The organism is Aminobacter ciceronei, assembly GCF_014138625.1.
Classification (GTDB): domain Bacteria; phylum Pseudomonadota; class Alphaproteobacteria; order Rhizobiales; family Rhizobiaceae; genus Aminobacter; species Aminobacter ciceronei.
This window is the reverse complement of record NZ_JACJHY010000004.1, coordinates 1-57,671: the sequence shown is the minus strand read 5'-3', so window position 1 is coordinate 57,671 and position 57,671 is coordinate 1. Positions and strand designations below refer to the sequence as shown.

The following is a 57,671-nucleotide window of genomic DNA, read 5'->3' as shown; positions in this document are numbered from 1 at the left end:
CACACGTTGTCTTCCGGCAACGTCACGACCGGCAACATCATTCGTGGCCTGCGCCTGATCAATGACCAGGACTGGACGGTCTGGTTCGAGGATGTCAGCCGCGTCGACACGCTGCTGCGCGAGCGCACCAATTTTGCCGAACTCGACTTCGCCTCGCGCGACCAGTATCGCACCGCGATCGAGGAACTGGCGCGTCACTCCAAGCTGTCGGAATTCCAGGTCGCCGAACAGGCGACCGCCTTTGCAAGCAAGGAAGTCGCCGAACAGGCGACCGATTTTGCGCTCAAGGAAGCGCCTGCTTCATCAGAGGATCCTTCGGGTCTGCAGAAGGAACGCTCCGACGTCGGTTTCTTCCTCGTCGGTCCGCGCCGGCAGGAGCTGGAACAGTCGATCGGTTACCGCCCGACCATCGGACGCATCGTCAACCGCGCCTTCCGCAAGACCAACTGGCTCGGCATTGCCCTCCCGGTCTTTGCCCTGACCGTTCTACTGCTTCTGCTGGCTGGTAACGCGCTGGCTGCGCTGGGCCTGCCGACGGCGGCGGTGGTGGTGATGCTGGTGCTGTTTTCGGTTCCGGCCAGCGAGGGTGCGCTCGCCTTCTTCAACACCATCGTGCTGAAGTTTCTCGAGCCGACCCGCCTGATCGGCTACGAGTTCAAGGACGGGGTGCCGGCGGAAGCCCGGACATTGGTGGTGGTGCCGTCGCTGATCGGCTCGCGCGACGATGTCGAGGAGAACATCCGCAACATAGAGATCCATCACCTCGCCAACATGACGGGCGAGATCCATTTCGCCGTGCTCTCCGATTGGCCCGACAGCCAGGCCGAAATCTCCGTCGGCGACCGCGAGATCTATGACTATGCCCGTCGCGAGATCGCCAGGCTCAACCAGCGTTATCCCAGCGAGGGTGCTGCGCGTTTCTACCTGCTGCACCGCCGCCGGCTGTTCAACCCGTCGCAGGGCTGCTGGATGGGCTGGGAGCGCAAGCGTGGCAAGCTGCACGAGCTGAACCTTTTGCTGCGCGGCGACGCCGACACCACCTTCCTGCCGACCGATACGCCGCTGCCTGACAATGTCGTTCACGTCGTCACCCTCGACGCCGACACGCGCATGACGCGCGGCGTCGTTACCAAGCTGGTCGGCAAGATGTGCCACCCGCTCAACCGGCCGGAGTTCGACGCAGAGAAGCGCCTGGTGACCTCAGGCTACGCCATCCTGCAGCCGCGCGTGACGCCGTCGCTGACGACGGGCGACGAAGCCTCGTTCTTCCAGCGCGTGTTTTCAGCCCATCGCGGCCTCGACCCTTACGTCTTTGCCGTGTCCGATCTCTACCAGGACGTCTTCGGCGAAGGCACCTTCACCGGCAAGGGCCTCTACCATGTCGACGCGATGGAAGCCGCGCTCAAGGGGCGCATCGCCGAAAACACCATCCTGTCCCACGATTTGCTCGAAGGCGCGCTCGCCCGCTCGGCACTGGTCACCGACGTCGAGGTGGTCGAGGACTATCCGACCCGCTACTCGGTCGACGCTTCGCGCCAGCATCGCTGGGCGCGTGGCGACTGGCAGCTGCTCGGCTACATCTTCGACCCGAAGTCGGGCGTGCCGGCGCTGTCGCGCTGGAAGATGGTCGACAATCTCAGGCGCTCGCTGACGCCGATCTTCTGGGTTATGGCGGCGATTGCCGGCTGGACGCTGCTGCCCTTCACCCAGGCCGCGCAATGGCAGGCGCTGCTGATCCTCAGCCTGTTCATGGCGCCGACCTTCGACATCATCGACGCAATCCTGCCCAAGAACCGCGAAGCGACCCCGCGCGGCCATTTCAGCGCGCTCGGCCGCGACCTTGCCTTCGGCACCGCGATGGTGGCGCTCAAGGTCGTGTTGATGGCGCATCTGGCCTGGATGATGGGCGATGCGATCATCCGCACGCTCTATCGCCTGTTCGTCAGCCGCGAGAACCTTCTGGAATGGCGCACCGCCTCGCAGGCGCACAAGTCGGGCGGCAACGACCTCGCTGCCTATTACCGCATGATGTATGGCGCGGTGATCATCGCCGCCGTCGGCCTGGTCCTGCCTGTGATGACGGATTCGACCGGCGCCTTCGTTGCCTTCGCCTTCGCCATCTTCTGGGCCGGTTCGCCGGCTTTTGCCTGGCTGATCAGCCGCTCGGCCGAAACCGAAGACCGGCTGCATGTCGCGCCCTGGGACGTCCACACCCTGCGCACCGTGGCACGCCGCACCTGGCACTATTTCGAGACCTTCGTCACGGCGGAGCAGAACTTCCTGCCGCCTGACAATTTCCAGGAAAACCCGACCGGCGTGATTGCCACGCGCACCTCGCCGACCAATATCGGCGTGTATTTGCTGTCGGTCGTCTCGGCCCGCGACTTCGGCTGGATCAGCCTGGCGGACGCGGTGTCGCGCATCGACGCCACCGTCTCGACCATCGAAAAGATGGAGCGCTACCGGGGCCATCTCTACAACTGGTACGACACGACAAACCTCAGGCCGCTCTATCCGCTCTATGTCTCGAGTGTCGACAGCGGCAATCTCGCCGGCCATCTCGTGGCGGTTGCCGCCGCCTGTTCGGAATGGGCGGAGGCGCCCTCGGTCCATCTCCAGGGCGATTTCGAGGGCATTCTCGACATCGTTTCGATCATCGAGGAGAGCGTCGCCGACCTGCCTGACGACCGCCGCCAGCTGAGGCCGCTGCGCCAGCGCCTGATCGACCGCATCGACGGCATGCGCCGGGCCGTGGAAACCATCAAGTCGCAGCCGGAAATGGCCTCGATCCGCACCATCAACCTGGCCGTCTTGTCAGGCGAAATCCGCAAGCTGGCGGGCGCGATCCACACCGAAGCGGCCTCGACCAAGAGCGAAGTGCTTGCCGACTGGGCGAGGACGCTGGAAGTCACCTGCGAGGCGCATGTGCATGACGCGCACAGCGATGACCAGGCGGTCGCGGCCCTGCGCAGCAAGCTGATGGAACTGCGCGAACGCACCCGCAAATTCGCCTTCGAGATGAATTTCTCGTTCCTGATGCGCAACGAGCGCAAGCTTCTGTCCATCGGCTACCGCGTCGAGGAGCACCAGCTCGACGAAAGCTGCTACGACCTGCTTGCCTCCGAAGCACGGCTGACCAGCCTGTTCGGCATCGCCAAGGGCGACATCTCGACCGAGCATTGGTTCCGCCTCGGCCGTCCGATCGTCGAGATCGGCTTCCAGGGCGCGCTGATGTCGTGGTCGGGCTCGATGTTCGAGTATCTGATGCCGCCGCTGGTGATGAAGGAGCCGCAGGGCGGCATCCTCAACCAGACCAACAAGCTGATCGTCCACCGGCAGATCCAGTATGGCCGCTCGAAAGGCATTCCGTGGGGCATCTCGGAGGCTGCCTATAACGGCCGCGACCGCGAACTGACCTACCAGTACACCAATTTCGGCGTGCCGGGGCTTGGCCTCAAGCGCGGCCTTGGCCAGAACACCGTCATCGCGCCTTATGCGACCGTGCTGGCGGCACAGTTTCTGCCAAGCGAGGCGACGGCCAATCTCAGGCGCCTGCGCAAGCTCGGCGCGCTTGGCCGCTACGGCTATTACGACGCCGTCGACTACACGCCGCAGCGTGTGCCCGAAGGCACCGACCACGCCGTCGTCTACAACTACATGGCCCATCACCAGGGCATGTCGATCGTGGCGATTGCCAATGCGATTTTCGAAGGCCGCATGCGCGACCGCTTCCACAGCGATCCGGTGATCGAGGCGGCCGAACTGCTGCTGCAGGAAAAGGCGCCGCGCGACATTCCCGTCGCCACCGTCCGCACCGAGGTGGCCGAACACACCAAGGACGAGACCGCCGATCACAGCGCCGATACGCGCCTGGTGCTCAATCCGATGCGCGCCCTGCGGTCGACTAACCTGATGTCAAATGGCCGCTACTCGGTCATGGTCACGGCGACAGGCTCGGGCTACAGCCGCTGGAACGACATGGCGATCACGCGCTGGCAGCCGGATCCGACCGAGGATCGGCTTGGCACCTATCTGTTCCTGCGCGACACCGAAACCGGCGACTGGTGGTCGGCGACATCGGAGCCGAAGCGCGCCACCGGTGAGCAGACCCAGACCCTGTTCTGCGACGACAAGGCGAGCTTCATCAAGACGGTCGGCACGCTGCGCAGCGAGGTCGAATGCATCGTCGTCTCCGAAGGCAATGGCGAGGCCCGCAAGGTCACCATCTGGAACGACGCTGCCGTCGACCGCCACATCGAGGTGACGTCGTTTGCCGAGCTGGTGCTGGCGCCCGAGGCCAATGACAACGCCCATCCGGCGTTCTCCAAGATGTTCGTCGAGACCGAGATCACCCACAATGGCAGCGCCATCCTGGCGACGCGGCGCACCCGCGCCGCCAACGAGCCTTCGGTCGTCGCGGCGCATTTCGTCACCGACCAGTCGGGCTTCGTGCGCGACACCGAGGCCGAGACCGACCGCCGCGCCTTCATCGGCCGTGGCCGCACCATATCAGATCCGGCGGCGTTCGATCCGGGCGCCAAGCTTTCGGGCAGCGCCGGCTTCACGCTCGATCCGGTGGCGGCCCTGCGCCGCCGCGTCCGCGTGCCGGCCAACAAGAAGGTGACGCTGACCTATTGGACCATCGTCGGCTCGACCCGCGAAGAGGTCGAAGAGACTGTCGCCAAGCTCGACCACCCCGAAGGCTTCCAGCGCCAGGCCATGCTGTCCTGGACCCGCTCGCAGGTGCAGACGCGCCATCTCGGCCTCAACCTGGCTGACGCCGCAAACGTCCAGAAGCTGGCCCGCTTCCTGATCTATCCCGATCCGTTCCTGCGCCTGTCGGCGGATGCCATCGCCTCCGGCCTCGGCCGACAGTCGGCGCTGTGGCCGATGGCGATCTCGGGCGACTTCCCGATCCTGGCGATCCGGATCGGCGACGTCGCCGATATCGAGATCGTCGCCCAGGCGCTGCGCTTCCAGGAATATATGCGCGCCCGCGGCCTCGTCGCCGATCTCGTCATCGTCAACGAGCAGGCCTCGTCCTATGTCCAGGACCTGCAGCAGGCGATCGAGCATCTGTGCGAGAACAGCCGCCTGCGCGGCAAGGAACTCGGACCACGCCAGCATATCTTCGCGGTTCGCCGCGACCTGATGGACGAGGCATCCTACCGCACGCTGCTGGCCGTCGCGCGTGTCTGCCTGCACACCCGCAACGGCACGATCTTTGACCAGATCGAGCGCGCCGAGGCGGCAGCGCTTGCCGCCCGCGACGCATTGACCGCCGCCCAGGCGACCGACCGGCCGGAAACCTCGGCACTGCAGACCTCGCCGTCGCGCAGCGCCCGCAAGAGCGGCGGCGACGGCCTGTCCTACTGGAACGGTTTCGGCGGCTTCGACGCCAATGGCCGGGACTATGTCGTGCGCCTCAATGGCGCCCGGTCGACGCCGCAGCCCTGGATCAACGTCATCGCCAATGGCGGTTTCGGCTTCCACGCTTCGGCGGAAGGCGCTGCCTTCACCTGGAGCCGCAACAGCCGCGACTACCAGCTGACGCCATGGTCGAACGATCCGGTCACCAACCGGCCGGGCGAGGCGATCTATGTCTTCGATCGCGCCAGCGGCAGGACCTGTTCGCCGATTGCAGCGGTGGCGCGTGACGCGGGCGCAAGCTACGAAGCCCGTCACGGCCAGGGCTTCTCGACCTTCCGCTCCAAGCGCGGCACTTTGGCCACCGAACTGACGCATCTCGTCGATCCGAACGATCCGGTGCGCATTTCCAGGCTGAAGATCGAGAACTCCGGCGCGGTGCCGGCCAAGCTCAAGGTCTACGCCTACGCCGAGTGGGTGCTGGGCAACAGTCGGGCCAGGACTGCGCCCAACATCGTGCCGTCGCTCGACGAGGCGACGGGCGCGCTGTTCGCCCGCAACAGCTACGGCCTCGATTTCGGCGAGCGTGTCGCCTTCATGGCGATGGACGGCAAGACCAACTCGGTCACCTCGGATCGCCACGAGTTCATCGGCTTGGGCGGCACCGTCGAGGCGCCGCGCGCCGTGACCCTCGGCGCCGATCTGACCGGACGCGTCGAGGCGGGTGTCGATCCCTGTGCTGCGATCTCGAGGGATGTCGAGGTGCCTGCCGGTGGCTCGATCTCCCTGCTCTGGCTGCTCGGCGATGCCGGTTCGGACGAGGAGGCGAGCGCGCTGGTCGCCCGCCATCTCAAGGTCGATTTCGAACAGAGGCTGGCCGACAACGAGCGCAACTGGCGTTCGTTCCTCGGCACCATCGAGGTCGAGACGCCCGACAAGGCGCTCGACGCCATGGTCAACAACTGGCTGCCTTACCAGAGCCTGGCCTGCCGCATCCGTGCACGCTCGGCCTTCTACCAGGCCAGCGGCGCCTTCGGCTTCCGCGACCAGCTGCAGGACACGCTGGCGCTCCTGATGCACGACGCAAGCCTTGCCCGTGCGCAGATCCTGAACGCCGCCGGCCGGCAGTTTGCCGAAGGCGACGTGCAGCATTGGTGGCTGCCGCGCACCGGCGCCGGCGTGCGCACCATGATCTCCGACGACGTCGTCTGGCTGGCGAGTGCCACCGCGCGCTATGTCACGGTGACCGGCGATGCGGCGATCCTCAACGAGCAACTGCCCTTCATCGAAGGTCAGCAGCTCAACCCGGGCGAGCACGATGCGTTCTTCACGCCGGAGCAGTCCAAGAAGAAGGCCTCGCTCTACGAGCACTGTGCCCGCGCGCTCGACCTCGCCATCAAGCGGACGGCCAAGAACGGCCTGCCGCTGATCCTCGGCGGCGACTGGAACGACGGCATGAACCGCGTCGGCGAGGAGGGCAAGGGCGACAGCGTCTGGCTCGGCTGGTTCCTGCTGCGGACGCTGGGAGAGTTCGCCCCGCTGGCCAAGGCCGAGGGCGATTCAAAACGCGCCAACGCCTGGGACAAGCATGCCACGGCATTGAAGCGCGCGCTGGAGAATGCGGCCTGGGATGGTGAGTGGTATCGCCGCGGCAGCTTCGACGACGGCACGCCGCTCGGCTCGCGCAACTCCGATGAATGCAAGATCGACTCGATCGCACAGTCGTGGAGCGTCATTTCGGGCGAGGGCGATCCGGCACGTTCGCGCACGGCGATGGCACAGGCGACCAAAATGCTGGTCGATGACGAGCTGAAGCTGATCAAGCTGTTCACCCCGCCATTTTCCGAAACCGACAAGGAGCCGGGCTACATCAAGTCCTATCCGCCTGGCGTGCGGGAAAATGGCGGTCAGTACACCCATGCCGCGACCTGGTTTGTCATTGCCTTGGCGGAAATGGGGCAGGTCGACGAGGCCTATCGCTGCTTCTCGATGCTCAACCCGGTCAACCATGCGCTCGACGAGGCGGCGGCCGAGACCTACAGGGTCGAACCCTATGTGGTGGCAGCCGACGTCTATGCCGACGCCTCCAAGGCGGGCCGCGGCGGCTGGACCTGGTACACAGGTTCGGCAGGCTGGCTCTATCGCGCGGCGGTCGAAAGCATCCTCGGCATCAGCCAGCGTGGCAACAGGCTCGTCGTGGCACCAGCCATTCCCAGGCATTGGGAAGGTTATTCGGCGACGCTCCGTTTGGGTGGTGCCGTCTACAGGTTGCGTGTGGTGAGGGACAAAGCCGCTAAAGCTGCGAAAGCAGAAGTCGATGGCGTGAAGGGCAAGGACGCGTCCTTTGCCATGCGCGACAGCGGCGAAGTCGACGTTGTGATCCGCATCCCGGCCTAGCCGGGATGCCCCTGCGTCAACTTGGTTGCCGGCTTTGTCATCATTTTGCCGCAACGATGCCTTTTTTCGTTAAATCTCAATTCCTTATCGGATCACAGCAGATTACCGGCCGTAGCCATGTGTTGTTCGATTTTTTTGAACGGAGCGGCTATCTGCGCATTGTCTTGCGGACCCATGACCGCTATTTGTCGGCTATGGTGCAGTGCACAATAAAGGGACGAACGGGACTCAAGGGGTACCAAAGTGTCGTTGCTTGAAGTTTATTGGAGAGCCCTCCGCTATCTTGCCGCCGACGGCAAGAAGGTCGGGCTGATTTGCGCAGCCAACGTCGTGTTGGCAATCGTGACCATTGCTGAACCGATCCTGTTCGGGCGTATCATCGATGCCATCGCTGGAAAGACGGAAGTCGTTCCGACAATGGCGCTGTGGGCGAGCTTCGGCGCGTTCAACATCGTCGCCTTCGTTCTGGTCGCACGCGGCGCCGACCGCCTGGCGCATGCGCGCCGCGGCGAGGTGCTGTGCCAGTCGTTCGAACGCGTCATCACCATGCCACTGGCCTGGCACCAGCAGCGCGGCACGTCGCATTCGCTGCACACCTTGCTGCGCGCGGTCGAAGCGCTGTTCAGCCTGTGGCTCGAATTCATGCGCACCCATCTGTCGACGGCGGTGGCGCTGGCGCTGCTGATCCCGACTGCCTTTTCGCTCGACGTCCGCATGTCGCTGGTGCTGATCGTGCTTGGCGCGCTGTATCTCGCCATCGGCCGGCTCGTCATGCGCAAGACCAAGGAGGGCCAGGCCTCCGTCGAGCGCCACTATCACAAGGTTTTCTCCCACGTCTCGGACTCGGTCAGCAACGTCGCCGTGCTGCAGAGCTACAACCGCGTCGGCCAGGAAACGGAATCGCTGCGTGCCTATGTGAAGGCATTGATCACCACGCAGAACCCGGTGCTCGACTGGTGGGCGCTGGCATCCGCCATGCACCGCCTGGCCTCGACGATCTCGATGATGGTGGTGCTTCTGATCGGCGCCTATCTGGTCAGCAAGGGCCAGCTGCGCATCGGCGACATCGTTGCCTTCACCGGCTTCGCCGCCCTGCTGATCAGCCGCCTCGACCAGGTTTCGAACTTCGCCAACCAGATCTTCGACGCCCGTTCGAAGCTGGAGGAGTTCTATCGCCTCGAGGACGCCGCCGGCGAGAACCGCGAGCCGGAAGGCCTGCGTGAGCTCGACAACGTCACCGGCCACGTCCGTTTCGAAAACGTCAGCTTCGAGTTCCCCAATTCGGGGCAGGGCGTCACCGACGTCTCCTTCGAAGTGCGCGCCGGCCAGACCATCGCCATCGTCGGCCCGACCGGTGCCGGCAAGACGACGCTGATCAACCTGCTGCAGCGCGTGCACACGCCCCAGCATGGCCGCATCCTGATCGACGGCATCGACACCCGCACCGTGACCAAGAAGTCGCTGCGCCACTCGATCGCCACCGTCTTCCAGGACGCCGGCCTGCTAAACCGCTCGATCGAGGACAACATCCGCGTCGGCCGCGCTGGTGCGAGCTACGAGGAAGTGCATGCTGCAGCGACCGCGGCTGCGGCGCAGGACTTCATCCTGTCCAAGAGCGAAGGCTACGACACCAATGTCGGCGAGCGTGGCGGCCAGCTGTCCGGCGGCGAGCGCCAGCGCATCGCAATTGCCCGCGCCATCCTCAAAAGCGCGCCGATCCTGGTGCTCGACGAGGCGACGAGCGCCCTCGACGTCGAGACCGAGAACCGGGTCAAGGACGCCATCGACATGCTGCGCGACGGCCGCACCACCTTCATCATCGCGCATCGCCTCAGCACTGTCCGCGACGCCGACCTTGTGGTGTTCATGGATCGCGGCCATGTCGTCGAGATGGGCGGCTTCAACGAGCTGTCGACCCGCAATGGCCGCTTCGCCGCCCTGCTGCGCGCCGGCGGCCTGCTCAATGATGAGGAAGTCCGCCGCGTCACCCATGTCGAGGCCGCGGCCTAGTCCATCATCGTCATACGGATCCGGACGGGGCGCCTTGGCGCCCCGTTTGCGTTTGCCCGCGACGCCGGAACAGATTGCGAAGACGCACGCCCAAGGCTATTTAGCGTCCATGACACAGACGACCTCGCAGGCCTGGCGTTTCAGCGACCTCGCCAATCCGACCCGCTTCATCTCGCTGGTCGACAAGATCGTGCCCTGGCTCGGCGGCGCCTCAGTATTGGTGCTGGCGACCGGGCTTTATCTCGGCTTTGCCGCGCCGGCCGATTTCCAGCAGGGCATCACCGTTCGCATCATGTATATCCACGTGCCTTTCGCCTGGCTCGCCATGATGTGTTATTCGGTCATGGCCATCGCGGCGCTCGGCACGCTGGTCTGGCGTCATCCGCTCGCCGATGTCGCGCTCAAGTCGGCCGCACCGGTCGGCGCCGTGTTCACCGCGCTCGCATTGCTCACCGGCTCGATCTGGGGCAAGCCGATGTGGGGCACCTGGTGGGTGTGGGACGCCCGGCTGACCTCGGTCTTCGTGCTGTTTTTGATGTATCTCGGCATCATCGCGCTGACCCGCGCGCTCGACGACCCCGCGCGTTCGGCGCGTGCTGCCGCCGTCATCACGCTTGTCGGCTTCATCAACATTCCGATCATCAAGTTTTCGGTCGAATGGTGGAACACGTTGCACCAGCCGGCCTCGGTGTTCCGCATGGACGGCCCGACCATCGATCCGAGCATGCTCTGGCCCCTCATGACCATGGCGCTTGGCTTTACCCTTCTGTTCTTCACTCTGCATCTAATGGCGATGCGCACCGAGATCTGGCGCCGTCGTGTCACAGCCATGCGCCAGATTGCCGCTCGGAGGGCCGAGCGCCAGCAGGCCTGACGGCCCGAACACGAGGAAGACATCATGTGGCCCGATCGTCGAATTCTTGATCTCCTGGGCCTCGAGCTTCCGATCTTCCAGGCGCCGATGGCCGGGCCCGTCGATTCCGAAATGGTGATCGCGGTCTCGGAGGCCGGCGGCCTCGGCGGGCTGCCTTGCGCGCTGATGACGCCCGAAAAGGCGCGGACCGAACTCGGCATCATCCGGCAGCGCACCTCGAAGCCGATCAACGTCAATTTCTTCTGCCACAAGCAGCCCGAAGACGATCTTGCCCGCGAGGCGGCGTGGAAACAGCGGCTCGCGCCCTATTATCTCGAACTCGGCCTCGACCCCACGGCGCCTGCGCCGCGTTCGGCGCGTGCGCCTTTCGACGAGACCTTCTGCGACATCGTCGAAGAGTTCCGGCCGGAGGTGGCGAGTTTCCATTTCGGCCTGCCTGATGCCGCCTTGCTCGATCGCGTCAAGGCGACGGGCGCCAAGGTGCTTTCGTCGGCGACGACGGCCGACGAGGCGGTGTGGCTCGAGGCGAGGGGCTGCGATGCGATCATTGCGCAAGGTGCCGAGGCCGGCGGTCATCGCGGCATCTTCCTGACCGACGACGTCGCCAACCAGCCCGGCACCTTCGCTCTGGTGCCGCAGGTGGTCGATGCGGTCAAGCTGCCCGTCATCGCCACCGGCGGCATATCAGACGCACGCGGCATCGTTGCCGCCTTTGCCCTTGGCGCGTCGGCGGTGCAGGTCGGCACCGCCTATCTGTTCTGCCCCGAGGCCAAGGTGGCAGCACCGCACAAGGCCGCACTCAAAGCGGCCAAGGACGACCATACCGCGCTGACCAATCTGTTCACCGGCCGGCCGGCGCGCGGCATCGTCAACCGGATCATGCGCGAGGTCGGTCCACTGTCTGAAGACGCGCCGGCATTCCCGCTGGCAGGCGGGGCACTGGCACCGCTGCGAGCGGCGTCGGAACCCAAGGGCTCGGGCGATTTCATGTCCTTGTGGTCGGGGCAGGCGGCGCGGCTTGGCCGCGACATGCCGGCGGCGGACCTGACGCGCGCCCTTGCCGCGGAAACACAGGCCCTGCTGTCGCGCTTCGGCCGTCAGGCTACGGCATGATTCCGAAAAACGGCCACTGATTTTCGCAAAAGATCATGCGAGAACAAGAAGATAGAGCCCCATTCCGAATCATCTGATGAGAATGGGCTCTGGTCGATAAGCCGCCTATTTCGGCGTCAGCGTCCGCCGCACGGCGTCGTGCCAGCCTTTCAGCTTGGCCTTGCGCAGCGAAGGCTCCATGACCGGCTTGAACTGCCGGTCAAGCGCCCAGGCCTTGGAAAACTGTTTGGCCTTCGGCCAGACGCCGGCGCGCGAGCCGGCGAGCCAGGCAGCACCGAGTGCCGTGGTCTCGAGCACCGTCGGCCGGTCGACCGGCGCGTCCAGGATGTCGGCCAGGCGCTGCATCGTCCAGTCGGAGGCGACCATGCCGCCGTCGACGCGCAGCACGGTCTTGCCGTTGCCGCCCTTCCAGTCCTTCTTCATCGCGTCGAGCAGGTCGCGGGTCTGATAGGCGACGGATTCCAGCGCTGCGCGGGCAAATTCCGCCGGCCCGGTGTTGCGGGTCAGGCCAAAGATCGCGCCGCGCGCCTCGGCATCCCAATGCGGCGCGCCGAGTCCGACAAAGGCCGGCACGAGATAGACGTCCTGGCTGTCGTCGGCGTCGGCCGCCAGCTTGCCGCTTTGCTCGGCCTTGCCGATCACCTTGATGCCGTCGCGCAGCCACTGCACGGCGGCACCGGCGACGAAGATCGAGCCTTCCAGCGCATAGGTCGTCTTGCCCTCGAGGCGATAGGCGATCGTCGTCAATAGCCGGTTCTTCGAGCGCACAATGTCGCTGCCGGTGTTGAGGATGGCAAAGCAGCCGGTGCCATAGGTCGATTTCATCATGCCGGGCTCGAAGCAGGCCTGGCCGATGGTCGCCGCCTGCTGGTCGCCGGCAACGCCGAGGATCGGGATTTCGGCGCCGAACAGCGCCTTCTCGGTCACGCCGAAATCGGCGGCGCAATCCTTGACCTCGGGCAGCATGACGGCGGGGATCTTCAGTATGTCGAGCAGCTCGGCGTCCCAGTCGTTCTTCGCGATGTTGTAGACCAGCGTGCGCGAGGCGTTGGTGGCGTCGGTCGCATGCAGCTTGCCGCCGGTCAGGCGCCAGATCAGGAAGCTGTCGATGGTGCCGGCAAGCAGCTCGCCGCGTTCGGCCCGCTTGCGCGCGCCCTTCACCTTGTCGAGCAGCCAGGCGATCTTGGTGCCGGAGAAATAGGGATCGAGCAGAAGCCCGGTCTTTCCAGTGAATTTCGGCTCCAGCCCCTGCTTCTTCAGCCTGGCGCAGAGAGGGGCAGTGCGCCGATCCTGCCAGACGATGGCGTTGTGGATCGGCTTGCCCGTCGTTCGGTCCCAGATGACGACGGTTTCGCGCTGGTTGGTGATGCCGATGGCCGCAATGTCGGCGGCGGTCGTGCCGGCCTTCTTCAGCGCCGCCCTGCAGGTTGTGACGACGCTGTCCCAGATTTCCTCGGGGTCATGCTCGACCCAGCCGGAAGCAGGGAAATGCTGGGTGAATTCCTTCTGGCCGACACCGACAGGTTTCATCGTTTGGTCGAACACGATGGCCCGGCTCGACGTGGTGCCTTGGTCGATTGCCAGAATGAAGCCGCTCATCTTCCCCCTCCGCAGTCACTTGCATGAATAGGGGAGACGGCGCTGCGCCGTCTCCCCGGATAGTTGGCCGGGCGGATGATCCGCCCGAACGCTTACTTGTTCCAGCTCTTCACCAGCTCATCGTAGTTGATGGTGACAGGCTTTTCCTTCTCGTTTTCGATCTTCAGCTGCGGCGCGAGATTGCCGGCCTTGACCGCTTCGGCATTCCAGTAGGCGAGATCGTGCTCTTCCGCCATCTTCGGGCCGATATCGCCCTGGATGCCGGCGCGCTCGAGGCGCTCAAGCACCTTTTCCTGCTCGGCGCACAGCGAGTCCATGGCTTCCTGGGCCGTCTTGGCGCCCGAAGACGCGTCACCGATCGCCTGCCACCACAGCTGAGCCAGCTTCGGATAGTCAGGCACGTTGGTGCCCGTCGGCGACCACTGAACGCGGGCCGGCGAACGGTAGAACTCGATCAGGCCACCGAGCTGTGGGGCACGGTCGGTGAAGCTCTTGTGGTCGAGTGTCGACTGGCGGATGAAGGTCAGGCCGACATGGCTCTTCTTCACGTCGACAGTCTTCGAGGTCACGAACTGCGCATAAAGCCATGCGGCCTTGGCGCGGTCGTCAGGCGTCGACTTCAGGATCGTCCACGAACCGACGTCCTGGTAGCCGAGCTTCATGCCGTCCTTCCAGTAGACGCCGTGCGGCGAAGGCGCCATGCGCCACTTCGGCGTGCCGTCCTCGTTCATCACTGGCAGGCCGGGCTTGACCATGTCGGCGGTGAAGGCGGTGTACCAGAAGATCTGCTGGGCAATCGCGCCCTGGGCCGGCACCGGGCCGGATTCGGAGAAGGTCATGCCCTGGGCTTCCGGCGGCGCGTAAGCCTTCAGCCAGTCGAGATACTTGACGATCGAATAGACCGAGGCCGGTCCGTTGGTGTCGCCGCCGCGCGCGACGCAGGAGCCGACGGGCTGCGACTTTTCATTGACCTTGATGCCCCATTCATCGACCGGCAGGCCGTTCGGCAGGCCCTTGTCGCCGTTGCCGGCCATCGACAGCCAGGCGTCGGTGAAGCGCCAGCCGAGCGAGGGGTCCTTCTTGCCATAATCCATGTGGCCATAGACCTTCTGGCCGTTGACGTCGCGGCCGGTGAAGAACTCGGCAATGTCCTCATAGGCCGACCAGTTGACCGGAACGCCGAGGTCGTAGCCGTATTTCGCCTTGAAGTCGGCCTTGTTCTTCTCGTCGTTGAACCAGTCGTAGCGGAACCAGTAGAGGTTGGCGAACTGCTGGTCGGGAAGCTGGTAGAGCTTGCCGTCGGGTGCTGTCGTGAACTTCGTGCCGATGAAGTCGGCGATGTCGAGGTTGGGGTTGGTGACGTCCTTGCCCTCATTGGCCATCCAGTCGGTCAGGCTGCGGGCCTGCAGATAGCGCCAGTGGGTGCCGATCAGGTCGGAATCGTTGACATAGGCGTCATAGATGTTTTCGCCCGACTGCATCTGCGTCTGCAGCTTTTCGATGACGTCGCCTTCACCGATCAGGTCATGTGTGATCTTGATGCCGGTGATGTCGCTGAACGCCTTGGCGAGCGTCTTCGATTCATATTCGTGCGTGGTGATGGTTTCCGAGACGACCTTGATCTCCATGCCGGCGAAAGGCTTCGCCGCATCGACGAACCATTGCATTTCGGCTTCCTGGCCGGCGCGGTCGAGCGCCGATTGATCCTTGATCTCGGTATCGAGGAAGGCTTTTGCCTCGTCCATGCCGGCAAAGGCATTGCTTGATCCCAAAAGCAGGGCGATCACGCTTGTTGATGCTAGAATATGGCGTCGCATTAATTTCCTCCCAAACAAGGTTGCATTGCCATTTGGCGCCGCCGCGGGCTTGCGGCGGCCCAACATTTCCCCCTCTAGACGAAGCGGAATACGCCGATCGCGTAGACCACTGCGAGAGCGAGAGCCCACCACAGGTTGGGCCCGATCAGGCCCAGCCATGCGAGATGAATGAAGGCGCTGCCGAGCAGCGAAACGAAAAGCCTGTCGCCCCGGGTCGTTTCGAAGCGGAGGATGCCGACGCGCGGATTGCCGCCGGGCGAGAAGTATTCCCACACGCCCATGCCCACGAGCATCAGGAAGATGGTGATGAAGAACGCCGCTGTCGGCAGCGTCCAGGCCATCCATGAAAGGTCCATCGCAAACGCTCCCTCAGACGCGGCCCAGGGCAAAGCCCTTGGCGATGTAGTTGCGGACGAACCAGATGACGAGCGCGCCCGGAATGATGGTCAGGACGCCGGCCGCGGCGAGCACGCCCCAGTCCATGCCCGAGGCCGAGACGGTGCGTGTCATGATCGCGGCGATCGGCTTGGCGTCGGTGGTGGTCAGCGTGCGGGCGATCAAGAGTTCGACCCACGAGAACATGAAGCAGAAGAAGGCCGCGACCCCGATGCCGCTGGCGATCAGCGGAACGAAGATCTTCACGAAAAAGCGTGGGAACGAGTAGCCGTCGATATAGGCGGTCTCGTCGATCTCCTTCGGCACGCCCGACATGAAGCCTTCGAGGATCCAGACTGCCAGCGGCACGTTGAACAGGCAGTGCGCCAGCGCAACCGCGATATGCGTGTCGATCAGGCCGAAGGCCGAATAGAGCTGGAAGAAGGGCAGGGCGAACACCGCCGGCGGCGCCATGCGGTTGGTCAGAAGCCAGAAGAACAGGTGCTTGTCGCCGAGGAAGCGGTAGCGCGAGAAGGCGTAAGCCGCAGGCAGGGCGACGGCGATCGAGATCACCGTGTTCATCACCACATAGATGATCGAGTTGATGTAGCCCTTGTACCAGGACGGATCCGTGAAGATCACGCCGTAGTTGCGCAGAGTGGGGTTCTGCGGCCAGAGCGAAAATGTGCCCAGGATTTCCTGGTTCGACTTGAAGCTCATATTGATGAGCCAGTAGATCGGCAGCATCAGGAAGATGATGTAGAGCGTCGGCACCACCCACCAGAAGCGCGATTCCTCGCCGCGCCGCCGCATCCTGCGCGCCAGCGCCTCGTCTGGAGCGCCGCTATGGACAACGCCCGTCGAGGTCACGGCATCACGCATCATCTTGTCCTTGTCGGCGTCCGCGACTGCTTGCCTTGTCCCCGCCATCTCACTTCTCCACGTCGTAATTTGTCATGACGGTGTAGAAGACCCATGACAGCAGCAGCACGATCAGGAAGTAGATGATCGACATCGCCGCCGCCGGGCCGAGGTCGAACTGGCCGACGGCCATCTTGACCAGGTCGATCGACAGGAAGGTGGTGGAGTTGCCGGGGCCGCCGCCGGTGACGACGAAGGGCTCGGTGTAGATCATGAAGCTGTCCATGAAGCGCAGCAGCACGGCGATCAGCAGCACGCGCTGCATCTTCGGCAGCTGGATGTAGCGGAACACCGCCCAGCGCGAGGCGCCGTCGATCTTGGCGGCCTGATAGAAGGCGTCGGGGATCGATACCAGGCCGGCATAGCAGAGCAGCACGACAAGGCTGGTCCAGTGCCAGACATCCATGACGATGACCGTCACCCAGGCGTCGAACGGGTCGTTGACATAGTTGTAGTCGAAGCCGAGCGCATGCAGCGTGTAGCCGAGCAGGCCGATGTCGATGCGGCCGAAGACCTGCCAGATGGTGCCGACGACGTTCCACGGAATGAGCAAAGGCAGCGCCATCAGCACCAGGCAGACCGGCACGCCCCAGCCCTTCCGCGGCATGTTGAGGGCGATGAAGATGCCGAGCGGGATCTGGATCGCCAGGATGATCGCCGAGAAGATCAGGTTGCGGCCCATCGCCGCCCAGAAGCGGTCGGAATGCAGCATCTCCTCGAACCATTCGGCGCCGGCCCAGAAGAACTGGTTGCCGCCGAACGTGTCCTGCACCGAATAGTTGACGACGGTCATCAGCGGGATCACCGCCGAGAAGGCCACCAGCACCAGCACCGGCAGCACCATGAACCAGGCCTTGTTGTTCCAGGTCTTTTCCACGGGTTACGCTCCCATCTCGACGCGCCAGGACTTGTCGTAGAGGTTGATGCCGGCAGGATCGAAGCTGACATGCGGATCGGCCGGCACGTGATCGTCCTCGCCGAGGATCGCCGCGATCTCGCGGCCTTCGAGGCTGGCGCGCACCACCTTGTGGCGGCCGATATCCTCGACCTTGCGTATGGTGACGGGCATGCCCTTGGCGCCGAGCCTGACATATTCGGGCCGGATGCCGAGTTCGATGCTTGCGCCTTCGGCCTTGGGCGTGCCGGGCAGCTCGATGGTCTGGCCGCCGAGCCGGGCGCGCCGGCCTTCGACCGCCACCGGCATGACGTTCATGCCGGGCGAGCCGATGAAATAGCCGACGAAGGTGTGCTTGGGGCGCTCGAACAGCTCGGCCGGCGTGCCGATCTGGACGATCTCGCCGTCATACATCACCACCACCTTCTCGGCGAAGGTCAAAGCCTCCGTCTGGTCGTGGGTGACATAGATCATGGTGTAGCCGAAGCGCCGGTGAAGCTGCTTGAGCTGCGAGCGCAGCACCCATTTCATATGCGGGTCGATGACGGTCAGCGGCTCGTCGAACAGGATCGCATTGACGTCGGAGCGGACGAGGCCGCGGCCGAGCGAGATCTTCTGCTTCTGGTCGGCGGTGAGCCCCCGCGCCTTGCGTTTGGCCCAGCTGGCGAGGTCGATCATGTCGAGCGTCTCGCGCACCTTGCGGTCGACATCGGCTTCTCCGACGCCGCGGTTGCGCAGCGGGAAGGCGAGATTGTCGTAGACCGTCATGGTGTCGTAGATGACCGGGAACTGGAACACCTGGGCGATGTTGCGCTCCTGGGTGGACAGCCGGGTCACGTCCTTGCCGTCGAACAGAAGCTGGCCGTGCGAGGCATGCAGCAGGCCGGAAATGATGTTGAGCAGCGTGGTCTTGCCGCAGCCGGACGGGCCGAGCAGGGCATAGGCGCCGCCGTCCTCGAAGCCGTAATGGACTTCGCGCAGCGCATAGTCCTTGTCGGACTTCGGGTTGGCGCCATAGGCGTGGCGGATGTGGTTCAGGTCGATGCGTGCCATCTTCCCCTCCTATGCGGCGCGTGACGAGGGTGCGCCAGCGGCGCGACCGGTGGCATCGAAGACCATGACGTGGCGCGGATCGATGAACACCTCGATGGTCTCGTCCGGCTCGAACTGCCGGATGCCATGGGTCAGCATCACCCAGCGCGCGTCGGCGTAGTTGAGGTGGACAAAGCTCTCCGAGCCGGTGATCTCGGTGACCGACACCTTGGCCTTGACGCCGACGGCGTCGGTCGTGCGCTTCTCAAAAGAAAGATGGTGGGGCTGGAAGCCGATCGTATAGCTGGCGTCGGCAATGCCGGCGAGGTCCGCCGGCACCGGGAGGTCCACCCCACCATCAAGCTGGAAATTGCGGCCGCTCTTCTTCAACACGATGGTGTTGAGCGGCGGGTCGGCGAAGGTCCGCGCCGTGATCAGGTCGTCCGGCTTGCGGAACACCTCGATCGTCGGGCCGAACTGGGTGATGCGGCCTTCCGACAGCGTGGCGACATTGCCGCCAAGCAGAAGCGCTTCATGCGGCTCGGTCGTGGCATAGACGAAGATCGCGCCGGTTTCGGCGAAGATCCTCGGCAGTTCGGCGCGCAGTTCCTCGCGCAATTTGTAATCGAGATTGGCGAGCGGCTCGTCGAGCAGCACGAGCCGGGCATTCTTGACGATGGCACGGGCGAGCGCTGTGCGCTGCTGCTGGCCGCCCGACAGGTTGAGCGGGGTGCGGTCGAGATAGGGTGTCAGCTTGAGCAGGTCGGCGGCGCGCTTGACCTCCTGTTCGATCCTGGCCTTGTCGGCGCCGGCGACACGCAGCGGCGATGCGATGTTCTCATAGACCGTCATCGCCGGGTAGTTGATGAACTGCTGGTAGACCATGGCGATGTTGCGCTTCTGCACCGGCACGCCGGTGACGTCGACACCGTCGAACCAGACCGAGCCCGCGGTTGGCTTGTCGAGCCCGGCCATCAGCCGCATCAGGCTGGTCTTGCCCGACAGCGTCGGTCCCAGAAGGACATTGAGGCTGCCGTGCTGAAGCGCCAGCGAGACGTCGCGGATATGATCCGTGCCGGCCACCGTCTTGGTTACGTTGCGCAGTTCGAGCATAAATCCTCCTCCCAGAGGCAGATGCAGGCGGGCAGGCCTATTCTGCCGCGGCGTTGTGCACGCCTGGGCTCATTCCATGCAGAAATTCGTCGAGTGCCGCGGCCTGCTCTTTGCTGAGCTTCAGCCCCCGCTTGGTGCGCCGCCACAACACGTCCTCGCCGCTCACCGCCCATTCATGGGCGACGAGATAGCGGACCTCGGCCTCGTAGAGATCGGCGCCGAAATTGCGCCCGAGATCGGCTTCCGACTTCGCCAGGCCGAGCAGCGTCCTGGCGCGTGTGCCGTAGAGCCTGGTCAGGCGGCGGGCGAGGCGCATATCGAGGAAGGGGTAGGCAGCCTTGAGCTTGACCACTTCGGCGTCGAAGCCGGTCGCCTCGAACTCGCCGCCCGGCAGGGCGGCGGTTGCCGTCCAGGCCTTGCCCCTCTTGCCCAGCTGCTTCTCGATGATCTCGAGCATGGATTCGGCAAGGCGGCGATAGGTGGTGATCTTTCCGCCGAAGATATTGACGATCGGCGCGCGGCCTTCGCCGCCATCTGATTTCAGCACATAGTCGCGTGTCGCTTCCTGGGCCTTGCTGGCGCCGTCGTCATAAAGCGGGCGGACGCCGGAATAGGTCCAGACGATGTGTTCGGGTTTCACCGGCTCGGCGAAATATTCGCTTGCCGCCTCGCAGAGATAGGTGATCTCGGCCTGGCTGATCCTGGCGGTGTGGGGGTCGCCTTGATAATCCTGGTCGGTGGTGCCGATCAGGGTGAAGTCTTCCTCGTAAGGAATGGCGAAGATGATGCGCCCGTCCTTGTTCTGGAAGAAATAGGCGCGCGGATCGTCGAACTTCTTCGCCACCACGATGTGGCTGCCCTGGACGAGGCGGACATTGTGGACGTTGTTCTGGCCGACGGTTTCGGTCAGCACATGGTCGATCCAGGGTCCGGCGGCATTGACGATGAGCCGCGCCTTGACCTCTTCGACCTGGCCGCTGCGCAGGTCCTCGACGCGGATGTTCCAATGGCCGTTGTCGCGGCGCGCGCTCGTCACCTTGGCCCGGGTGCGGATGACGGCACCCCTGTCGGCGGCGTCGCGGGCATTGAGCACGACCAGCCGTGCATCGTTGACCCAGCCGTCGGAATATTCGAAGGCGCGCGCAAACATCGGCTTCAGCGGCTTGCCGGCGACGTCGCTGTGCATGTCGAGCGTGCGTGTCGGCGGCAACAGCTTGCGGCCGCCAATATGGTCGTAGAGGAACAGGCCGAGCCGGATCAGCCATGCCGGGCGCAGGCCCTTGGCATAGGGCAACACGAAGCGCATCGGCCAGATGATGTGAGGCGCGTTCTTCCACAGCACCTCGCGTTCCATCAGCGCTTCGCGCACCAGGCGGAATTCGTAATGCTCGAGATAGCGCAGCCCGCCATGGATCAGCTTGGTCGAATAGGACGAGGTGCCGGAGGCGAGATCGTTCATTTCGGCAAGGTAGACGGAGTAGCCGCGGCCGACCGCGTCGCGGGCGATTCCGCAGCCATTGATGCCGCCGCCGATAACGAAGATGTCGTGGATTTCTGGTCTGCTCACGCCTTCGCCGCCTTTTCGCACTGCAGCAATTTAAGCACCATTCGAAGCTCGATTTGGATTATTTCGAACTGAAAGTGAATGTCAAACGAAATATATCGCTGATCGCAGGCTGACGTGCTGACGTTGTGTCAGGGGCAGGGGCTTGGCGTGTATCCGTCAGTTTAGACGGCTAAAAGCCTACAAATGGGCGGAATCTTCTGTTTTTTGCCAGGCGAAACACTGTTGCCTCGGGCAATACAGGACAATTCCCGGTTGTGATCTTCGTTTTCAGCCTTCATTGACCAAAACGAAGGCGGAATTTCCGGTGCATGTCGCGGCGGCAGGCGGCGTCTGTGCGGCCGGCTGTGGACAACAAAAAAGCCGGGGCCGCGTCGGCGGCCCCGGCTGCAGATGGGGTTCGGGAAAGTCAGTGGGGGAAGAAGGCGAAGCGAATGACGAACAGGATCGCCACCAGCCAGGTCGCGGCATGGACTTCACCGGGACGGCCGGTGAGCAGCTTGAGCGCGGCATAGCTGATGAAGCCGAAGGCAAGGCCGTTGGCGATCGAGTAGGTGAAGGGCATCATCAGCGCGGTCAGCGCCGCCGGTGCTGCCTCGGTGATATCGGCCCATTCGACCTCGACCAGCTCGCGCATCATCAGGCCGGCGACATAGAGCAGGGCAGGCGCCGTCGCATAGGCAGGCACCGAGCCGGCCAGCGGCGAGAAGAACAGCGCGGCGAGGAAGAGCACGCCGATGACCAAAGCGGTCAGGCCGGTGCGGCCGCCTGCCTGCACGCCCGAGGCGCTTTCGACATAGGCCGTCGTGCTCGAGGTGCCGAGCAGGGAGCCCGCGACGATGGCCGTGCTGTCGGCCAGAAGGGCGCGGCCGAGGCGGTTGGGCTTGCCCGGCTCGATCAGCCCGGCGCGCTTGGCGACGCCGATCAGCGTGCCGGTGGCGTCGAAGACCTCGACCAGCACGAACACCAGGATGACATGGACCAGGCCGGCATGCAGGGCGCCGAAGACGTCGAGCTGCAGGAAGGTCGGCAGGATCGACGGCGGCATCGAGACGATGCCGTTGAACTGGCTGACGCCGAGCGCCATCGAGGCGATGGTGATCACCAGAATGCCGATCAGGATCGCGCCGCGCACCTTGAGCGCGTCAAGGGCCGCGATGATGAAGAAGCCGGCGATGGCAAGCAGCGTCCCGGTCTGGCTGACGTCGCCCAGCGTCACCAGCGTTGCCGGGCTGGCCACGACGATACCGGAGCTTTTCAGCGCGATGATGCCGAGGAACAGGCCGATACCGGCGGCAATGGCGCTGCGCATCGAGTGCGGGATGCCGGCGATCAGCCAGCTGCGCACGCCGCTGACGGTCAGGATCAGGAAGATCACGCCTGAAATGAACACCGCGCCCAGCGCCTGCTGCCAGGAAAAGCCCATGGCGCCGACGACGGTAAAGGCGAAGAAGGCGTTCAGGCCCATGCCCGGCGCCATGCCGATCGGCCATTTCGCCACCAGGCCCATGACCAGCGAGCCGATCGCTGCGGCAAGGCAGGTGGCAACGAACACGGCGTTGCGGTCCATGCCCGTCGACGACAGGATCTCCGGGTTGACGAAGATGATGTAGGCCATGGTCAGGAAGGTCGTGACACCGGCGATCACTTCGGTCCGGACCGATGTCCCTTGTTCCTTCAGGTTGAAATACTTCTCAAGCACTCTTTGCTTCCTCCCAGACGGTTAGGGGGCAGCCTGGTCCTGGCGCAGGCTTGCCGACGCACCCATGCTTTCCCCGCATGGCCGCCGGCGTTTTCCTGCCGAACTCCTGCTGCCCTCTCGTGCCGACCCAGGACGCGTCTTGCGTCTCCACCCCGGACCGGCTTCCGCCAACAAATGGCGCAAGGCATGATTGCCTGCGCAAACGTGGCCTAAATTCTGCCTGATGCAGCCATCGCACAAGTGGCGGTTGCTTTAAGCAGTTTCGCGTTTTTGTTGATGGATTGCGCCCGTTCGGACGATGCCTCAGGCGAGCAGCGCCTGGCCGGTTGCCGGGTCGAACAGGTGCAGCGCGTCGTCGTCGACGGCAAATGCCGCCACGTCACCCTGGCCGACCCTGGCTCTTGGCGCAAGACATGCGGTGAGCTTTTGCGGGCCGATGCGCGCGGTGGCGACAAGTTCGGGTCCGGTCAGTTCGACCACTTCGATCCGCACCGGCAGCACATGGCCGCCGGCCTGGTCGCCTGCCTGGTCAAGTGACGCCAGCCGCAGTGCCTCCGGCCTGATGCCGAGCGCAAGCCGCGTCTTGTCCTGGACAACTGGGGCCTGGAGGAGTGGCCTGAAACGGTCGGGCAAACGCAAGCGAACCTCGGATCCGACGATTCGTAACGCGCCATTGTCGACCTCGACGTCGATCATGTTCATCGGCGGGGCGCCGACGAAGCCGGCGACATAAAGCGTGGCGGGCTGGTTGTAGATCTCTTCCGGCGTGCCGAGCTGTTCGATGCGCCCATCCTTCATCACCGCGATGCGTGTCGCCAGCGTCATCGCCTCGATCTGATCGTGGGTGACGTAGACGACGGTCGTCTTCAGAATCTGGTGCAGACGCTTGAGTTCGGTGCGCATTTCGAGCCTGAGCTTGGCATCGAGATTGGACAGAGGCTCGTCGAACAGGAACACCTGGGGCTTGCGCACCAATGCCCGGCCGATAGCGACGCGCTGGCGCTGGCCGCCGGAGAGCTGGCTCGGCTTGCGGTCGAGCAAGGGCTCGATCTGCAGCAGGCGCGACGCCTCCGCGACGGCCTTCTCACGTTCGGCAAGCGGCACCTTGCGCATCTCCAGGCCGAAGCCGATGTTCCGGCGCACGCTGAGATTGGGGTAGAGCGCATAGGACTGGAACACCATGGCGATGTCGCGGTCCTTGGGATGAACGCCGAGGATGGACCTGCCGGCGATGCGGATGTCGCCGCTGGTGGCTTCGGCAAGCCCGGCTATGATGTTGAGCAGCGTCGATTTCCCGCAACCCGACGAGCCGAGCAGGACGAGGAACTCGCCGCTCTGCAGCGCGATGTCGATGCCTTTCAGCGTCTCGACCGCGCCGTAGCTCTTGCGGATGTTCTGGATGTCGAGCGCACTCATGCAAATTCGTCCCTGATCTCGGGCAACCCGCCATAGAGGCGGGGCAAGGTGGAAATGGCACGCGAGGCGACCTGCACGCCCGCGGTGAGGCAGGCAGCCAGCGGCCGGTCGCCGGCAAGCGCTGCCAGGAAGGCAGCATTGAAGACGTCGCCGGCGCCGATCGTGTCGATGACCGTGACGACGGGTGCTTTCACCGACACCAGTTCGCCGCCGGGACCGATGGCGACGGCGCCGTCCGGACCGCATTTGACGACCAGGATCGCGCCTTCGGGCATGCTGCGCCACAAGGCGACTGCGGCTTCGGCCGGACTGTCGAGGCCTGCAAGGGTCGTTGCCTCGACTTCGTTCAGCAACGCACAGTCGCAATGCGCAAGCCATGTCCGCGTCAAGGCGCAGTTGTGCTCGGTCCAGCCGTCGGGTGGCCAGCCGGTGTCGAGCACGACCGAGATGCCATGGCCATGCGCCCAGTCGAAGAAGGCGTCGTAGTCGCGCGTAAGCTCGGTGGTCAGGAACGCACCACAGAGCAAGGCGTAGCCGCCGGAAAGCTGCGCGCCGTCGAGCACCGACAACACATCGGCCAGGCTAAAGCGGGGCAGGTGGCCATGGGTGGTGAAGAAGGTGCGTTCGCCGTCGGGATGGGTGATGCCGACCGAAAGCGTCGTGCGCTCGGCAGTAACAGGCCATCTGGCGGCCCGATCGCCGAAGGCGTCGCGCAGCCACAGGCCGAACTGGTCGTTGCCGACATTGGCTGATATCTCGAAGTCGACGCCGAGCGCATCCCAGGCAAGCGCGCTGTTGCCCGCCTGGCCGCCGACCCGCAACTCGTCATGGTCGACGATGATCTCCGTTCCTGCCCTCGGCCAGGGTGCTGTCGGCCCCAGGATGAGGTCGACATTGACGTTGCCGATGACAGCAAGCGGACGCATTCATTCGCTCCGCGTGATCTTGGTCGAACGCACCGGCGTGCCGGCGTCGTCGACACGGGCATCGGCAAAGGCGATCATCAGCCGCTGGGCTGTCGGCAGCATGGCAAAAATGGCGTCCATGCCGGTTGCCGGCTTGAAGGCAAGGGTCGTCGCGCCCGCCACCGGCGCCTCATCAGAGGAATCGAAGATGACGACGGCAGCACCGGTCTCGACAGCCGACACGGCCATGGCGGTGACAAGCGGTGCCGTCGGGTCCTTGCCCCGGAACAGCACGACCCCGATGTTGGGCCCAAGCATCTCCATCGGCCCGTGCCGCAGCTGTCCGCCCTCGAGCGAAAAGCACGGCCGCCGCGACAGTTCGGTCAGGCCAAGCGCCAGCGCCTCGGCAACGCCCTGCAGGCGCCGGCCCGAGGTGACGACGGTGTCGACATCGGCCAAAGCCTTGAGCGCGGGACCAACATCGACGACCTCGGGCAGTTGCAGGGCGACAAGCGCCCCGCCCGGATGTTCGCCAAGCGCGGCGAGAATGGCGAGGTGAAGCGAAAGCGTCACCGTCAGGCTGCGGGTCGCGGCAAAGGCGAGCTCGGTGCCGCCGACGCCGACCAGCGAAGGTGCTTTCCGGGCCAGGAACGAGCCGGCCTCCAGCGTCAGCCCGAAAGTCTCGCTGTTGCCGCCCGTCTCGGTGAACCAGCGCAGCACCTCGGCACTTTCGCCCGACTGCGACGTCATGATCACCGTGCGGCCATCGAGCGAGAGCCCCTGGCCGAGTTGCTCCGACAGCGGCAGGGCAATGGCGTCGATGCCGAGCGCGCGATAGAGCGGCTCGACCGCCCGGCCGACGGCATGCGAGCCGCCCATGCCGAGCAGCAGCAGCCTGCCGGTCCTTTCGAGCGAGGCGGCGACCCGGGCCGCCATTCCGGCGTTTTCGGCGAAGGACGCCAGGGCGTCGCCATTCTGCCGCGCCATTTCGCGGTCGATGGCCAAGAGGCCGGCAGGTCTGGGCTTCGGTGAGGTCATGGTCATCATCCTTTCACGCCGCCGCTGGTCAGGCCCGAAATCAGGGCACGCTGCATGACGAGCCCGATCAGCACCGGCGGCAGGGCAGCCAGCACGCCTGCGGTGGCAATCAGACCGTAATCCGAGACGCGGCCTCCGGCGAGGTCGGCGATGGCGACCGTCAGCGTCTTGGCGCGCAGGTCGGAGGTAAACAGCAGCGCATAGAAGAACTCGTCCCAGGCCAGGAGCAGCGCAAACAGTGCCGACGTCGCGACAACGGGTGCTGCCAGCGGCAAGGTGATGATGCGCAGCGTCTGGAACAGGCTGGCGCCGTCGATCATCGCGGATGCTTCGATCTCGCGCGGGATGGCATCGAAGCCCGATTTCATCAGCCAGGTGGTGAAGGGGGCGAGGATGGTGAGATAGACCAGCGCCAGGCCGAAAATGTTGTTGAGCATGCCGAAATAGGCCAGGCCCATATAGAGCGGCACGGCGAGCGCCACCGGCGGCAACATGTAGGTGGCGATCACCATCGACAGCGACCAGCCGACCTGAGGCGTGCGCGACACCGCCCAGCCGGCCGGGATGGCAAGCGCAATCGCTGCAATCGTCGCCATGCCGGCGATCTTAAGGCTATTCCAGAGGGAGGCCGTGAAGGCGGCGCCGGCGCTGTTTTCGACTGATGAAAGCAGCAAGGCGTAACGGGAAAAGTCGACCTCCGCGGGCCACCAGCGCAACGGCTTGGCCGACAGGTCGGCCGTCGGCGAGATGCTCATGACGAACAGCCACAGCACCGGCGCCAGGATGACGACCGCCAGAAGCAGCGCTGCGGCATGGATGAAGATGGTGAAAGCCAGGCTCCTGCGTTCCATCAGCTCGCACTCCCCGCAGCTTTCCTGACAAGGGCCGCATAGGCGACGGCCAGCACGGTGACCAGCAAGGTGACGATCAGCGCCAGCGACGCGCCCGAGCCGGCGCGCTGGAACGAAAACGCCTCCTGATAGACCAGGATCGACAGCGTGCGCGTCGAATTGGCCGGCCCGCCGCGCGTCATCACCCAGATGATGTCGAACACCTTGAAGGCCTCGATGGTGCGCAGCACCAGTGCCACCAGAAGCGGGCCGACGAGATAGGGCAGGATGACGAAACGGAAGCGCGCGATCGGCCCGGCGCCGTCGACCATCGATGCCGCGGTGATGTCGCGCGGCACAGCCTGCAAGGCTGCAAGGGCAATGAGGGCGACGAGCGGAAAGTTCTTCCAGCAGTCGGCGACGATCAGCGCTGCCAGCGCGGTGTTGGGCTCGCCGAGCCAGGAGCGGTAGGCGTCGAGCAGGCCTGCTTGGGTCAGTGCCGCGTTCAATGCGCCATATTCGGGATTGTAGATCAGCCGCCACAGCGTGGCGTTGACCACTGTCGGCAGCGCCCAGGGCAGGATCATCAGCGCACGCAGCACGGTGCGGCCGTAAAACTGCTGGTTCAAGAGCAGGGCGGCGAGCACGCCGAGCACCATCTCCGCCGCCACCGAGATGACCGCGAACCATGTCGTGGTCACAAGCGTGCGCTGGAAGTTCGCGCCGGACAGCATCCTGGCGTAGTTGTCGAGGCCGACGAAGCTGCCCTCGGTGCCGACGAGCCTGGCGTCGGTGAAGGACAGGCGAACCGTGTCGACGAGGGGCCAGCCGATGACTGATATCATGACCGCGAGCAGCGGCAGCATCAGCAGCCATGCCCGGGTCGTCATCCATGAGCCCGACATGAGGCGACTCTTTTCAGTTGGAACGAAAGGGCCGGGCGACCGGCGCCGTCCGGAAATCATTTGAAACCAAAGGACCGGGCCGCCGGAGCGGCCCAGAAGTGACTTGAACCGAAAGGGCGGGGCGGTCGGACCCGCCCAGAAAACGAAAGGGCCGGGCCGCCGGAGCGGCCCGGAGTTTGGGGCAGTAAAGCTTAGAGACCGCTGTTTTCGGCAGCGCTCTTGAGCGCGTCTTCGGGCTTTGCCTGGCCGAGCAGCGATTCCTGGATCGCCTGCTGCAGCGCCGTCGACAGCTCCTGGTATTTCGGCGTCGTCGGGCGCGGATACATCGCCGCAAGGCCGAGCTTGGCAGCGGCGATCAGCTCTTCCTGGCCCTTGGTCACTTCAGGATCGTCATAGGACGAGGCCCAGATCGGCAGAGAGAGCTTTGCATACTGGTTCTGGGTTTGCTGCGAGGTCATGAAGGTGATGAACTTCCAGGCTTCCTCGGGATGCTTGCTGGCTGTGGTGATGCCGAGGCCCATCGAGCCGTTGACCGCCGAGACCTCGCTTTTGCCCGCAACGCCCGGCGCCGGCACGACGCCGACCTTGCCCGCGACCTTGCTGTCCTTGGGGTCGTTGGCCATGTTGTACATGTAGGTCCAGTTGAGCGCGAAGGCGGCTTCGCCGTTCTGGAACACCTTGCGCACGTCCTCTTCGAGGAACTCCTTGGAGTTCGGGTTGGTCAGGCCCGAGCTGTAGCTCGTCACCATGTAGTTCAGCGCATCGAGCCCGCCGCCGCTCTGGAAGGCCGGCTTGCCGTCCTTGATGAAGTCGCCGCCATAGGCGCTGACCAAAGTGGTGTAGTCGCAGATCGCCGCTTCCGCCTGCGACCAGCTCCACGAGATCGGCGTTGCCAGCAGGCCCTTGTCCTTGATGATCTTGGCCTGCTCGGCCAGTTCGTCCCAGGTCTTGGGCGGGCTCTTGATGCCGGCCTTTTCAAGGATTTCCTTGTTGTAGAACAGGTACTTGGTGTCGAGAATCCACGGCATGCCGTAAGACTTGCCGTCATAGGTGACGGTGGTCCAGGCGCCTGGAAGCACACCCTTCTTCATCTCCTCGGTGATGCGCGCGGAGACGTCGACGAGCACATTGTTGGAGGCATATTCGGCCGGCCAGATGACGTCGAACAGCACCACGTCGTAGCCGCCCGACCCCTGGGCCAGCACTGTCTTGTCGTGCAGGCCTTCGTAAGGCACGAATTCGAGATTGACCTTGATGTCGGGATTGGCCTTGCTGAAGGCTTCAGTCATCGCCCGCACGTCGGCCTCGCTATAGGCCGCCTGGGCCATGAACAGCGCGTTGATCGAGGTTTCGGCAAAGGCATGAGGCATGAAGGCGCCGCCGACGAAAGCCGCGCCGAGCAATGTCCTGCTAATCGATTTCAACATTTGATCCTCCATTTTTGACTTATGCAAATCCGTCCGGCGGCGCGCGTCACGCTGCCGTCTCGCCTGGGAAAGCACGGGGCCTTGGCCTCGCGATCTGTCGCAAGCGGCTGTCCTGGTCGAAAAATGCGGCGGCTCCAGCCGCCTTTGGTTCCCTGGAACTCTCGCGGTTCCTTATTAAGTCAACTGACTTGACTTATTACTTCTGCAATTATCATTGGAGTCAAGAGGGGAAAACAGTTGAGCGACATCAGCCCGATCCGCGCCACCAGCGGCACCAACCAGGAGGGCACCAGCGCCCACAATCGCCGTGTCATGATGGACGCGTTGCGGCTCAACGGAGCGCTGTCGCGGGCCGACCTGGCGCGGGCGACGCAGCTGACCAAGCAGGCCGTGTCCAACATCATCGAGGAGCTGGAACGCGACGGTTTCGTCGTCTCGCTCGACGCGGTGAGAAAGGGCAGGGGCCAGCCCTCGACGCCTTACCGTCTGGTGCCCGAAGGCGCCTTTGCCATCGGCCTGCAGATCGACCGCCACCTGACCCGCGCCGTCGCCGTCGACCTTGTCGGCACGGTTCTGGTGCGCGCCGAGGCCAAGCTGCCGCCCGACGATCCGCATGGCGGCGTCAAAATCATTCTCGGCGTGGTCGAGAGCATCAGGCGCGACCTCGCCGCGATCTCGGCGCTATCCGAAAAGCGCATCGTCGGCCTGGGTGTCGCCATGCCCGGTCCGTTCGGGCTGGAGGAGTTCGGCGACAACAAGTGGATGATGCCGGCCTGGCAGAAATATCCGCTGCTGGAGACGCTAGCCGCCGGCACCGGCCTCGACATCAGCCTGCAGAACGACTCCGCCGCCTGCGCCATCGCCGAGCGCATGGTGGGCGCCGCGCATGGGCTCGATCACGCCGTCTGCCTCTATGTCGGCTACGGCATCGGCGCCGGCCTGATCCTCAATGGCGAGCTCTACCGGGGCGGCAGCGGCAATGCCGGCGAAATCGGCATGGCGCTGCTGTCGCCGCGCGGCAGCGACGGTGCGGTGCTCGAGCATCGGGCCTCGCTGGCCTCGCTCTACCAGCAGCTGGAGCTCGACCCGTCCGAAACCGGCCTCTACGACCATGTCGCGGCGCTGGCCCTGGCCGAAGACCCGGCGCTGGTCGCCTGGGTCAGGGACGCGGCCATGGATCTGCGCTGGAGTGTCCAGCTCATCGAAACGCTTTTCGACCCGGAGACGGTGATCCTGACCAGTGGCGCGCCCGAGGCCCTGGCCCGTCTGATCGTCGAGGCGATGCTGCCGCTGCCGCTGTCGATCGCCAATCGCCCAGGGCGGACCTTGCCGCGCCTGCAGCTCGGCATCACCGACCCCTGGTCGATCGCTCTTGGCGCCGCCGCCGAGCCGATCGGCCGCGCCTTCGACCCACGCTATTCGGCGATCCTCAAGACCCGTTCGGGCGGCTAGGGATTTTGCGCGTCGGTTCCTGATGTGAAAATAATTTGACAGGAAGGCAAATCTGCGTTTGCATCGGCCTGCCTGATGATGCGAGCGCGCGAGCTTTCGCTCAGGCGGGGAGAGATGCCGCGACAAGGCAATCTCCCGCACAGCATGATCAGAGCAGCCCGCTCAACCTACCAGTCGATGACGATCCGGAACTCGCAATTCCAGGGACAGGGCTCATAGCGCGACGAAGCTGACAACCAGCTGCGTCGGAGTGAATGAGAACCGACCTGGAGAAGCTGCATGTCCGTAGACCTGCTCGTGCGTGACGCATATGTGTATGTCGATCGCGGCTGGGAAATCGCCGACGGCTGGATCGCCGTCAAAGACAAGAGAGTCCATTCCGTGGGCAAGGCCGGCGACGAGCCGGTCGCCGCAAAGACCATCTCGGCGCGTGGCCGGCTGGTCACGCCGGGCCTGATAAACGCCCACCACCACATGTACCAGAACCTGACGCGGTCCTACGCGCCGGTGACCAACGGTTCGCTGTTCGAGTGGCTGACCGGGCTCTACCCGATGTGGGCCGGGCTGACCGAGGAATCGGTCTATGCCTCCACCTATGTCGCGATGACCGAGCTTTTGATGGGCGGCTGCACCACCTCGATGGACCACATGTATGTCCATCCCAGGCCCAGGCTGATCGATGCCCAGATCCGCGCCAGCACCGACATCGGCTTCCGTTTCTATGCGACACGCGGGTCGATGACGCGCTCGGTCGAGGATGGCGGCCTGCCGCCTGCCTCGGTGGTGCAGCGCGAGGACGACATCCTCGAAGACAGCATCCGGCTGGTGGAGAGCTACCACGATGCCGGGCCGGGCGCGATGACGCGCGTGGCGCTCGCGCCGTGCTCGTTGTTCTCCGTGACCGAGCGGATCATGTCGGAATCGGCGCGGCTGGCCGACAAATATGATCTCAGGCTGCACACCCACCTCGCCGAGGACCCCGAGGAGGACAGATATTGCGCCGAGGTCTATGGCTGTACGCCGACCGAATATTTCGAGCGTGTCGGCTGGGCCAGCAAGCGCTCCTGGGTCGCGCATTTCATCTATCCGACTGATGCCGAGATCGGACGCCTCGCACATGCCGGCGTCTGCGCCACCCAGTGCCCCTGTTCGAACATGCTGATCGGCGGCGGCTCGGCCGACGCCATGGGGCTGCGCGCCCGCGGCATGCGCGTCGGCCTTGGCTGCGATGGCTCGGCTTCGACCGACCATGCGTCGATGTGGCTGGAGGCGCGCACGGCGCTGTTGCTCGGACGCTATCGCAACGGCCCGCATTCGATGTCGGCGCGCGATGCACTCGACATCGCGACGCGCGGCGGTGCTGCCTGTCTCGGCTGGGAGGATGAGATCGGCCATCTCAGGCCGGGCGCCTGTGCCGACCTTGTCGTCTGGAGCATGTCGGACGTGGCGCTTGCCGGCGCCCATAGCGATCCGGTCGAGGCCTGGCTGCGCTGCGGCCCTGCCGTTGCCGGCACCACCGTCGTCGCAGGCAAGGTGCTTGTCGAGGACTGCCGTCCGGTCATGGCCGAACTCGGCGACGTGCTGCGGGAGCATGCCCGCCATTCGCGCCGCATGCAGTGCCTCGAGGCCTGACCGTCACCAGCTCATTTCACCTGATGCCGCCGAGGCGGCTCATACTTCTGGGAGGAGGTATATCAATGACTGATCATGTTCATGCTCATATGGGCGAGCTTGAAGCGGTCGACGGCGTGGTCGGGGATGTCGAGGAGGTCATCCCCGCCAGGCGTCGCTTCGCATTGGGACTGCAGCAGGCGCTCGTGTCGAACGCTTGGCTCGATCCCATCTTCATCGCTTCGGTGGCGGGGTTCTCCGCCACCCTGGCGACAAATCTGGTGACCGCCACCTTTCTTGCCGCAGGCGTGGTCACCGTCATACAGAGCACCAGGCTGGTCCGCCTGCCGGTGGTGCAGGGGCCGTCCTCGGCCTTTTCGCCATTGGCCATCGGCTATTACAAGGCCGGGACGATTTCCGCGGCAAGCCTCGGCCTGATCATCGGCGCGGCACTCGTCTTCCTTGCCTCCGTATGCGGCCAGTTCGCCAAGCTCCGGCGGCTGCTGTCGCCGGCCGTCTCCGGAACGATCATCACCCTTGTGGGGGTCGCACTGGCCGGGTTCACCTTCATGGAGTTCTTCGGCGGCATCGGCTCGCCAAGCTTTGCCACGGGATCGAGCCTGTTCCTGGCCTGTGTGACGACGGCGGTGGTGCTGCTCAGCGCCGCCTTCGGCGGTACCTTGCGCATGTTCGGCTTCCTGACCGCGCTCATCGTCGGCGATGTGCTGGCCCTGGGCCTTGGACTGCTCGACTTCTCCAGCGTCGGCCAGGCGCCCTGGCTGGCTTTCCCGAAACTGCTGCCCTATGGCGCGCTGACCTTCGACCCGGCGATCACCATAACCATGTGCATCGTCTTCGTCGTTGCCGTCGTCGAGGCCATGGGCATGTATGAGGCGACGGCGCGGCTCACAGGCGTCGAACTCGACGACCGCCGCGTCAACGCCGGCATTGCCGGTGAAGCCGGTGGTTCGATGCTGGCAGCGCTGATCGGCGGTTTCGGCACCACCGCATACGCGCAGAATCTCGGCGTCATCAGGCTGACCGGCGTCGCCAGCCGGCATGTCGTCCGCGTCGCCGGCTTCATCTTCATCGCCCTGGCATTCCTGCCCAAGGTCGCAGCGGTGCTGGTGGCGACACCGGCGGCGGTTGTCGGCGGGCTGTTCCTGCCGGCGGCGGCAACCGTGGTCATGACCGGCATCCAGATGGCGAGCCAGGACCGGGGTTCACCTGTCAAGAACATGGTGGCCCCGCTCGGCCTGATGGCCGGGCTGAGCATTCCTGCGCTGGCCGGGGCCCTGTCGGGCGGGCTGCCGCAGATCCTTGGCGAGATGCTCGCGCATTCCATCGTGGTCGGCGCGGTGACCGTCATGGTCGCCGAGATCGTCCTGGTTCGTCTTCCCGAGTTCCTGCGCTCGCGCTGAAACAGGAGCAGCCGGGCCGAGGATCCGGCGTCGATCGGCTGGGACATGGACGCGGCGATGGACTCGCGCTCGGCGCTGACGCCGAGCGCGATCGACCCACGCCTTTCGGCGCCCCCAAGGACGCGTTCGGAGTGTCAGCCGAGCATTGCCGGGCTGAAGCGCGCGCCTTGCTCATGGATCCGCTTGACCAGCATCAGCGGGTGGGTGCCGCCGATCTGAGCCGTCTCATCGGCGACGGCCGCGGTGGTCGCCGTCGCCATCAGGTTGGGCATGGTCGCGGCGCTATCCATCTCAGCCCGCCGCATCGATGCCGCCGATGCAGGCATATTTGAGCTCGGTGAATTCGAGGATGCCGTGATGGGAGCCCTCGCGCGAATTGCCGCTTTCCTTGACGCCGCCGAAGGGCGCCAGTTCGGTCGAGATCAGCCCGGTGTTGACGCCGACCATGCCGAATTCGAGCCGCTCCATCATGCGGAACACCCGCGCCGAATCGCGCGTGAAGAAATAAGCGGCGAGCCCGGTCTCGGTGGCATTCGCCGCCTGCAGCACCTCGGCCTCTGTCTCGAAGCGGAATACGGGTGCCAGCGGCCCAAAGGTTTCGTCCTGCGCCAGCAGCATGTCGGCGGCAGCGCCGGTGATGACTGTCGGTTCGAAGAAGGTGCCGCCAAGCGCGTGGCGCTTCCCGCCGGCGGCAATCTCGGCGCCCTTGCCGAGCGCGTCCGCGATATGCGCTTCGACCTTGGCGACGGCGCGTTCCGAGATCAGCGGCCCCTGGACGACGCCGTCGTCGAAGCCGCAGCCGACCCGCAACTGCTTCACCCGCTCCGTCAGCCTGGCGACGAAGACGTCATGGACGGCCGACTGAACATAGATGCGGTTGGTGCAGACACAGGTCTGGCCGGAGTTCCTGAATTTCGACGCCATCGCGCCTTCGACCGCGGTGTCGATGTCGGCGTCGTCGAAGACGATGAAAGGGGCATTGCCGCCAAGCTCCAGCGCGACACGTTTGACCGTGCTTGCCGCCTGCCGCATCAACAGCTTGCCTGTCGGCGTCGAGCCGGTGAAGCCGACGAGCCGGACGGCGGGATGCGAGGTCAGCACGCCGCCTATGGCTATGGCATCGCCGGTGACGACATTGAAGCTGCCGGCGGGAAAGTCGGCGCGGCGCGCCAGTTCGGCCAGGACGAGAGCGGTCAGCGGCGTTTCGGGCGCCGGCTTGACGACGACGGTGCAGCCTGCGGCAAGCGCCGGGGCGACCTTGCGGGTGATCATCGCCGCCGGGAAGTTCCATGGCGTGATCGCCGCGACCACGCCGAGCGGCTGCCGCTGCACCAGGATACGGGCGTCGGGGCGGTGTGACGGCAGGATCTCGCCGGCAATACGCTTGGCCTCCTCGGCATAGAACTCGACATAGGAGGCGGCATAGTCGATCTCGCCGAGTGCCTCGGCGAAGGGCTTGCCCTGTTCGCTGGTCAGGATGGTGGCAAGGTCGCTGCGTGCCGCAACGATCAGCTCGAACCAGCGCCGCAGCGTTGCCGAGCGCTCCTTCGCCGTCTTCGCCGCCCAGGGCCGGAACGCCCTGGAAGCCGCCTCGACGGCTTGGGTGGCCGCGTCGGCGCCAAGGTTGGGGACATGGGCGATGACGGCGCCAGAGGCCGGATCGGTGACAGGTGTGTCGGCAGACCCGACAAAGCAGCCGTCTATGAAGGCCTGCGTCTTCATGAGGCCATTGTCTTCGAGCGTGCGCATGACGGCTCCTAGGCGTTGGCGGAGACGAGGGCGCGTTCGAGGAGGTCCAGCCCCTCCTTGAGCTGCGCATCGGAAATGGTCAGCGGGCAGAGCAGGCGGATGGTGTTGCCGAAGACGCCGCATGACAGCAGCACCAGCCCGTGGCCGAGCGCTGCCTGCACGACCTTCTTCGTCGTCTCGGCATCCGGCGTATTGGTGCCGCGCTGTGTCACGATGTCGAAGGCGACCATCGCGCCGGGGCCGCGGATCGACGCCATCGGCACGGCGTCGTTGCGCTGCGACATCCGCTCCAGTGCAGCGTGCATCGTCGCGCCGATCTCATTGGCACGGGCGACAAGGCCTTCGTCCTTGATGACGTCGAGAACCGCAAGTGCGGCGGCGCAGGCGATCGGGCTGCCGGCATAGGTGCCGCCCAGCCCGCCCGGTTCGGCAGCGTCCATGAGCGCTGCACGCCCGATGACGCCGGCCAGCGGGAAGCCGCCGCCGAGCGCCTTGGCGACGGTGATGATGTCGGGTTCGATGCCGGAATGTTCGATGCCGAACATCTTTCCGGTGCGCGCAAATCCCGTCTGCACCTCGTCGGCGATCAGCACGATGCCGTGCGTGTCGCAAATCTTGCGGAGTTCCGCCAGAAGCTCGGTGGGGGCGGGCCAGAAGCCGCCTTCGCCCTGGACCGGCTCGATGATGATCGCAGCGACATCAGACGGCGCGATGTCGGCGCGGAACAGAAGCTGCAGCGCGCGCAGCGCATCCGAGACGTCGACATCCAGCGGCGTCGCCGGGAACGGCACGTGAAAGACGCCGGCGGGCGACAGGCCGAATTTGTGCTTATAGGGTGCAACCTTGCCGGTCAGCGCCATGGTCATCGCCGTGCGGCCGTGGAAACCGCCGGCAAAGGCGATTATGCCGGGCCGGCCGGTCGCTGCCTTGGCGATCTTGATGGCGTTCTCGACAGCTTCTGCGCCGGTCGAAAACAGGAGCGACTTTGCCTCGCCGGAGAAGGGCGCCAGCGCGTTCAGGCGCTCGCACAGCGCGACATAGGGTTCGTAGGGCAGCACCTGGAAGGCGGTATGGGTGTAGGCGTCGAGCTGCTGCTTCGCGGCGGCGATCACCTTGGGGTGACGGTGGCCGGTATTGAGCACCGCGATGCCGGCGGCGAAATCGATGTAGCGGCGCCCCTCGACGTCCCAGATCTCGGCGCCTTCCGCCTTGCCGGCAAAGACGGGGAAGGCCGTTGCGACGCCGCGAGCGACTGCCGCCGACCGGCGGGCCAGCAAGGTGGTGTTGGTGGTCATGGGGAGGTGCTCCGTAAGATTCTGGCGGCAACCTAGCGGCATTCCTTGGCAAGCAGTGCGCGATTGATTTAGATGCTGTGGTGCCTCCAGTGCACCACAGACTGTCCAGGGGCCTCTGCTTGAACACCGACATTCGAAGACGCCGGTCCGTCGAGAAAGACCAGCCGCATCAGGCCATGCCGCCGCTGCAGATGATCCGCGCCTTCGAGGCGGCGGGGCGCATGGGCTCGATGCGCAAGGCGGCCGACGATCTCGGCGTCAGCCACTCGGTGGTCAGCCGCCATGTCAAGAACCTCGAATTCTGGATGGCGGTGAAACTCGTCGTGTCCAGTCCCCGGGGCCTCAGGCTCACCCGCGAAGGCGAGATTTTCCATGCCGCCATCTCGACGGCCTTCGAGCTGATCGCTGCAACGACGGCCGAACTTCGTCCGCCCTCGCATCGGCGGACGCTCAGGCTTTGGTGCATGCCTGGCCTGGCGACACGCTGGCTGGGGCCGAGGCTGCCTGAGATGCAGCATCTGCTCGGCGACACGGAACTGGTGTTTCGCGCCATCGACCGCCTGCCGGATTTCTCGGTCGGCGAGGCCGATGTGATGGTCGGCTTCGGCGACCCCGACGACCTTCCTGTCGGAGCGACCTTGCTCGTTCATCCCAGGATGTTTCCGGTGGCCAGCCGGCAATGGCTGGATGCGGCAGGTCCCCTGGAAAGCATTGCTGCACTTGTGCGGGCACCGCTGATCCACGAGGAAAACCGCCAGCAATGGGCCGACTGGTTTCGCAAGGCCGGCGTGGCGCATGACGCGCTGCAGGGTCCGCGCCTTTGGGATGCCAGCCTTGGCTTCGAAGCCGCTCTGGCCGGGCAGGGTGTCGCGCTGGCGACACGGCTGACGACAGGCGACGAAATGGCCAGGGGTCGCCTCGTCGAGCTGTTCGACACTGACATCCGGCTCGGCGCCTATTATTTCATCGCCGCACCGGCCCGCCGCAAGGACAGGGCGATCCGCAAGCTGCATGACTGGCTGGCCGGCGAACTGATGCGATCGGAGGCTGCCGCAGCGTCTTCCAGCGATAGGTCGGCAGCAACTGGAGCTGTCGGCCCGACGCTTTGAACCATACCGCGAAAGAAGGACCAGCAGCCCGGTGATGCCGCGCTGCTACCGAGCTTTCAGGATGCGCGCACACATCTGATCGAAGCCGGCGTTTGATCAAGCGCCGGAACGAGCGGCGACAGTCGAAACGGATGTCGCTGGTCAACGGAGCGACAGTCCTTCGACCGGTCTGCGCGACATGCTGGTCAGTCCACGTCGAGGTTGACCGGGCCGACCTCGCGATCATCTGCGATGGCGTAGTCGATGCGCAGGATACGGCCCGAAAAATCCGGGTTCGTCTGCCTGTCCGGATCGACCGGTTCGGCGTTGCTGCGTCCAAAGGTAAGCGGCGACAGCGACAACCTGAGCAGGGTGCGTTCGAACACATGTTCGCCGGCCGGCTCGCCGTCGACCGTCAGGCGGCCGCGTCCCTTCAGCGTGCCGGACTTTTCGAAGTCGAACACGACGGTCGTCTTGCCGAGCGGGATCTCCCGGTCGGAGACGAGGCGGGTGACCTCGAAGCCGGCATAGTTGTAGGTGTAGACCAGCCGGTTCGCGACGATGTCGAGCGCGTAGCCGCCATGGCAGCTGCCGAAGCAGACAAGCGCGCCGCCCTGGTTTTTGTCCGTGCGCTCGATCTCGATCGATATGCGGTGCGAGACGTCCTGCGTCATCGGCGCCGCTTCCGCGGGGATAGACGAGATCGGCGGGAAAAAGCTGCATTCGTTGCGCCAGCGTGGTGCGCCGGGCCGGTAGGGCGGCTTGAACAGCACGTCGCTGTCGTCGAGCGGCATGACGCCGTAGCGGCCGGCTTCCGCCCACCAGCGTTCCTTCATCTCGGCGAGCTTTTCCGGCTTTTCCCCGGAGAGGTCGCGCAGCTCGGAAAAATCCTCGTCGAGATGGTAGAGCTCCCAGCGTTCGCTGTCGAAATCGTCGCCGGCTTTGTGCTGCGTCACCGCTTTCCAGCCGCGATGCCAGATGCTGCGATGGCCGTACATCTCGAAATATTGCGACTGCTTGGCGGTCGCCGCATCGGGCGCGTCGAAGGAATAGGCAAAGCTCTCGCCATGGATCGGCATCTGCGCCACGCCGTTGATGCTTTCGGGCGCGGTGACGCCGCAAAGCTGCATGATTGTCGGCGTGATGTCGGTGACATGGGTGAACTGGCTGCGCACCTCGCCCTTGTCGGCTATGCCAGAAGGCCAGGAGAAGATCATCGGGTCGCGCACGCCGCCGCCATGGGTGAAGCTCTTGTAGAGCTTGAGTGGCGTGTTGGACGCCTGCGCCCAGCCCCAGGGATAGTTGCCCGAGCTGCGCGCCGTGCCGATCTCGGCCAGGCGATCGCGCGACACGGCATAGTCCTCAGGCAGGCGGTTGAACCAGCGCAGCACGTTTGTCGTACCGTCCGGATCGCAGTCGGTGGAGGCGCCATTGTCCGAAATCAGCACGATGATGGTGTTGTCGCGGATGCCGGTGCGGTCGAGGAAGTCGAGCAGCCTGCCGAAGGCGGCGTCGGTGTGGCCCAGAAGCGCGGCATAAGCCTCCTGCATATGCTCCGAGACCTCGCGCTCTTCGGGAGAAAGCTCGGCCCAGGCGCGCACGCCGGGATTTGGCGGCGGCAGTTCGGTGCTTTCCGGCACGAGGCCCATCGCCTTCTGCCTGGCCAGCCTCTGTACGCGTTCTTCGTCCCAGCCATGGCCGAAGCGGCCGCGATATTTGGCCAGCGTCGATGCGGGCGCCTGGTGCGGGAAATGTCCGGCACCGTAGCAGAGATAGAGGAAGAACGGCTTGTCGGGCCAGATCGCCATCTTGTCGGCGATGTAGCGCACGGCGCGGTCCGACAGGTCGTCGGACAGATGGTAGCCCTGTTCAGGCGTCGCTGGCGGCGGAATCTGCTGGTTGTCCTGGCAGAGTTCCGGGTGGAACTGGTCGGTGCTGCCATTCATGAAGCCGTAGAAGCGTTCGAAGCCGCGGCCGAGCGGCCACTGGTCGAAGGGGCCGGCGGCATTGGCGTTTTCTGTCGGTGCAAGGTGCCATTTGCCGACCGCATAGGTCGCATAACCATTGAGCTTGAGCATTTCGGCGAGCGTGCCGGCGCGATGGCTGATCGCGCCGCGGCCGGAGGGCCAGCCCATGTCGGCATTGGCCAGATAGCGCATGCCGACCGAGTGGTGGTTACGCCCGGTCAGCAGGCAGGCGCGTGTCGGGGAACACAAGGTGGTGGTGTGGAAATTGCTGTAGCGCAGGCCGGTGTCGGCGAGGGAATCGAAGTTCGGCGTGTCGATCGACGAGCCGAAACAGCCGAGGTCGGAGTAGCCGACGTCGTCGAGAACGACATAGATGACGTTCGGCTTGCCGGCAGGGCCGCTGGGGATGTCGGCATAGTCGCGCTCGGATTCGTGGTGCGTGCGGCCGATATGGCCGCGAAATTCGGAAGTCATGCTCTGTCCCGATCTTGTGAGATGGTCGCCGGGCCGCAACAGGAGGGCGGCCCGGCCGATTGGATCAATAGCCGGTGACGCCGCGCAGATAACGCTTGAGCAGCGTCCGCCCGAGCAGCCGCCACAGCCGGTCGGTGGCAAAGCCGAGAAGGCCGAGCGCGATGATGGCCGCGAACATCCAGTCGACCTGGAAGTAGAGGCGCGAGGTCCAGATGATGTAGCCGAGCCCGGCATCGGCGGCGAGCATTTCGGCGGCCGCGATGACCAGGAAGGACGAGGCGAGCGCCAGCCGCATGCCGACATAGATCGAGGGCAGGGAGGCCGGGATCATCACCTTGAAGAACACCTGCCGCTCATTGGCGCCGAGGCAGCGGGCGGCGTTCAGCTTGTCCTGCGAGATCGAGGACACGCCGCTGGCCGTGTTGACCATGACGATGAAGGCCGTCGCATAAGCGATCAGGATGATCTTCGACATCTCGCCGACGCCGAACCAGATGATGAACAAGGTCACCAGCGCAATGGCCGGAACGAAGCGGAAGAAGTGGATGAACGGGTCGACCAGGTGACGCGCCACCGGCGAGACGCCGACGGCGAGCCCGATCGGAATGGCAATGGCGCTGCCGAGAAACCAGCCCGAGAGAATGCGCATCATCGACACCAGGATGGACTGGGTGAGGGTGCCCTCGGCCAGCATCTGTCCGGCGCCGTTGAGGACGGCGAGCGGTGCAGGCAGGAACATCGGGTCGACCAGCCAGGTCGAGGCCATCTGCCAGAAGATCACGACGACAGCGACGCTGAGCGCCGACCACGCGTAGGATGGCATCAGTTTTGCTCCCATTGCGAAGCCGCCTCCCTTTCGATGTCGCCCTCGATCGCCTTGACCGCATCGGCGAAACGGCTGTCGAGGTCGTCGCGCGGATAGGGCAGGTCGATGTCGTAGATGCGGGTGATGTTGGCACGCGGGCCTCGGCTCATCACGGCGACACGCTGGCCAAGCAGCACCGCCTCGCGAATGTCGTGCGTGACATAGACCATGGTGCAGCCGGTCTCGCGCCAGATCCGCGTCAGCTCCTTCTGCAGCACGCGGCGTGTCAGCGCGTCGAGTGCTGCAAACGGTTCGTCGAACAGGATCAGCTCAGGTTGGGCGGCCAGCGTGCGGGCGATCTGCACGCGCTGCTTCATGCCGCCGGACAGCTCATGCGGAAATTTCTGCTCGTGGCCGCGCAGGCCGACGAGGTCGACGTAGCGCTGCGCCATTTCAAGGCATTCGGCGCGCGGCTTGCCCGCGACGCTGGGGCCGAAGCCGATGTTTTCGGCGACCGTCAGCCACTGGAACAGCGGCTCCTCGATCGACTGGAACACCATGCCGCGCCGCCGGTCGGGGCCGGCGATCGTCTCGCCATTGGCGAGCACGCGGCCTTCGGTCTGCTTTTCGGTCCCGGCAACGATCTTGAGCAAGGTCGACTTGCCCGAGCCGCTGGGGCCGACGAGCACGAAGAATTCGCCTTGCGCGACCGCGACGGAGAGGTCGGCCAGGATCAGCTCGCTGCCTGCCTTCTGGCCGGGATAGGCCATGCCGACCTTGTCGAAGACGACCGCAGGCATGGCAGCTCCGGGCGTGGCCGCGCTTGTTTGATTGTTTGTCATCGCCGGTCCGCTCAGTTGCCCAGCTTGACCAGGTCGGGGGCAGCTTGCTCAAGGAATTTCGGATTGACGCCCGTTTCGAAGCTGACCGGCTGTGCTTTCGTCTTGGCCAGGAAATCAGCGACTTCCTTGAAGCCGGCGCGCTCATAGTCAGTCAGCGCCAGGGCGAATTCATTGTAGTTGAGCAGGTCGCGCACCGTGTCGCGCGGGGCACGCGTGTTCTTGGCGATGAGGGCTGCCGCCTCGTCCTTGTTGGTTGCGATGAACTGGCTTGCCGCATTGAGCGCGCGCAGCGTCGCAACCGTCAGCTCCGGGTGCTTTTCGGTGAATTCGGTCTGGGCGGCGATGTAGGCGCTGCTGTTGCGCTTGGCGGCCGCATCGTCGGTCAGCACATAGTGGTCGCCGCCGTCGGTCGATTTCTCGGTGCCGTCGGCCCAGGTGAAAGCGGCATCGATGCGGCCGGAGCGGAGCGATGCGACGATCTCGAGCAGGCTGGTGAAACCGACGATCTCGACCTTGTCCTCGGCTATGCCGTTTTCCTCGAGATACTTCATGGTGATCAGGTGCTGGGCGGTGCCGGTGGCGATGCCGATTTTCTTGCCGACTAGATCCTTGGCGTCCTTGATGTCGTTGCTGACCACCAGCTTGTGGAAGCCGGGCTTGGAATGGAAGATGCCGGCAAGGACGGTCAGCTTGCCGCCCTGGATGCGCGAGACGATCGGGAAATCGAGCCCGACAGCCATATCGGCGCGGCCGATCAGCAGCGCATCGATCGCCTCGACGCCGGTGGCGAAGGTGGTGATCTGAGCGTCGATGCCTTCCTTTTCGAAGAAGCCTTTTTCCTTGGCGACCCAGATCTGCGAGCCGGTGGTGTAGGCGTCGACACCGAAGCGCACAGGCTCCAGGGTCTGCGCCCCGGCCATCCCGGCCGAGAAGAGCATGAGGCTCGATGCGAGACTCAGGACAATTTTGGTGAAGCGGGTCATTTCGGTTCGTCCTCCGGCGAAAGGGCTGAACTGCCCTGAAAATGAACGGGTGCGAGCGCCATCATCTGATGGCTGGCGAGAAGCTGCGGCACCATCCAGGAGCGCGAGGCCAACGGCACGCTGCCATTGCCCGAATGCACGAGCGCCGTGCTCCACAAAAGCGCGTCGCCTTCGCTGACTTCGAGCAATTCGGCGACGTCGGCGGTGGCGTTGATCGCCGAGGTGCGGGTCGACAGCGATGCTCCATCGATGACGGTGAACGGAGCGATGGCGGCGAGCGCGTCGTGTTCCGTGCTCTCGTTGAAGGCGCCTGGTGGCACGCTGCGCGCGAGAAAATGGTCGACGAGAATGCAGGGCTGACCGTTGGCGAGAAACAGCCAGCGCAAACGATGGACTGGCTTCTCGGACGTCAGGCCCAGGATGACGGATATCTCCTTCGGCGCGATGACCTGGTCGCGCTGGATCTCGCGGAAAGATGCCTTCATTCCGGCATTTTCGATCAGGTTCCAGAAGCCGGCGGAGCCGGTCAAGGCGTTGAGGATCGGCGGGTTGGCGATGAAGGTGCCGACGCCGTGCTTGTTCTTGAGCAGGCCCTTGGCCATCAGGTCGGCATAGGCTTCGCGCAGCGAATTGCGGCTGAGGCCGAGTATCCGGGAAATGTCGATTTCCGCCGGCAAGCGGTCGCCGGCAACCAGCTTTTGCTGGCGAATATACTGCAGGACACGTTCGGTGGCAGTTCCCGACATCGCTCTCTCCTCCAAGAGGTAGGACGTCCTACCTTTACGCAGGATCATGAAAGAGTCAAACTCCGCCGATCCATTTTTCGACAGGAAGGCGCCATGTCGTGTTGTTCTCCGGGCCGATCCCTAGGCGATCATGTTGCCGAGCCAGCTGCAGCGCCTGCGCCGCTCGATGCCAGCAGCCGGCCTGACATGGCGTTGATACCGGCTGGGCGCTGGCTTCTGGGGGAGGATCGCTCGATCGCCAATCCTGACGACGGCGAAGGTCCGGTGCTAGCAGTCGACCTTCCGGCGTTCCTGCTCGACAAGACCGCAGTGACCAATCAGGCCTTCGCGTCATTTGTCGGTGCCACCGGCTACGTGACGGAGGCCGAACGCCTGGGCTGGTCTTTCGTCTTCATGGCCCAGATCCATCCTGACGCGGTGATCGCAACGGACGCCGACGCCAGCGCGCCGGACTGGTGGGCGCCGGTTCGCGGCGCCTGCTGGCGCAAGCCCGATGGCACAGGCTCCAGCTGGCGTGACCGGCGCGACCATCCGGTCGTCCATGTCTCATGGAACGACGCCGTTGCCTTCGCGAACTACGCCGGCAAGCGATTGCCGACGGAAGTCGAATGGGAAGCCGCGGCGCGTGGTGGGCTTGAGCGGGCGATCTATGCCTGGGGCGACGAGCTCAATCCCGGCGGCCGCCACATGTGCAACATCTGGCAAGGGCGCTTTCCGCTCAGCAACAGCGCCGAAGACGGGTACCTCGCGACAGCGCCGGCGCGCAGCTTTCCGCCCAATGGCTTCGGCCTCCACAACATGCTCGGCAATGTCTGGGAATGGACCGCATCGCCCTGGTCGGGCGAGCCGACCGGATTGATGGCGATGCGCGGCGGCTCCTATCTGTGCCACGCCAGCTATTGCAACCGATACCGCGTTGCGGCCCGGACCGGCAACCACCACGGCGCGACCTCGAGCCATCTCGGTTTTCGCTGCGCCGGCGACCTTGCCGGGCAGTGATCGACCATGCCTGATCCGAATGGAAGTCCATAACCACATGGAATGAGTTCGCCGACGCATGTTATGGTGTGGAGCCGCGAAACGCGGTCTATCCTCGCAGAAACTAGGTCGTTGGGTTTGTCTGATTGGAGGATATAGATGATCAGCCGACGTTCACTTCTGGCAGCTGCCAGCATCATCTCGCTCGCCTCGCTGGGGCTTGCAGGCGTGGCTCCCGCTTATGCCCAGCAGAAGCAGGTCAAACTGCAACTCGCTTGGCTCTTCAATGGAGCCGCCGCCGGCGAAATCGTCGCCTTGAAGAAGGGGTTCTTCGCTGAAAAGGGCCTCGACGTCGAGATCCTTCCCGGTGGCCCGAACTCCAACACGGTGCAGGAGACGCTCTCCGGAGTGGCGCAGATCGCCACCGCCTATGCGCCCGAGATCATGTATGCCGCAAACCAGGGGCTGCCGATCAAGACCTTCGGCGCGGCCTTCCAGAAGGCGCCGCTGACCTTCTATTCGCTCGGCGAATCCAACATCAAGTCGGTGGCCGACTGGAAGGGCAAGCGCATCGGCGCGAGCCAGGGCGCGACCGCGCAGATCAAGGTCGTGCTCGACCATAACGGAATGAAGCTCGACGACATCACCTTCATCCAGGCCCAGATCCCCGGCCTGCTCCAGGGGCAGGTCGACGTCGTCGCCTCCTGGCCGACCAACGTTGCCCAGAACGTGCCGATCGTACAGAATCCGGCTGGCTACAACACCCAGAGCATCTGGGACAACGGGCTGCAGTTCCAGTCCAACTACTACATCGCCCGCACCGACCTGATCGGCTCCGACAGCGACATGCTGGTGAAGTTCCTCGAGGCCTGCGACAAGGGCTGGGCCTATGCCGCCGACCATCCCGAAGAGGCCATCGACATGGTTGCCTCGATGTCGAGCGCGATCGAGAAAGACAAGGAGCTCGCCTCGCTCAAGGTCATCGTGTCGGACTTCATCTACACCGACGAAACCCGCGAGCACGGCTTTGCCAACATCAGCAAGGACCGCTGGAATGCGACGCTGCAGACCTACGCCAAGATCGGCGAGATCAAGCCCGAACTGACGGCGGACGACGTCTTCGACGGCAGCATCCTTGCGGCAGCACAGAGGACGAAGCGGTGAACATGATGGCGACAATCGCTGCTTCCGGGGCCACCCGTTCCGGCGACGCCCACTCTGGCGACGTCCGTCTCTCTCAGGCACGCAACGCCATCGAGATCGACAATGTCGCCGTGACCTTCGGCGGCAGCTCGCGGGCGGTGCGGGCCATCGACAATGTCTCGCTGACGGTTCGCGAAGGCGAGTTCGTATCGCTGATTGGGCATTCCGGCTGCGGCAAGTCGACCTTGCTGCGCACCATCGCCGACATCATCGCGCCGACCGAAGGCAAGGTTGCCATCTTCGGCGGAACGCCGGCGGCGGCGCGCGCCTCGCGCACATTTTCCATGGTGTTCCAGCAATCGGTGCTGATGCCCTGGGCCAAGGTGATCGACAATGTCCGCCTGCCTTTCGAGGTCGGCGGGGCCAATCCGAAGGCCGGCAACTTCATGGACCCGCACGAGGCGCTGAAGCTTGTCGAGCTGGAAGGCTTCGAGGATGCTTTACCTTCGGAACTGTCGGGCGGCATGCGCCAGCGCGTCTCGATCGCGCGGGCGCTCGTCACAAGGCCGAAGGTCCTGCTCATGGACGAGCCTTTCGGCGCGCTCGACGAGCTGGTGCGCGACACGCTGAATGTCGAGCTGCTGCGGATCTGGAAGCAGAGCGGGATGACCATCGTCTTCGTCACCCATTCGCTGCATGAGGCGGTTTTCCTGTCGCAGCGTGTCGTGGTGATGAGCCGACGTCCGTCGCGGATCGGCGGAATTCTCGAAATCGACCTGCCGGAAGAGCGCGACCTTGCCCTGAAGGACGCCCCTGAACTGGGCCACCACGTCGCCAGGCTGCGCGACATGCTGGGAGCTGGATAAGCCATGAGCGTTGACCGTTCCATCGAAACCGCCGCCCCATTGCCTCGCATCTGGAGCATCCTCCCAGGCCCCGAAGTGATGCGTGCGCTCGGCATGGCAGTGCTCGGGCTGTCGCTGACGCTGGTCCTGTGGCAGCTCGTCGTCACGCTGTTCGGCGTGCCGTCCTATCTGGTGCCCGCGCCGACCGACGTCGCCGGCGCGCTGTCGCGTGACCTGCCGCTGCTTGTCGAAGCAGCCGTTCCGACAATCACCGAAGCCTTTCTCGGCTTTCTCCTCGGCAACACCGTTGCCCTGCTGGTGGCGGTGTCTTTCGTCTACAACAAGGTCATCGAGGAGATGTTCTATCCCGTCGCGATCCTGGTCAAGACGATCCCGATCGTCGCGATTGCGCCGGTGCTCAAGATCATCCTCGGCAACGGCATCGAGCCGAAGATCGTGATCGCAGCACTGATCTGCTTCTTCCCGACGCTGGTCAATTCGGTCCGCGGCTTCCGCGCCGTCAATCCGCAGTTGCTCGAACTGATGCATGTCCTGTCGGCGTCGAAGACCGAAGTGTTCCTCAGGATCCGCATCTACAGCGCGCTGCCCTACATCTTCTCGGCGCTCAAGATTTCGGTGACGATGTGTGTGCTCGGCGCGATCGTCGGCGAGTGGATCGGCGCCAACCAGGGCATCGGTTATCTCCTGCTGCAGAGCATGTTCGACTTCAACGCGCCGCGGCTGTTTGCGACGATCCTGACGGCATCGGTCATCGCCATCACCGGCTTTGCCATCGTCTCGATGCTGGAGAAGTGGGTCATCCGCTGGGATCCCGGCGCGGCGATGTAATCGCTGCAGCAGAAAGTCCATGGACCCGGCTTGCCCCAGGGCCGGCCGGGTTTCGATCGATGCGGCATGGTCGATGAATGCGATGCGGCATCTCCGGTTTGTCCGAATTCCGAGGCGCCCCAATGTCCAACGACCACAATCCAGGCCGTATCGGCCGCACCTATCACGAGTCGGACAACTGGTTTGAAGCCAGGCCCATGCCGGCGCCGGGCAGCCCCAACGTCATCTATGTCATTCTCGACGATGTCGGTTTCGCCGACTTGGGCTGCTTCGGTTCGGAGATCCGCACGCCCAATTTCGACCGACTTGCCCATCAGGGGCTGCGCTACAGCAATTTCCACACCACCACAATGTGCTCGCCGACGCGGGCCAGCCTGCTGACCGGGCGCAACCATCATGCGGTCGGCATGCGCTGCCTGGCCAACTTCGATTTCGGCTACCGCAACGGCCGCGGCTCGATCTCGCATCGGGCAGCGACGGTCGCCGAAATGCTCGGAAGCGCCGGCTACGCAAATTTTGCCGTCGGCAAGTGGCACGTCGCGCAGACCGACGAAATCACCGCCGTCGGACCGTTCGACCAATGGCCGCTCGGCCGCGGCTTTCATCGTTTCTACGGTTTCATGAATGGCAGCACCGACCAGTATTATCCCGAGCTGGTCGAGGACAATCACCCTGTTACCCAGCCGAAATCGCCCGAGGAAGGTTACCACCTCACCGCCGATCTGGTGGACAAGGCGATGGCGATGCTCGGTGCCCATGTCTCGCTCGCCCCTGATACGCCGTTCTTCCTCAACCTCGCCTTTTCGGCAGGGCATTTTCCCCACCAGGTCGCCAGGGCCTATATGGACCGCTATGACGGAGTCTGGGACTGCGGCTGGGACGTTGTCAGGCAAAGGCGGCTCGAACGGCAGAAGGCGATGGGCCTGGTGCCTGAAAATACCGAATTGCCGCCCGATGCCCCCGGCGTCGAGAACTGGGACCTGCTTTCGGCCGACCGGAAGCGCGTCGCCGTCAGGCTGCAGCAGGCCTATGCCGGCTTCCTCGAATACACCGACGAGCAACTGGGCCGGCTGCTCGATTTCCTCGAGACGACAGGCAAGCTTGATAACACGCTGATCGTCGTCATCTCCGACAATGGCGCGTCCATCGACTGCGGCCCGGAGGGCACGACCAACGTGCTCAGGCGGTTCAACCAGATCCCGGAATCCTTCGAACGCAATTTGGCTGAGATCGACGAGATTGGCGGCCCCAGGAGCAACAGCAACTACCCCTGGGGCTGGGCCCAGGCCAGCAATACGCCGCTGCGCCTGTTCAAATCCTTCACCCATGGCGGCGGCGTGCGTGACCCGATGATCGTGTCATGGCCCCGGCGCATCGCCGACAAGGGGGCCATCCGCCATCAGTTCCACCACGTCGTCGACATCACGCCGACGGTGCTCGAGGTCTGCGGCGTCGCGGCCCCCGAAATCTACCGAGGTGTCGGCCAGATGCCGGTGCACGGCACCAGCTTTGCCTACACCTTCGATGCGCCCGACGCGGAGACGCGCAAGGACGTGCAATATTTCGAGATGTTCGGGCACCGCGGCATCTGGCACAAAGGCTGGAAGGCCGTCACCAAGCACCGGCGCGGCGACGACTTCGAACTCGACGACTGGGAGCTCTACAAGCTCGACGAGGATTTCAACGAGACCCGCGATCTGGCGAGCGAGAACCCGGCCAAGCTCCGCGAAATGACGGAACGCTGGTGGGCGGAAGCCGGCCGCTACGACGTCATGCCGCTCGACGACCGCGAGGTTCGTTTCCGCGCCAAGGCGAAGCCTGATTCCATCCGTTCGCGCAGCCGCTACGTCTTTTATCCGCAGCTCGAATCGATCCCGTCATCGGCAGCACCCCTGACCCAGGACACGTCGCACCGGATCACCGCCGAAGTGACAATCGATCCGCAGTCCGAAGGCACGCTGGTCAGCTACGGCAACAATGGCAGCGGTTATGTGCTCTACCTCAAGGATGGCAGGCTGATCTACAGCTACAACCATGTTGGCGAGATCACCCGCCTGGTGTCGGTGCCGCTGACCACGTCAGGCGCGATTTCCCTCGGTTTCGAGTACCGCAAAACAGGTCTGCTCAAGGGCATCGGTACCCTTCTCGTCAACGGAGAGCGGCAAGCCGGCGAGCGTGAGCACCAGACCCTGCTGCGCATTGCGCTGGCGCCGATGTTCATCGGCCGCAGCGGCTTGCCGCCTGTCTGCGACGGCATCGACGGCGAATTCCGCTTCACCGGCACATTGCACCGGCTGGTGATCGAACTCGGCGATGACCGCGAGGTCGTGCCGCCAAGCGGCGAGATCGACTGACGCCTGACAGAGCGTTTCGGCTTAGGTGCTGAACGCTCTATCTTCCTGTTTTTGCACAATTTCCCGGGAAAACCGCTGCACGGTTTTCCTGGAATTGCTCCATGCTGCCGCCTATTCGGCGGCGTTCTGCGGGCTGCGCAGGCCTTTGTTTTCGAACACCTCGACCATCGCCTTCATCAGTCCGCTATGGGCGGGCAGCCGGTCCATGCCCTGGCGGAAGACGAAGCCCAGATCGTACTGGAAGATCTCCTTGTCGGTCTTGAGCACCTTCAGGCCTTGTCCGATTGGGCTGCCGGCCACCATCGTCGATTCGAAGAACAGATAGTCGCCAGAGCGCGCCAGCTCGGCGCAGGTGAAGAGCGAGCTGGTCTCGAGCAAATAGCGGGCAGGGGGCGCTCCCCGTTCCTTCAGCCAGTCGGACAGCATCTTCAGCACGTCCCGGTTCAGGTTGAACGAGACGAACGGGTATTTGACCAGCTCCATCGGGTCGACCGGGCCCTCCACCTTGGCGAGCGGGTGATGTTCGGCGCACATGATGCCGATCTGTGCCTTGGCGACCCGGCGCGAGGTGAAGCCGGGCAGCCGGCTCTTGGCAATGACAGCACCGGCAAAGATGTCGACCCGCCCAAGCCGCAAATCCTCGATCAGCTGGTCGACCGGTCCGGTCTGCACCGACAGCCGATGCCTGGGAAAACGCCGGTGAAAGCGTGACGCCGCCGGCGGCAGGATCGTCGACGACCAGACCGGGCCGGCCGCGACCCTGATGGTGGCGTCCTGCTCGGACAGGAGATTGCGGATCTCCTGCACCGCATGTTCGTATTCGAGCCCGATGATCTGCGCCCTGTTGAAGAAGGCCTGCCCGGTCGGCGTCAGGTCGGCGCCGCTGGAATGGCGTTCGAACAGGCGCGTGCCGAGCATCTCCTCCAGCCGCTTGACATTCTTGGAGAGCGCCGGCTGCGAGATGCGCAAGCGCTTGGCCGCCTTCGATATTCCCTTGTCTTCGGCGACGGTGACGAAGTGCTTGAGCAGCGTCAGATTGGGGACTTCGAACGACATGGCGGATGCCTGCCTCATAACCTATTGGAATTACCTTCAAGCCTAAATGTATTGGCCCCTGATGGAGCTTTGTCAAATAATCCTGTTATCGCCCGGAGCTGAAGTCACCAGCTGAAGCTCCTGCTATCACCAGGAAACGCCGCGATGTCGTGTTGTTCACCCGTCCGGGTAAGCGAGCCGCAACTGGCCCCTTCACACGAGGCCAGGCCAGCCGCTCGCAAGGCTGATCTCTCCGGCATGTCGGCTGTCCCCGCCGGCATCTGGCGCATCGGCCATGATGGTCCCGAGGCCTATGCCGAGGATCGCGAGGGGCCCCGGCGGATGGTCGCGAGCCCCGGCTTCCTGATCGACAGGACGGCAGTGACCAACAGCGCCTTCGCCCGTTTCGTGGCTGCGACCAACTATGTCACCGAGGCGGAGCGGATCGGCTGGTCCTTCGTCTTCTACGCCCAGCTTCATCCCAGCGCCGAAAAGGATGTGCTTGATCTCGAGACCGGATCGCCGGAATGGTGGCTGCCGGTGCGCGGCGCGAACTGGTCGAGGCCCGACGGCGCCGGCACCGACTGGCGCGACCGCGACGACCATCCGGTCGTGCATATTTCCTGGAACGACGCCGTTGCCTACGCGCTCTGGAGCGGCAAGCGGCTGCCGAGCGAGAGCGAATGGGAGATCGCAGCCAGGGGCGGGCTCGAAGACAGGATCTATCCCTGGGGCAACGATCTGCTGGAGCAGGGCAGGCACCGCTGCAACATCTGGCAGGGGCGTTTCCCCCGGGAGAATACGGCCGAGGACGGCTTCCTCTCGACCGCGCCTGCCGATGCCTTCGAGCCCAATGGCTACGGCCTGTTCAACATGGTCGGCAATGTCTGGGAATGGACGTCGGACAGCTGGTCGCAAAGCCAGCCCCAGCTGAAAGCGATGCGCGGCGGCTCCTATCTCTGCCACCGCAGCCACTGCAATCGTTATCGCGTCTCGGCGCGCACCTCCAACGCCGTCGATGCCGCCTCGAGCCACCTTGGCTTTCGATGCTCGGCCGACATGCCGGCGCCATCAGCCGGATCTTTCTGATTTCGAGGAACTGCAATGAAACATGACAAGTTTCCGGGCCATGTCGGCCGCACCGTCGCCGAGTCGACGCCCTGGTGGCCGACGAGCCGCAACCACAAGCAGCAGAAACCCAACATCGTGGTTGTCGTGCTTGACGACACCGGCTGGGCCGATTTCGGCTGCTTCGGCTCGGAGATCAACACGCCGACAATCGACCGGCTGGCGGCGCGCGGGCTGCGCTACACCAATTTTCACGTCACGCCGCTCTGCTCGCCGACGCGCACCTGCCTGCTCACCGGACGCAACCATCACGCCGTCGGCATGCGTTTTCTGTCCGATACCGACACCGGCTTCCCCAATTCGCGCGGCTCAATCGACCGCGACGTGGCGCTTTTGCCGGCCATGCTGCGCGAACAGGGGTATGGCAGCTATCTCGTCGGCAAGTGGCACCTGACGCCGTCGCATGAGATTTCGCCGGCCGGACCCTATCACAACTGGCCGCTCGGCCGCGGCTTCGACCGGTTCTATGGCTTCCTTCCCGGCTGCACCGACCAGATGACGCCCGAACTGTGCGAGGACAACCACCAGGTCGATCGCGAATTTCCCCAGAATTATCACCTCACCGAGGACCTGGTCGACCGGGCGATTTCTTACGTCCGCGACCACACCGTGTTCCGCGACGAGGAACCATTCTTCCTGCAACTGGCCTTCGGTGCCACGCACGCGCCGTTCCAGGCGCCGCGGTCCTTCATCGAACCTTATGTCGACGTCTTCGCCAAGGGCTGGGACGCGACGCGCCAGGACCGGCTGCTGCGCCAGAAGGCGCTTGGCATCGCACCTGAAGAGACCGAACTTGCGCCGCGCAACGAGGAGGTTTCGGCCTGGAACACGCTCTCCGACGATCAGAAACTGCTCTACACCCATCTTCAGGCGGCCTATGCCGGCTTCCTTGAGCACACCGACCTGCATCTCGGCCGCCTTGTAGATGAGCTCGCAAGATTGGGTGAACTCGACAACACGCTGATCATCGTGCTCTCCGACAATGGCGCCAGCCGCGAAGGCGGCAAGGATGGTGCCGTCGACACCAACGCACCCTATAGCGGACTGCCGCAGAGTGTCGACGAACAGCTCAAGCGCCTCGACCAGATCGGCACCCGTCACGGCGGCGCGCACTATCCGCAAGGCTGGGCCATGGCGGGCAACACGCCCTTCCGCCGCTACAAGCAGCATGTCGATCTTGGCGGCGTGCGCTCGCCGATGGTGGTGTCGTGGCCCGGCGGCATCGCCGCGACAGGCGAAGTCAGGACGCAGTTCTCGCATGTCATCGACCTCGCTCCGACAATCATGTCGCTTGCCGGCCTCGACCATCCGTTGCCTTGTGACGGCCGCAGCCTCGCATCGACCTTTGCCGATGCCGATGCACCGGCGCCGCGGTCCACGCAATATTGGGAGAACCTCGGTCATCGCGCGATCTGGCATGAAGGCTGGCGGGCGGTCACCGAGCATCGCCAGGGCGACGCCTATGAAGACGACGACTGGCGGCTCTACGACACCGAGGGCGATTTTTCGGAATCGCAGGATTGCGCCGGACAGGAGCCGGACCTGCTCAAGGAATTGATCGGCCGCTGGTGGCAGGAAGCCGAGGCCAACAACGTGCTGCCGCTCGACGACCGGACGCTGGTGCAATTGCTGCGCGCTCGGCCGCCCATCGGGCTGATGTCGCGCGACAGGTTGGTCTTCCGCCCGGGCCAGAGCCATGTGCCGATCAGCAGCATGATCGCGGGTTCGGAACGATCCATGGTCGTCACTGCATCGTTTCGCGATCGCGCCGCCGGCGAAGATGGCGTGCTGGTATCGAGTGGCGACGCGCAAGGCGGCTACGTGCTCTATGTCATGGACGGGCGCCTGAGCTTCGAACATGTGCAACTCGGCCACCGTGTCGTCTGCGTCGCCGATGCCGTCCTGCCCTCGGGAACATGCGAGGCCGGATTTGCTCTCCATAACCGAAACGGCCATTCTGCCGAAATCGTCTTGCTGCATGGCCGCCGGAGGGTAGGGGCGGCACGTATCCCGGTGACCGCCGCACATCTGTCGTTCTGGGGCATCGATGTCGGCACGGATGCGGCGGACAGGGTCTCCAGCGCCTATCCCGCCGACTTCGCTTACCCAAAGCGGTCGTTCGAGACCTTGACCATAGACTTCCTCGACCAGCCGCTGATCGAGGACGTCGCAGAAGCAATGGAAAGCACCGAGTGATATGGCACACGTCGAAGTTCTGATCGATGTCGATACCGGTGTCGATGACGCGCTGGCGCTGTCATTTGCGGCACTGCACCCTGATATCAACCTGCGGGCGGTGACCTGCGTTGCCGGCAACGCCTCGCTCGACAACGTCTACCGCAACACCCGTGCCGTCCTTTCCATTGCCGGCGCGGGACATGTTCCCGTCGCCCGCGGCGCCTCGCGTCCGTTGATTGCCGCCCCGCGCGACGCCGCCCATGTCCATGGCCATAACGGTCTTGCCGGGCTGGAGCTCGCCGTTCCTGAAGCGGACGGCAGCGACATCCATGCGGTCGAGCTCATGCGCCGGGAGATACTGGCCAGCCCGACATCGCCGACGCTGATCGCGCTGGCGCCGCTGACCAATGTGGCGCTGCTGCTGCGCATGTATCCTGAGGTGGCGGCTCGGCTCGAGCGGATCGTCTTCATGGGCGGCAGCGCCAGCATCGGCAACGCCACGCCGGTCGCCGAATTCAACAGCTGGGCCGACCCGGAAGCGGTGGCGATCGTCGTCGACAGCAGCATTCCGACTGTCATGTACGGGCTCGACGTCTTCTACAGCGCGGCCGTGTCGGAGGATGATGTCGCGGCACTCGAAAGGTCGAGCCGGCCGGTGGCGCAGTTGTGCGCCAAGCTGTTCCGGCACATGGCGGTCAAGGATTCCGACCAGAAACGCATCCCTGCCGGTACCATCGCAGCCCTGGGCGATGCCGGCACGGTCTGCGCCGTTGTCGACCCCGCCGGCCTGACGACGCACAGGTTTCCGGTCAGCGTCTGCACGGATGGATCGCGGTCGCGTGGCCAGACGATCGTCGACCGTCGTTCCCATCGCGGCGAATCCGAGCTGAATGGCGCAAGCCTGGGGCAACCTGTCGATGTCGCGCTGGCGGTCGATGGCGCCCGTCTTGCGCAGCTGTTCCGCCGCACGATCCTGGGCAGCTCTGGAGGCTGACGGTGCAGATGGTCGGCGCAATCCCCGTGTCAGGGCAATGGCCGGCGCCGGCACGAGCCCGGCTGTCTCATGTGGAGCGCTGCGAGGTCTCATCCTCACTGCGTTCTGTGACAACCGCGTCGAAGCTGCTGCTTTCGGCGAACAGGACGGAGCGCAGTCTGCCTACCTTGCTTGTGTCGATGACTAGGATATTGCGGCTGGCAGTGGCCATGACCTTTCGCTTTATCTCGGCCTCGTGGAAATGTGCGCAGGTCGCGCCTCGCGCCCAGTCGAAACCGGCGGCCGACAACAAGGCCACGTTGATGCCCAGCGATGCGATGGTGGCCAGCGCCTCTGGGCCGAAGAAGGTGGCCGAAGCGGGATAATAGACGCCGCCGAGCATCACCAGCGTCACATTCGGTTTGTGTGCCAGCCGCTCGGCAACGTTGAGCGCGTAACAGACAACGGTAAGCGGCATGTCGTTGGGGATGAGGTCGACCAATTCGATGAGCGTCGTGCCGCAGTCGATGAAGATTGTCTCTTCGGCCTTGACGTAACGCAGGGCGGCTTCACAGGCGCGTCGTTTGGCGTCGCGCTGCTGATCGGCAGCCATATCAAGAGTGTAGGAGTTCTCCGGTTCGAACATGCCGCGCGGCACGACATAACCGCCCAGATAGCCCAGTTTGTCCGGGTTCTGCTGGATGTCGCGACGCACTGTCATTTCGGAGACGTCAAGGAGTTTCGCGACGGCGCTGATGTGCAGCGCCCGGCCTTGTGCCAGCTCTGCCTGGAGGCGCTCCATACGCTGCGCTTTTGCTGAGCCGGCTTTCGCCACGGGAGACTCCCATCGTTGAATGTCAGAGACGTAACAAGTTGGTCCAGGCAGTACAAGTTTGCAGGATATCGTCGAACTTTTGTGAGAATTATAACATTATGATGTTGACATTCTCACAGATATGATGCCCTTTTCAGTCGCGGCGGCTCCATGATCGTGCTCTCGATCGAAGCACAAACATCGTGGTGGCCGCTTGTCCGGTAGCGCTTTGATGGATCTTGTCGTGGGATTGGCAATGGAAATGAATGAGGGCAGCGGCGCGGTCATGCGCGTGGTGCGTGCTGCGTCAGATGCCGATGTCGGCCTGCCGCGCAATCCCGGCATGGCGCTGGATCTGGGCTTTCTGGAATCGATGCGCAGCGTCAACCGCTCGGCGCTGGAGCGCAGGGTCGGCACGCTGATCAAACGGCGCTCGATCAAGGCCGACAACCAGGCGGCCTGGCTGCTCAGGTCGATCTCGCTGATGGATCTGACGACGCTCAACTCCAACGACACCGACGAGCGTGTGCGCCGGCTCTGTGCCAAGGCGCTGAACCCGCTGCGCCGCGACCTGACCGAGGCTCTGGGACTGGGTGAGGTGCTGATCCGGCCGGCGGCGGTCTGCGTCTATCATCCGTTCGTGGCCACCGCCGTGGAAGTGGTGAAGGGCTCGGGCATCCATGTCGCTGCGGTGTCGACGGCCTTTCCGCATGGCCTGGCCCCCCTGTCGACACGCCTTGCCGAGATCGAGGCGTCGGTATCGGACGGCGCCGACGAGATCGACGTCGTCATCCCGCGCGGACTGGTATTCGGTGCGAAGTGGCGGGAGCTTTACGACGAGATCAGGCAGATGCGTGCTGCCTGCGGCGAGGCCCATCTCAAGGTCATCCTCGGCACCGGCGATCTGGCGACTTTGCGCAATGTCACGCTGGCCTCGATGGTGGCGATGATGGCGGGTGCCGACTTCATCAAGACCTCGACCGGCAAGGAAAGCGTCAATGCGACGCTGCCCGTCGGCCTCGCCATGGTCAGGGCCATCAGCGCCTATCACGAGCAGACCGGCTACCTCATCGGCTTCAAGCCGGCCGGCGGCATCTCGACGGCCAAGGTCTCGCTCGACTGGCTGGTGCTGATGAAGGAAGAGCTTGGCCGGCCCTGGCTCGAACCGGAGCTGTTCCGCTTCGGCGCGTCGAGCCTTTTGACCGACATCGAGCGCCAGCTCGAACACCACATCAGCGGCCGCTACTCGGCCAACCACCGCCACGCCATGGCGTGAGGGGCGACCTGGCCATGCCGCGTTCCTTCGCGCCCCCCTCTGGCCTGCCGGCCATCTCCCCCCCACAAGGGGGGAGATCGGCAGTTCGTCAGTTAGCGGCCACTCGGCAATGCCGACCTCGATTTCTTTGAACCGACTGCATGTCAACTTGGAGAAGGCCGCGATGACAGCTGATCTCCCCCCTTGTGGGGGAGATGGCCGGCAGGCCAGAGGGGGGCAACGTAGAGCGCTCCCCGCCCGATCCTCGCGCCGCAAAGTCCGGAGCCTCTCATGAACATTCTCGAACGATACCACGCCATGGATTATGCCCCAGCCCCCGAGGCCCGCTCAGAAGCCGATGCCTGGCTTGGGGCCCGCGATTTCTC

Annotated in this window: 42 protein-coding genes (1 of these 42 running past the window's edge); 17 read left to right on the top strand and 25 right to left on the bottom strand. The window is 64.5% G+C overall.

Going from position 1 to position 57,671, the window contains the following annotated elements; all coding sequences use genetic code 11:
* The 4 genes from HNQ95_RS05670 to HNQ95_RS05655 all read left to right on the top strand — a co-directional run.
* Positions 1–7,764, top strand: the 3' portion of a protein-coding gene (locus HNQ95_RS05670; protein WP_182573693.1) for a glycoside hydrolase family 94 protein. The gene continues 828 nt to the left of window position 1, outside the view; the window shows 7,764 of its 8,592 coding nt (coding positions 829–8,592); the start codon falls outside the window, past its left edge; its stop codon occupies positions 7,762–7,764.
* 243 nt (positions 7,765–8,007) lie between these two features.
* Entirely contained in the window at positions 8,008–9,774 is a 1,767-nt protein-coding gene (locus tag HNQ95_RS05665; RefSeq protein WP_067963229.1) for a glucan ABC transporter ATP-binding protein/ permease, read from the top strand.
* Positions 9,775–9,883: 109 nt separating this feature from the next.
* Positions 9,884–10,648 (top strand): heme ABC transporter permease, encoded by a 765-nt coding sequence (locus tag HNQ95_RS05660; RefSeq protein WP_067963225.1) that lies wholly within the window; start codon positions 9,884–9,886, stop codon positions 10,646–10,648.
* Between the two features lie 24 nt (positions 10,649–10,672).
* Positions 10,673–11,761, top strand: coding sequence for an NAD(P)H-dependent flavin oxidoreductase (locus HNQ95_RS05655; RefSeq protein WP_182573694.1), 1,089 nt, complete (start codon positions 10,673–10,675; stop codon positions 11,759–11,761).
* A 105-nt stretch (positions 11,762–11,866) separates the two neighbouring features.
* Here the strand turns inward: HNQ95_RS05655 and glpK are convergent, their stop codons facing one another.
* The 15 genes from glpK to HNQ95_RS05580 all read right to left on the bottom strand — a co-directional run bounded on the left by glpK (position 11,867) and on the right by HNQ95_RS05580 (position 29,300).
* Positions 11,867–13,360 (bottom strand): glycerol kinase GlpK, encoded by a 1,494-nt coding sequence (gene glpK, locus HNQ95_RS05650; RefSeq protein WP_182573695.1) that lies wholly within the window; start codon positions 13,358–13,360, stop codon positions 11,867–11,869.
* Between the two features lie 92 nt (positions 13,361–13,452).
* On the bottom strand, positions 13,453–15,177 hold the full coding sequence (locus HNQ95_RS05645) for an ABC transporter substrate-binding protein (protein WP_182573696.1): 1,725 nt from the start codon (positions 15,175–15,177) through the stop codon (positions 13,453–13,455).
* Positions 15,178–15,251: 74 nt separating this feature from the next.
* A complete protein-coding gene (locus tag HNQ95_RS05640; RefSeq protein ID WP_067963213.1) occupies positions 15,252–15,533 on the bottom strand; it encodes a DUF2160 domain-containing protein in 282 nt (93 codons plus the stop codon).
* Positions 15,534–15,546: 13 nt separating this feature from the next.
* Positions 15,547–16,365: a carbohydrate ABC transporter permease gene (locus HNQ95_RS05635; protein WP_067966746.1), complete on the bottom strand. Its 819-nt coding sequence runs from the start codon at positions 16,363–16,365 to the stop codon at positions 15,547–15,549.
* A 118-nt stretch (positions 16,366–16,483) separates the two neighbouring features.
* Positions 16,484–17,350 carry a carbohydrate ABC transporter permease gene (locus HNQ95_RS05630; RefSeq protein ID WP_067963210.1) on the bottom strand — a complete coding sequence of 289 codons (867 nt, stop codon included), beginning with the start codon at positions 17,348–17,350 and terminating at the stop codon, positions 16,484–16,486.
* Between the two features lie 3 nt (positions 17,351–17,353).
* Positions 17,354–18,421, bottom strand: a complete 1,068-nt coding sequence (locus HNQ95_RS05625) for an ABC transporter ATP-binding protein (RefSeq protein ID WP_067963207.1) — start codon at positions 18,419–18,421, stop codon at positions 17,354–17,356.
* Between the two features lie 9 nt (positions 18,422–18,430).
* Positions 18,431–19,513, bottom strand: coding sequence for an ABC transporter ATP-binding protein (locus HNQ95_RS05620; protein ID WP_067963204.1), 1,083 nt, complete (start codon positions 19,511–19,513; stop codon positions 18,431–18,433).
* A 37-nt stretch (positions 19,514–19,550) separates the two neighbouring features.
* On the bottom strand, positions 19,551–21,080 hold the full coding sequence (gene glpD, locus HNQ95_RS05615) for a glycerol-3-phosphate dehydrogenase (RefSeq protein WP_067966742.1): 1,530 nt from the start codon (positions 21,078–21,080) through the stop codon (positions 19,551–19,553).
* 406 nt (positions 21,081–21,486) lie between these two features.
* Positions 21,487–22,779: an NCS2 family permease gene (locus tag HNQ95_RS05610; RefSeq protein ID WP_067963201.1), complete on the bottom strand. Its 1,293-nt coding sequence runs from the start codon at positions 22,777–22,779 to the stop codon at positions 21,487–21,489.
* A 303-nt stretch (positions 22,780–23,082) separates the two neighbouring features.
* The gene (locus HNQ95_RS05605) at positions 23,083–24,195 is read right to left on the bottom strand and encodes an ABC transporter ATP-binding protein (protein WP_067963199.1); all 1,113 of its coding nucleotides are present in this window, start codon (positions 24,193–24,195) and stop codon (positions 23,083–23,085) included.
* Positions 24,192–25,121, bottom strand: coding sequence for a PfkB family carbohydrate kinase (locus HNQ95_RS05600; RefSeq protein ID WP_182573697.1), 930 nt, complete (start codon positions 25,119–25,121; stop codon positions 24,192–24,194). The genes HNQ95_RS05605 and HNQ95_RS05600 overlap by 4 nt, the downstream gene beginning before the upstream one ends.
* A complete protein-coding gene (locus HNQ95_RS05595) occupies positions 25,122–26,138 on the bottom strand; it encodes an SIS domain-containing protein (protein ID WP_067966740.1) in 1,017 nt (338 codons plus the stop codon).
* 5 nt (positions 26,139–26,143) lie between these two features.
* Positions 26,144–26,989, bottom strand: coding sequence for a carbohydrate ABC transporter permease (locus tag HNQ95_RS05590; RefSeq protein WP_182573698.1), 846 nt, complete (start codon positions 26,987–26,989; stop codon positions 26,144–26,146).
* Positions 26,989–27,873: a carbohydrate ABC transporter permease gene (locus HNQ95_RS05585; protein ID WP_067963190.1), complete on the bottom strand. Its 885-nt coding sequence runs from the start codon at positions 27,871–27,873 to the stop codon at positions 26,989–26,991. The genes HNQ95_RS05590 and HNQ95_RS05585 overlap by 1 nt, the downstream gene beginning before the upstream one ends.
* 191 nt (positions 27,874–28,064) lie before the next feature.
* Positions 28,065–29,300, bottom strand: coding sequence for an extracellular solute-binding protein (locus tag HNQ95_RS05580; RefSeq protein ID WP_067963186.1), 1,236 nt, complete (start codon positions 29,298–29,300; stop codon positions 28,065–28,067).
* Between the two features lie 237 nt (positions 29,301–29,537).
* On the opposite strand from HNQ95_RS05580, the gene HNQ95_RS05575 reads away from it, so the two are divergent.
* From HNQ95_RS05575 to HNQ95_RS05565, 3 genes are all read left to right on the top strand, one after another.
* Entirely contained in the window at positions 29,538–30,752 is a 1,215-nt protein-coding gene (locus tag HNQ95_RS05575) for an ROK family transcriptional regulator (RefSeq protein WP_182573699.1), read from the top strand.
* A 279-nt stretch (positions 30,753–31,031) separates the two neighbouring features.
* Positions 31,032–32,384, top strand: coding sequence for an 8-oxoguanine deaminase (locus tag HNQ95_RS05570; protein ID WP_067963183.1), 1,353 nt, complete (start codon positions 31,032–31,034; stop codon positions 32,382–32,384).
* A gap of 65 nt (positions 32,385–32,449) precedes the next feature.
* Complete coding sequence (locus HNQ95_RS05565; protein ID WP_246340600.1) at positions 32,450–33,784, top strand: uracil-xanthine permease family protein; 1,335 nt, start codon at positions 32,450–32,452, stop codon at positions 33,782–33,784.
* A gap of 134 nt (positions 33,785–33,918) precedes the next feature.
* Here the strand turns inward: HNQ95_RS05565 and HNQ95_RS05560 are convergent, their stop codons facing one another.
* From HNQ95_RS05560 to gabT, 3 genes are read right to left on the bottom strand one after another with little or no spacing between them, the layout of a single operon-like run.
* On the bottom strand, positions 33,919–34,074 hold the full coding sequence (locus tag HNQ95_RS05560; protein WP_182573700.1) for a hypothetical protein: 156 nt from the start codon (positions 34,072–34,074) through the stop codon (positions 33,919–33,921).
* A 1-nt stretch (position 34,075) separates the two neighbouring features.
* Positions 34,076–35,533: an NAD-dependent succinate-semialdehyde dehydrogenase gene (locus HNQ95_RS05555; RefSeq protein WP_182573701.1), complete on the bottom strand. Its 1,458-nt coding sequence runs from the start codon at positions 35,531–35,533 to the stop codon at positions 34,076–34,078.
* An 8-nt stretch (positions 35,534–35,541) separates the two neighbouring features.
* On the bottom strand, positions 35,542–36,828 hold the full coding sequence (gabT, locus tag HNQ95_RS05550) for a 4-aminobutyrate--2-oxoglutarate transaminase (RefSeq protein ID WP_182573702.1): 1,287 nt from the start codon (positions 36,826–36,828) through the stop codon (positions 35,542–35,544).
* A gap of 119 nt (positions 36,829–36,947) precedes the next feature.
* Between gabT and HNQ95_RS05545 the strand changes: the two genes are divergently transcribed.
* The gene (locus tag HNQ95_RS05545) at positions 36,948–37,937 is read left to right on the top strand and encodes a LysR substrate-binding domain-containing protein (protein ID WP_067963174.1); all 990 of its coding nucleotides are present in this window, start codon (positions 36,948–36,950) and stop codon (positions 37,935–37,937) included.
* Between the two features lie 185 nt (positions 37,938–38,122).
* On the opposite strand, the gene HNQ95_RS05540 is transcribed toward HNQ95_RS05545, so the two are convergent.
* The 5 genes from HNQ95_RS05540 to HNQ95_RS05520 all read right to left on the bottom strand — a co-directional run bounded on the left by HNQ95_RS05540 (position 38,123) and on the right by HNQ95_RS05520 (position 43,733).
* Positions 38,123–40,357 (bottom strand): arylsulfatase, encoded by a 2,235-nt coding sequence (locus HNQ95_RS05540; protein ID WP_182573703.1) that lies wholly within the window; start codon positions 40,355–40,357, stop codon positions 38,123–38,125.
* A 64-nt stretch (positions 40,358–40,421) separates the two neighbouring features.
* Positions 40,422–41,180, bottom strand: a complete 759-nt coding sequence (locus tag HNQ95_RS05535) for an ABC transporter permease (RefSeq protein WP_067963167.1) — start codon at positions 41,178–41,180, stop codon at positions 40,422–40,424.
* On the bottom strand, positions 41,180–41,962 hold the full coding sequence (locus HNQ95_RS05530; RefSeq protein WP_182573704.1) for an ABC transporter ATP-binding protein: 783 nt from the start codon (positions 41,960–41,962) through the stop codon (positions 41,180–41,182). Before HNQ95_RS05530 ends, HNQ95_RS05535 begins: the two co-directional genes overlap by 1 nt.
* A 53-nt stretch (positions 41,963–42,015) precedes the next feature.
* Positions 42,016–42,987, bottom strand: a complete 972-nt coding sequence (locus HNQ95_RS05525; RefSeq protein ID WP_182573705.1) for an ABC transporter substrate-binding protein — start codon at positions 42,985–42,987, stop codon at positions 42,016–42,018.
* The gene (locus tag HNQ95_RS05520) at positions 42,984–43,733 is read right to left on the bottom strand and encodes a GntR family transcriptional regulator (protein WP_067963157.1); all 750 of its coding nucleotides are present in this window, start codon (positions 43,731–43,733) and stop codon (positions 42,984–42,986) included. The genes HNQ95_RS05525 and HNQ95_RS05520 overlap by 4 nt, the downstream gene beginning before the upstream one ends.
* 93 nt (positions 43,734–43,826) lie before the next feature.
* Here HNQ95_RS05520 and HNQ95_RS05515 point away from each other — a divergent pair, with 93 nt between their 5' ends.
* The 5 genes from HNQ95_RS05515 (at position 43,827) to HNQ95_RS05495 (ending at position 49,902) form a co-directional block, all read left to right on the top strand.
* Positions 43,827–44,732 (top strand): formylglycine-generating enzyme family protein, encoded by a 906-nt coding sequence (locus HNQ95_RS05515; RefSeq protein WP_512747405.1) that lies wholly within the window; start codon positions 43,827–43,829, stop codon positions 44,730–44,732.
* A gap of 138 nt (positions 44,733–44,870) precedes the next feature.
* Positions 44,871–45,875, top strand: coding sequence for an ABC transporter substrate-binding protein (locus HNQ95_RS05510; RefSeq protein WP_067963151.1), 1,005 nt, complete (start codon positions 44,871–44,873; stop codon positions 45,873–45,875).
* Positions 45,872–46,720, top strand: coding sequence for an ABC transporter ATP-binding protein (locus HNQ95_RS05505; RefSeq protein ID WP_083948616.1), 849 nt, complete (start codon positions 45,872–45,874; stop codon positions 46,718–46,720). The genes HNQ95_RS05510 and HNQ95_RS05505 overlap by 4 nt, the downstream gene beginning before the upstream one ends.
* A gap of 3 nt (positions 46,721–46,723) precedes the next feature.
* Entirely contained in the window at positions 46,724–47,548 is an 825-nt protein-coding gene (locus HNQ95_RS05500) for an ABC transporter permease (protein WP_067963148.1), read from the top strand.
* 122 nt (positions 47,549–47,670) lie between these two features.
* A complete protein-coding gene (locus HNQ95_RS05495) occupies positions 47,671–49,902 on the top strand; it encodes an arylsulfatase (protein WP_182573707.1) in 2,232 nt (743 codons plus the stop codon).
* Between the two features lie 111 nt (positions 49,903–50,013).
* Here HNQ95_RS05495 and HNQ95_RS05490 read toward each other — a convergent pair whose 3' ends face one another.
* Positions 50,014–50,958 (bottom strand): LysR family transcriptional regulator, encoded by a 945-nt coding sequence (locus tag HNQ95_RS05490; RefSeq protein ID WP_169808341.1) that lies wholly within the window; start codon positions 50,956–50,958, stop codon positions 50,014–50,016.
* Between the two features lie 144 nt (positions 50,959–51,102).
* Here HNQ95_RS05490 and HNQ95_RS05485 point away from each other — a divergent pair, with 144 nt between their 5' ends.
* Genes HNQ95_RS05485 through HNQ95_RS05475 form a run of 3 tightly spaced genes read left to right on the top strand, consistent with a single transcriptional unit; the run spans position 51,103 to position 55,237 of the window.
* Positions 51,103–52,026, top strand: a complete 924-nt coding sequence (locus HNQ95_RS05485; protein WP_488350048.1) for a formylglycine-generating enzyme family protein — start codon at positions 51,103–51,105, stop codon at positions 52,024–52,026.
* A 15-nt stretch (positions 52,027–52,041) separates the two neighbouring features.
* Positions 52,042–54,261, top strand: a complete 2,220-nt coding sequence (locus tag HNQ95_RS05480; RefSeq protein ID WP_067963134.1) for an arylsulfatase — start codon at positions 52,042–52,044, stop codon at positions 54,259–54,261.
* Position 54,262: 1 nt separating this feature from the next.
* Positions 54,263–55,237, top strand: a complete 975-nt coding sequence (locus tag HNQ95_RS05475; RefSeq protein ID WP_067963131.1) for a nucleoside hydrolase — start codon at positions 54,263–54,265, stop codon at positions 55,235–55,237.
* Between the two features lie 67 nt (positions 55,238–55,304).
* Here the strand turns inward: HNQ95_RS05475 and HNQ95_RS05470 are convergent, their stop codons facing one another.
* Positions 55,305–56,051 (bottom strand): DeoR/GlpR family DNA-binding transcription regulator, encoded by a 747-nt coding sequence (locus HNQ95_RS05470; protein WP_249925987.1) that lies wholly within the window; start codon positions 56,049–56,051, stop codon positions 55,305–55,307.
* A gap of 265 nt (positions 56,052–56,316) precedes the next feature.
* On the opposite strand from HNQ95_RS05470, the gene deoC reads away from it, so the two are divergent.
* Complete coding sequence (gene deoC, locus HNQ95_RS05465) at positions 56,317–57,306, top strand: deoxyribose-phosphate aldolase (RefSeq protein ID WP_169808387.1); 990 nt, start codon at positions 56,317–56,319, stop codon at positions 57,304–57,306.
* The last annotated feature ends 365 nt before the right edge of the window (positions 57,307–57,671 follow it).

Excerpts from the sequence above, each read along its gene's own strand:
- HNQ95_RS05595 (WP_067966740.1), bottom strand. The coding sequence starts at position 26,138 with ATGACCTCACCGAAGCCCAGACCTGCCGGCCTCTTGGCCATCGACCGC.
- HNQ95_RS05475 (WP_067963131.1), top strand. The coding sequence starts at position 54,263 with ATGGCACACGTCGAAGTTCTGATCGATGTCGATACCGGTGTCGATGAC.
- HNQ95_RS05645 (WP_182573696.1), bottom strand. The coding sequence starts at position 15,177 with ATGCGACGCCATATTCTAGCATCAACAAGCGTGATCGCCCTGCTTTTG.
- HNQ95_RS05515 (WP_512747405.1), top strand. The coding sequence starts at position 43,827 with ATGTCGTGTTGTTCTCCGGGCCGATCCCTAGGCGATCATGTTGCCGAG.
- HNQ95_RS05565 (WP_246340600.1), top strand. The coding sequence starts at position 32,450 with ATGACTGATCATGTTCATGCTCATATGGGCGAGCTTGAAGCGGTCGAC.
- HNQ95_RS05625 (WP_067963207.1), bottom strand. The coding sequence starts at position 18,421 with ATGGCACGCATCGACCTGAACCACATCCGCCACGCCTATGGCGCCAAC.
- HNQ95_RS05495 (WP_182573707.1), top strand. The coding sequence starts at position 47,671 with ATGTCCAACGACCACAATCCAGGCCGTATCGGCCGCACCTATCACGAG.
- HNQ95_RS05555 (WP_182573701.1), bottom strand. The coding sequence starts at position 35,533 with ATGCGCACGCTCGAAGACAATGGCCTCATGAAGACGCAGGCCTTCATA.
- HNQ95_RS05540 (WP_182573703.1), bottom strand. The coding sequence starts at position 40,357 with ATGACTTCCGAATTTCGCGGCCATATCGGCCGCACGCACCACGAATCC.
- HNQ95_RS05485 (WP_488350048.1), top strand. The coding sequence starts at position 51,103 with ATGTCGTGTTGTTCACCCGTCCGGGTAAGCGAGCCGCAACTGGCCCCT.
- HNQ95_RS05570 (WP_067963183.1), top strand. The coding sequence starts at position 31,032 with ATGTCCGTAGACCTGCTCGTGCGTGACGCATATGTGTATGTCGATCGC.
- HNQ95_RS05560 (WP_182573700.1), bottom strand. The coding sequence starts at position 34,074 with ATGGATAGCGCCGCGACCATGCCCAACCTGATGGCGACGGCGACCACC.
- HNQ95_RS05660 (WP_067963225.1), top strand. The coding sequence starts at position 9,884 with ATGACACAGACGACCTCGCAGGCCTGGCGTTTCAGCGACCTCGCCAAT.
- HNQ95_RS05655 (WP_182573694.1), top strand. The coding sequence starts at position 10,673 with ATGTGGCCCGATCGTCGAATTCTTGATCTCCTGGGCCTCGAGCTTCCG.
- HNQ95_RS05535 (WP_067963167.1), bottom strand. The coding sequence starts at position 41,180 with ATGCCATCCTACGCGTGGTCGGCGCTCAGCGTCGCTGTCGTCGTGATC.
- HNQ95_RS05605 (WP_067963199.1), bottom strand. The coding sequence starts at position 24,195 with ATGAGTGCGCTCGACATCCAGAACATCCGCAAGAGCTACGGCGCGGTC.
- gabT (WP_182573702.1), bottom strand. The coding sequence starts at position 36,828 with ATGACCACCAACACCACCTTGCTGGCCCGCCGGTCGGCGGCAGTCGCT.
- HNQ95_RS05635 (WP_067966746.1), bottom strand. The coding sequence starts at position 16,365 with ATGCGGCGGCGCGGCGAGGAATCGCGCTTCTGGTGGGTGGTGCCGACG.
- HNQ95_RS05525 (WP_182573705.1), bottom strand. The coding sequence starts at position 42,987 with ATGACCCGCTTCACCAAAATTGTCCTGAGTCTCGCATCGAGCCTCATG.
- HNQ95_RS05640 (WP_067963213.1), bottom strand. The coding sequence starts at position 15,533 with ATGGACCTTTCATGGATGGCCTGGACGCTGCCGACAGCGGCGTTCTTC.
- HNQ95_RS05530 (WP_182573704.1), bottom strand. The coding sequence starts at position 41,962 with ATGCCTGCGGTCGTCTTCGACAAGGTCGGCATGGCCTATCCCGGCCAG.
- HNQ95_RS05600 (WP_182573697.1), bottom strand. The coding sequence starts at position 25,121 with ATGCGTCCGCTTGCTGTCATCGGCAACGTCAATGTCGACCTCATCCTG.
- HNQ95_RS05480 (WP_067963134.1), top strand. The coding sequence starts at position 52,042 with ATGAAACATGACAAGTTTCCGGGCCATGTCGGCCGCACCGTCGCCGAG.
- HNQ95_RS05510 (WP_067963151.1), top strand. The coding sequence starts at position 44,871 with ATGATCAGCCGACGTTCACTTCTGGCAGCTGCCAGCATCATCTCGCTC.
- HNQ95_RS05590 (WP_182573698.1), bottom strand. The coding sequence starts at position 26,989 with ATGGAACGCAGGAGCCTGGCTTTCACCATCTTCATCCATGCCGCAGCG.
- glpK (WP_182573695.1), bottom strand. The coding sequence starts at position 13,360 with ATGAGCGGCTTCATTCTGGCAATCGACCAAGGCACCACGTCGAGCCGG.
- deoC (WP_169808387.1), top strand. The coding sequence starts at position 56,317 with ATGCGCGTGGTGCGTGCTGCGTCAGATGCCGATGTCGGCCTGCCGCGC.
- HNQ95_RS05585 (WP_067963190.1), bottom strand. The coding sequence starts at position 27,873 with ATGTCGGGCTCATGGATGACGACCCGGGCATGGCTGCTGATGCTGCCG.
- HNQ95_RS05520 (WP_067963157.1), bottom strand. The coding sequence starts at position 43,733 with ATGTCGGGAACTGCCACCGAACGTGTCCTGCAGTATATTCGCCAGCAA.
- HNQ95_RS05580 (WP_067963186.1), bottom strand. The coding sequence starts at position 29,300 with ATGTTGAAATCGATTAGCAGGACATTGCTCGGCGCGGCTTTCGTCGGC.
- HNQ95_RS05490 (WP_169808341.1), bottom strand. The coding sequence starts at position 50,958 with ATGTCGTTCGAAGTCCCCAATCTGACGCTGCTCAAGCACTTCGTCACC.
- HNQ95_RS05500 (WP_067963148.1), top strand. The coding sequence starts at position 46,724 with ATGAGCGTTGACCGTTCCATCGAAACCGCCGCCCCATTGCCTCGCATC.
- HNQ95_RS05620 (WP_067963204.1), bottom strand. The coding sequence starts at position 19,513 with ATGCTCGAACTGCGCAACGTAACCAAGACGGTGGCCGGCACGGATCAT.